The 56451-nt window shown below is 45.3% G+C and carries 57 protein-coding genes and 5 tRNA genes; 13 read left to right on the forward strand and 49 right to left on the reverse strand.

The genetic code is table 11. From position 1 onward, the window contains the following. Positions 1 to 52: 52 nt before the first annotated feature. Entirely contained in the window at positions 53 to 985 is a 933-nt protein-coding gene (locus MJ770_RS11900) for a glycosyltransferase family 2 protein (protein WP_239254483.1), read from the reverse strand. Between the two features lie 1888 nt (positions 986 to 2873). Between MJ770_RS11900 and MJ770_RS11905 the strand changes: the two genes are divergently transcribed. The 4 genes from MJ770_RS11905 to MJ770_RS11920 all read left to right on the forward strand — a co-directional run bounded on the left by MJ770_RS11905 (position 2874) and on the right by MJ770_RS11920 (position 7895). Further along, positions 2874 to 4130 carry a lipid II flippase MurJ gene (locus MJ770_RS11905; RefSeq protein ID WP_239254485.1) on the forward strand — a complete coding sequence of 419 codons (1257 nt, stop codon included), beginning with the start codon at positions 2874 to 2876 and terminating at the stop codon, positions 4128 to 4130. Positions 4131 to 4139: 9 nt separating this feature from the next. Then, a complete protein-coding gene (locus tag MJ770_RS11910; RefSeq protein ID WP_239254487.1) occupies positions 4140 to 5117 on the forward strand; it encodes a class I SAM-dependent methyltransferase in 978 nt (325 codons plus the stop codon). Beyond that, positions 5075 to 6613 (forward strand): glycosyltransferase, encoded by a 1539-nt coding sequence (locus tag MJ770_RS11915; RefSeq protein ID WP_239254489.1) that lies wholly within the window; start codon positions 5075 to 5077, stop codon positions 6611 to 6613. The genes MJ770_RS11910 and MJ770_RS11915 overlap by 43 nt, the downstream gene beginning before the upstream one ends. A gap of 457 nt (positions 6614 to 7070) precedes the next feature. Next, positions 7071 to 7895 (forward strand): class I SAM-dependent methyltransferase, encoded by an 825-nt coding sequence (locus MJ770_RS11920; RefSeq protein WP_239254490.1) that lies wholly within the window; start codon positions 7071 to 7073, stop codon positions 7893 to 7895. A 177-nt stretch (positions 7896 to 8072) separates the two neighbouring features. Here the strand turns inward: MJ770_RS11920 and MJ770_RS11925 are convergent, their stop codons facing one another. Next, positions 8073 to 9395: a UDP-glucose dehydrogenase family protein gene (locus MJ770_RS11925; protein WP_239254492.1), complete on the reverse strand. Its 1323-nt coding sequence runs from the start codon at positions 9393 to 9395 to the stop codon at positions 8073 to 8075. Between the two features lie 552 nt (positions 9396 to 9947). Here MJ770_RS11925 and MJ770_RS11930 point away from each other — a divergent pair. The 5 genes from MJ770_RS11930 (at position 9948) to rfbC (ending at position 15462) form a co-directional block, all read left to right on the forward strand. Further along, positions 9948 to 11393, forward strand: coding sequence for a mannose-1-phosphate guanylyltransferase/mannose-6-phosphate isomerase (locus MJ770_RS11930; RefSeq protein ID WP_239254494.1), 1446 nt, complete (start codon positions 9948 to 9950; stop codon positions 11391 to 11393). A 180-nt stretch (positions 11394 to 11573) separates the two neighbouring features. Continuing rightward, positions 11574 to 12974 (forward strand): lipid IV(A) 3-deoxy-D-manno-octulosonic acid transferase, encoded by a 1401-nt coding sequence (gene waaA, locus MJ770_RS11935; protein WP_239254496.1) that lies wholly within the window; start codon positions 11574 to 11576, stop codon positions 12972 to 12974. After that, positions 12971 to 14038 (forward strand): dTDP-glucose 4,6-dehydratase, encoded by a 1068-nt coding sequence (gene rfbB, locus MJ770_RS11940; RefSeq protein ID WP_239254498.1) that lies wholly within the window; start codon positions 12971 to 12973, stop codon positions 14036 to 14038. The genes waaA and rfbB overlap by 4 nt, the downstream gene beginning before the upstream one ends. Beyond that, positions 14035 to 14907 carry a glucose-1-phosphate thymidylyltransferase RfbA gene (rfbA, locus tag MJ770_RS11945; protein WP_239254508.1) on the forward strand — a complete coding sequence of 291 codons (873 nt, stop codon included), beginning with the start codon at positions 14035 to 14037 and terminating at the stop codon, positions 14905 to 14907. Before rfbB ends, rfbA begins: the two co-directional genes overlap by 4 nt. 6 nt (positions 14908 to 14913) lie before the next feature. After that, on the forward strand, positions 14914 to 15462 hold the full coding sequence (gene rfbC, locus MJ770_RS11950; protein ID WP_239254510.1) for a dTDP-4-dehydrorhamnose 3,5-epimerase: 549 nt from the start codon (positions 14914 to 14916) through the stop codon (positions 15460 to 15462). 1369 nt (positions 15463 to 16831) lie between these two features. Here the strand turns inward: rfbC and rplQ are convergent. From rplQ to MJ770_RS12185, 47 genes are all read right to left on the reverse strand, one after another. Further along, complete coding sequence (gene rplQ, locus MJ770_RS11955) at positions 16832 to 17224, reverse strand: 50S ribosomal protein L17 (protein WP_239254515.1); 393 nt, start codon at positions 17222 to 17224, stop codon at positions 16832 to 16834. A 12-nt stretch (positions 17225 to 17236) separates the two neighbouring features. Next, complete coding sequence (locus MJ770_RS11960; protein ID WP_239254517.1) at positions 17237 to 18208, reverse strand: DNA-directed RNA polymerase subunit alpha; 972 nt, start codon at positions 18206 to 18208, stop codon at positions 17237 to 17239. A 17-nt stretch (positions 18209 to 18225) separates the two neighbouring features. Beyond that, on the reverse strand, positions 18226 to 18855 hold the full coding sequence (gene rpsD / locus MJ770_RS11965) for a 30S ribosomal protein S4 (RefSeq protein WP_239254528.1): 630 nt from the start codon (positions 18853 to 18855) through the stop codon (positions 18226 to 18228). A gap of 15 nt (positions 18856 to 18870) precedes the next feature. Beyond that, positions 18871 to 19260, reverse strand: coding sequence for a 30S ribosomal protein S11 (rpsK, locus tag MJ770_RS11970; protein ID WP_239254538.1), 390 nt, complete (start codon positions 19258 to 19260; stop codon positions 18871 to 18873). A gap of 19 nt (positions 19261 to 19279) precedes the next feature. Further along, the gene (gene rpsM / locus MJ770_RS11975) at positions 19280 to 19645 is read right to left on the reverse strand and encodes a 30S ribosomal protein S13 (protein WP_239254548.1); all 366 of its coding nucleotides are present in this window, start codon (positions 19643 to 19645) and stop codon (positions 19280 to 19282) included. A 70-nt stretch (positions 19646 to 19715) separates the two neighbouring features. After that, a complete protein-coding gene (gene rpmJ / locus MJ770_RS11980) occupies positions 19716 to 19832 on the reverse strand; it encodes a 50S ribosomal protein L36 (RefSeq protein WP_239254555.1) in 117 nt (38 codons plus the stop codon). Between the two features lie 29 nt (positions 19833 to 19861). Further along, entirely contained in the window at positions 19862 to 20080 is a 219-nt protein-coding gene (infA, locus tag MJ770_RS11985; protein ID WP_173054602.1) for a translation initiation factor IF-1, read from the reverse strand. Then, on the reverse strand, positions 20080 to 21411 hold the full coding sequence (secY, locus tag MJ770_RS11990) for a preprotein translocase subunit SecY (protein ID WP_239254557.1): 1332 nt from the start codon (positions 21409 to 21411) through the stop codon (positions 20080 to 20082). The genes infA and secY overlap by 1 nt, the downstream gene beginning before the upstream one ends. After that, positions 21411 to 21845 (reverse strand): 50S ribosomal protein L15, encoded by a 435-nt coding sequence (gene rplO, locus MJ770_RS11995; RefSeq protein ID WP_239254559.1) that lies wholly within the window; start codon positions 21843 to 21845, stop codon positions 21411 to 21413. The genes secY and rplO overlap by 1 nt, the downstream gene beginning before the upstream one ends. Beyond that, positions 21846 to 22016 (reverse strand): 50S ribosomal protein L30, encoded by a 171-nt coding sequence (gene rpmD, locus MJ770_RS12000; RefSeq protein WP_239254733.1) that lies wholly within the window; start codon positions 22014 to 22016, stop codon positions 21846 to 21848. It lies immediately after the preceding gene. Positions 22017 to 22059: 43 nt separating this feature from the next. Beyond that, a complete protein-coding gene (rpsE, locus tag MJ770_RS12005) occupies positions 22060 to 22560 on the reverse strand; it encodes a 30S ribosomal protein S5 (protein WP_445083158.1) in 501 nt (166 codons plus the stop codon). Between the two features lie 34 nt (positions 22561 to 22594). Next, positions 22595 to 22951 (reverse strand): 50S ribosomal protein L18, encoded by a 357-nt coding sequence (gene rplR, locus MJ770_RS12010; RefSeq protein WP_239254570.1) that lies wholly within the window; start codon positions 22949 to 22951, stop codon positions 22595 to 22597. Positions 22952 to 22963: 12 nt separating this feature from the next. Next, positions 22964 to 23497 (reverse strand): 50S ribosomal protein L6, encoded by a 534-nt coding sequence (gene rplF, locus MJ770_RS12015; protein WP_239254572.1) that lies wholly within the window; start codon positions 23495 to 23497, stop codon positions 22964 to 22966. 10 nt (positions 23498 to 23507) lie between these two features. Then, a complete protein-coding gene (gene rpsH / locus MJ770_RS12020) occupies positions 23508 to 23903 on the reverse strand; it encodes a 30S ribosomal protein S8 (protein ID WP_239254584.1) in 396 nt (131 codons plus the stop codon). Positions 23904 to 23913: 10 nt separating this feature from the next. Further along, positions 23914 to 24219, reverse strand: coding sequence for a 30S ribosomal protein S14 (gene rpsN, locus MJ770_RS12025; protein WP_239254590.1), 306 nt, complete (start codon positions 24217 to 24219; stop codon positions 23914 to 23916). 7 nt (positions 24220 to 24226) lie between these two features. Beyond that, positions 24227 to 24766: a 50S ribosomal protein L5 gene (gene rplE, locus MJ770_RS12030; protein WP_239254602.1), complete on the reverse strand. Its 540-nt coding sequence runs from the start codon at positions 24764 to 24766 to the stop codon at positions 24227 to 24229. A 12-nt stretch (positions 24767 to 24778) separates the two neighbouring features. Continuing rightward, a complete protein-coding gene (gene rplX, locus MJ770_RS12035) occupies positions 24779 to 25093 on the reverse strand; it encodes a 50S ribosomal protein L24 (RefSeq protein WP_239254623.1) in 315 nt (104 codons plus the stop codon). Between the two features lie 49 nt (positions 25094 to 25142). Then, complete coding sequence (gene rplN / locus MJ770_RS12040) at positions 25143 to 25511, reverse strand: 50S ribosomal protein L14 (RefSeq protein ID WP_239254627.1); 369 nt, start codon at positions 25509 to 25511, stop codon at positions 25143 to 25145. Positions 25512 to 25673: 162 nt separating this feature from the next. Further along, a complete protein-coding gene (gene rpsQ, locus MJ770_RS12045) occupies positions 25674 to 25937 on the reverse strand; it encodes a 30S ribosomal protein S17 (RefSeq protein WP_239254637.1) in 264 nt (87 codons plus the stop codon). Continuing rightward, on the reverse strand, positions 25934 to 26128 hold the full coding sequence (gene rpmC / locus MJ770_RS12050; protein WP_239254639.1) for a 50S ribosomal protein L29: 195 nt from the start codon (positions 26126 to 26128) through the stop codon (positions 25934 to 25936). Before rpmC ends, rpsQ begins: the two co-directional genes overlap by 4 nt. A gap of 2 nt (positions 26129 to 26130) precedes the next feature. Beyond that, a complete protein-coding gene (rplP, locus tag MJ770_RS12055; protein WP_239254649.1) occupies positions 26131 to 26547 on the reverse strand; it encodes a 50S ribosomal protein L16 in 417 nt (138 codons plus the stop codon). Continuing rightward, positions 26531 to 27244 carry a 30S ribosomal protein S3 gene (gene rpsC, locus MJ770_RS12060; protein WP_239254651.1) on the reverse strand — a complete coding sequence of 238 codons (714 nt, stop codon included), beginning with the start codon at positions 27242 to 27244 and terminating at the stop codon, positions 26531 to 26533. The genes rplP and rpsC overlap by 17 nt, the downstream gene beginning before the upstream one ends. A 7-nt stretch (positions 27245 to 27251) precedes the next feature. Beyond that, the gene (rplV, locus tag MJ770_RS12065; RefSeq protein WP_239254661.1) at positions 27252 to 27581 is read right to left on the reverse strand and encodes a 50S ribosomal protein L22; all 330 of its coding nucleotides are present in this window, start codon (positions 27579 to 27581) and stop codon (positions 27252 to 27254) included. Between the two features lie 9 nt (positions 27582 to 27590). Further along, positions 27591 to 27875: a 30S ribosomal protein S19 gene (gene rpsS / locus MJ770_RS12070; protein ID WP_239254665.1), complete on the reverse strand. Its 285-nt coding sequence runs from the start codon at positions 27873 to 27875 to the stop codon at positions 27591 to 27593. 5 nt (positions 27876 to 27880) lie between these two features. Next, the gene (rplB, locus tag MJ770_RS12075; RefSeq protein WP_239254673.1) at positions 27881 to 28714 is read right to left on the reverse strand and encodes a 50S ribosomal protein L2; all 834 of its coding nucleotides are present in this window, start codon (positions 28712 to 28714) and stop codon (positions 27881 to 27883) included. A 2-nt stretch (positions 28715 to 28716) separates the two neighbouring features. Further along, positions 28717 to 29034: a 50S ribosomal protein L23 gene (gene rplW / locus MJ770_RS12080; RefSeq protein ID WP_239254674.1), complete on the reverse strand. Its 318-nt coding sequence runs from the start codon at positions 29032 to 29034 to the stop codon at positions 28717 to 28719. Continuing rightward, entirely contained in the window at positions 29031 to 29657 is a 627-nt protein-coding gene (gene rplD, locus MJ770_RS12085; RefSeq protein WP_239254744.1) for a 50S ribosomal protein L4, read from the reverse strand. The genes rplW and rplD overlap by 4 nt, the downstream gene beginning before the upstream one ends. Continuing rightward, on the reverse strand, positions 29657 to 30301 hold the full coding sequence (gene rplC / locus MJ770_RS12090) for a 50S ribosomal protein L3 (RefSeq protein ID WP_239254675.1): 645 nt from the start codon (positions 30299 to 30301) through the stop codon (positions 29657 to 29659). The genes rplD and rplC overlap by 1 nt, the downstream gene beginning before the upstream one ends. A 66-nt stretch (positions 30302 to 30367) precedes the next feature. Then, positions 30368 to 30679, reverse strand: a complete 312-nt coding sequence (gene rpsJ, locus MJ770_RS12095) for a 30S ribosomal protein S10 (RefSeq protein ID WP_239254676.1) — start codon at positions 30677 to 30679, stop codon at positions 30368 to 30370. A 90-nt stretch (positions 30680 to 30769) separates the two neighbouring features. Further along, on the reverse strand, positions 30770 to 31960 hold the full coding sequence (gene tuf, locus MJ770_RS12100; protein WP_239254677.1) for an elongation factor Tu: 1191 nt from the start codon (positions 31958 to 31960) through the stop codon (positions 30770 to 30772). A 45-nt stretch (positions 31961 to 32005) separates the two neighbouring features. Continuing rightward, positions 32006 to 34102, reverse strand: a complete 2097-nt coding sequence (fusA, locus tag MJ770_RS12105; RefSeq protein ID WP_239254681.1) for an elongation factor G — start codon at positions 34100 to 34102, stop codon at positions 32006 to 32008. 44 nt (positions 34103 to 34146) lie between these two features. After that, positions 34147 to 34617 carry a 30S ribosomal protein S7 gene (gene rpsG, locus MJ770_RS12110; protein WP_239254683.1) on the reverse strand — a complete coding sequence of 157 codons (471 nt, stop codon included), beginning with the start codon at positions 34615 to 34617 and terminating at the stop codon, positions 34147 to 34149. 69 nt (positions 34618 to 34686) lie between these two features. After that, positions 34687 to 35064, reverse strand: a complete 378-nt coding sequence (rpsL, locus tag MJ770_RS12115) for a 30S ribosomal protein S12 (RefSeq protein ID WP_239254685.1) — start codon at positions 35062 to 35064, stop codon at positions 34687 to 34689. 124 nt (positions 35065 to 35188) lie between these two features. Next, entirely contained in the window at positions 35189 to 39412 is a 4224-nt protein-coding gene (gene rpoC, locus MJ770_RS12120) for a DNA-directed RNA polymerase subunit beta' (protein ID WP_239254687.1), read from the reverse strand. A gap of 84 nt (positions 39413 to 39496) precedes the next feature. After that, positions 39497 to 43576 (reverse strand): DNA-directed RNA polymerase subunit beta, encoded by a 4080-nt coding sequence (gene rpoB, locus MJ770_RS12125; RefSeq protein WP_239254689.1) that lies wholly within the window; start codon positions 43574 to 43576, stop codon positions 39497 to 39499. A 123-nt stretch (positions 43577 to 43699) separates the two neighbouring features. Then, complete coding sequence (rplL, locus tag MJ770_RS12130) at positions 43700 to 44068, reverse strand: 50S ribosomal protein L7/L12 (protein ID WP_239254691.1); 369 nt, start codon at positions 44066 to 44068, stop codon at positions 43700 to 43702. A 41-nt stretch (positions 44069 to 44109) separates the two neighbouring features. After that, positions 44110 to 44613, reverse strand: coding sequence for a 50S ribosomal protein L10 (rplJ, locus tag MJ770_RS12135; RefSeq protein ID WP_239254693.1), 504 nt, complete (start codon positions 44611 to 44613; stop codon positions 44110 to 44112). Between the two features lie 358 nt (positions 44614 to 44971). Next, positions 44972 to 45667 carry a 50S ribosomal protein L1 gene (rplA, locus tag MJ770_RS12140; protein ID WP_239254695.1) on the reverse strand — a complete coding sequence of 232 codons (696 nt, stop codon included), beginning with the start codon at positions 45665 to 45667 and terminating at the stop codon, positions 44972 to 44974. Between the two features lies 1 nt (position 45668). Beyond that, positions 45669 to 46100, reverse strand: coding sequence for a 50S ribosomal protein L11 (gene rplK / locus MJ770_RS12145; protein WP_239254702.1), 432 nt, complete (start codon positions 46098 to 46100; stop codon positions 45669 to 45671). Positions 46101 to 46223: 123 nt separating this feature from the next. Beyond that, a complete protein-coding gene (gene nusG, locus MJ770_RS12150) occupies positions 46224 to 46757 on the reverse strand; it encodes a transcription termination/antitermination protein NusG (RefSeq protein WP_239254705.1) in 534 nt (177 codons plus the stop codon). Continuing rightward, the gene (gene secE, locus MJ770_RS12155; protein WP_239254707.1) at positions 46757 to 47101 is read right to left on the reverse strand and encodes a preprotein translocase subunit SecE; all 345 of its coding nucleotides are present in this window, start codon (positions 47099 to 47101) and stop codon (positions 46757 to 46759) included. Before secE ends, nusG begins: the two co-directional genes overlap by 1 nt. A gap of 33 nt (positions 47102 to 47134) precedes the next feature. Next, positions 47135 to 47210, reverse strand: a tRNA-Trp gene (locus MJ770_RS12160). Positions 47211 to 47289: 79 nt separating this feature from the next. Beyond that, entirely contained in the window at positions 47290 to 48480 is a 1191-nt protein-coding gene (tuf, locus tag MJ770_RS12165; protein WP_239254677.1) for an elongation factor Tu, read from the reverse strand. 50 nt (positions 48481 to 48530) lie between these two features. Next, positions 48531 to 48605 (reverse strand) — tRNA-Thr (locus MJ770_RS12170). A gap of 10 nt (positions 48606 to 48615) precedes the next feature. Continuing rightward, positions 48616 to 48689 (reverse strand) — tRNA-Gly (locus MJ770_RS12175). Between the two features lie 102 nt (positions 48690 to 48791). Further along, positions 48792 to 48876: transfer RNA gene (locus MJ770_RS12180), tRNA-Tyr, on the reverse strand. Positions 48877 to 49444: 568 nt separating this feature from the next. Continuing rightward, positions 49445 to 51415 carry a monovalent cation:proton antiporter family protein gene (locus tag MJ770_RS12185; protein WP_239254709.1) on the reverse strand — a complete coding sequence of 657 codons (1971 nt, stop codon included), beginning with the start codon at positions 51413 to 51415 and terminating at the stop codon, positions 49445 to 49447. Positions 51416 to 51951: 536 nt separating this feature from the next. On the opposite strand from MJ770_RS12185, the gene MJ770_RS12190 reads away from it, so the two are divergent. The 4 genes from MJ770_RS12190 to purB all read left to right on the forward strand — a co-directional run bounded on the left by MJ770_RS12190 (position 51952) and on the right by purB (position 56220). Further along, positions 51952 to 52038: transfer RNA gene (locus MJ770_RS12190), tRNA-Leu, on the forward strand. A gap of 740 nt (positions 52039 to 52778) precedes the next feature. Then, positions 52779 to 53852: a tRNA 2-thiouridine(34) synthase MnmA gene (gene mnmA / locus MJ770_RS12195; RefSeq protein WP_239254722.1), complete on the forward strand. Its 1074-nt coding sequence runs from the start codon at positions 52779 to 52781 to the stop codon at positions 53850 to 53852. A gap of 403 nt (positions 53853 to 54255) precedes the next feature. Further along, a complete protein-coding gene (locus MJ770_RS12200; RefSeq protein WP_239254724.1) occupies positions 54256 to 54633 on the forward strand; it encodes a hypothetical protein in 378 nt (125 codons plus the stop codon). Between the two features lie 216 nt (positions 54634 to 54849). Further along, positions 54850 to 56220, forward strand: a complete 1371-nt coding sequence (gene purB, locus MJ770_RS12205; protein ID WP_239254726.1) for an adenylosuccinate lyase — start codon at positions 54850 to 54852, stop codon at positions 56218 to 56220. The last annotated feature ends 231 nt before the right edge of the window (positions 56221 to 56451 follow it).

The following is a 56451-nucleotide window of genomic DNA, read 5'->3' on the forward strand; positions in this document are numbered from 1 at the left end:
GTTCATAAAGTTTGGGCCGGAAAGTTTGAAAGCTATGGTTTTTAGAGGTGCCCTAGATTCGATTGATAAACATTATGAATTGCAAAATTAAATTATCAAACCATTTTTGTCGCCATATTTCTTTGGAAAAAATTAACTGTACCCGACACCACGATGATGATTTTGCTGCGATGAATTTATTGAGAATTAGTCTTTGAGATAAAGGAATGCCATTTTCAAAAACATTTAAAAAAACAGTCGCCTGCAACCAAAGCAACCCTCTTTCACTGTACATAAATCGGTGTAGCTTCCTTTTTAATTCATCAAACATACTCACGGTTGCACCAATAGTGTTATTACCGTGCTGTCGGTATTTTATATTGGCGTTACTATCAAAAATTATTTCGCCAAAGCAAGATAAAACTAAATAACACCACCAATCATGCATCAACACTTTATTTGGAAGGTGTTTACAAACCAATTCCATTGCTTCCCGATTGAGTACCATCGTACAACCGGTAGCAACATTTTCAACTAAAGCATTGCCAAAACCTACTTTTCTTGGTGTATTGGTAAATCCAATATGCTTTAACTGTTCATCAACAATTTCTAGCCTGGAGCAAAATAATGCAGGACGGTTATGAGCGACTACTAACAAGGCTGAAACTGCATGTTCTATTTTATGAGGATACCAAACATCATCTTGATCACAAAAAGCAACATATTCTGTTTCAGTTAACGCAGCATTACGCAGCAACTTAAAAAAACTTAAGGCGGGACCCAGATTTTCATGCCCTCTTAATATGTCTATACGGCCACTTAATTGCTCTTTTTCTAAAATGCTTCTTGTCGAGTCTGATGATCCGTCGTCCCTCACCAAAATTCTAATATTGGGATAGGTTTGTTCATACAACGAATTTAGCTGTTGCTGAAGGAACTTGCTTCCATTATATGTAGAAAGCAGTACTGTGACTTTGTTCGACTTGGATACCCTTGGCGTCATCATTTAGCTCCACCCTTGATAAATCTATCTGCTACATTCACGGATATATTCCATATAGATGTGTCCGGGTATCTTCTATATTTTTTTTTGCTGTATGAAACCTCTGGAAACCGTCATGCTTGACTTGAGCCGGCGTCAAATTGTTTAAATATTCTGGCAATACATACATCTGGATATTGTAATAAGGATTTATTGTGTCCTAATGATTTAATTATTACATTGCCACATTTAACCTCAAGATATCATAGGTACACTTATCGATTAACAGCCAAAATATTTGAAAGTAGAAACACTAAGTCTATCCTGATACATGTATATCGTTTTCCAGGAAGAATTCTTTAAAATTTCATAGCAACAGTTCTGGTAATTCTGCATCTGAGATAATAAATCTGCCTCTGGAATGATGAGGACCCATGTGCTTAATGTGTAGTATTCATATTTTTCTGAATTATCCACGCCAACAAACGGAATATTTCGCTCTGACACTTAGCAATATTGTAACAATACATTTCCCTTCGTAGATGCACTGAATATCGTGACAATTTTGGGCACCTCTAAAAATCGCAATTTTACGAGCAGCCTTTTTGCGGCTTGCCCGTTTATCTCGCTTAGTCACAATACAGCACTGGCATAAACTATATATTATATATATATATCAAACATATAGAACATTTAAAATTTTTTCGTTCCTTGCCCCACCTTGCTGAGAATATTAACTTTTAGAGGCACCCTTTATTCTCTACATAAATTGCTCTGGTAAAAACCAATATTAATGGAGTAGGCAGTCAATCTCTTGGGCACATCTATGCAATTTCGATACCGTGATTGAAAAGCTGCCTACATTAACCTCATTCAACTCTGGGCCAACAATCTTGCAGTACCGGACATCGGTAACGCATCTGTTTTTCTCTCCCATTTTTGTGACAAAGTGCAATATTTCAGTCACTCTTACCTATCGGGTTTATGCGTTCTGATAGGTGCGACGGTAGTTATCAGCGCGTCCTGGAGAAATTTTCCATATGCCTGCTTAGATGACGCAGCATTTGGTTTTCTGTTGGAGTTAAACAATAAAATTGGCGTTGACCGAAGTTAGATGGTCATGGATACTTCGAAATGTGCTGTTAAATTTCTTATCCTTCTATTTCATTGCAAGTTCATTCTCAATTCTAGAGGTGCCTTATGGCGCAAGTTATCGTTCGCAATATCGAATTCCACATGAAGACCGGACTAAAGCAGTGCACCAACCTTAATGACTGGAACATTGGAGAAGAAGCCCATCAAAGTCCGCGCCTACACCGTCAGTAAAAAAGTACAGCGGCCAAAGTTCAGCTCGCGCTAAACCGCGCGAATCTAACTAAGCCTCTGCCTGAAGTGCATACAAAACCATAAAATCGGGATGCATGTTCATTCTGGATCCCAATGTCCTGTCGGAACTGATGCAGCAGCCCGATCAGCAATTGAGTTCGCTTTGGTCAACACCGACACTCTGTTTGAAGCCCTTTATGGCATGGCGTTGTTGGCATCGGAACATCGCAAAACATTCTGAACGAACACTTTGAACAACTCTTGCAAAATGATCTGCAAAACCGCATGCTGCCGCTCGAGCCTAATGCAGCTACCAATGCGCACAGCTTGCATTCGACTGCCGTGTGCACGGGCGCCCCGTAAAAATGCGCGACACGTTTATCGTCGGTATTTCACATGCACGGCACGTCAGCATGCCCACACATTAAGTGCGGCACTTTAGTGATTTATTAGTTTCCTTAGTTAATCCTTGGACAAAAATTATGAGCCTTGGCTATTTTGCTCCAGAAACCTTGCACCAACTGAACAGCCAGACACGAGTGATTCCCCTTATCGATAGTAGCCTTTGTGCTTTAGCCGAAACGGCATGAAGTTAACGATTCAATTAGGCTTCCTCTCGGCGGTTAATATTGGCATTTCGTTACTTTTCCAATGGTATGTCTTTGTCAAATTGGGGCCGGGGGTGGAAACTGACGCACTATTTGCCGGCATGACTGTCCCCCAGCTTGTGTTGGCGGTCATTAGTGGATCTCTCATGCATGTGCTGGTACCGCTTCTTGCTGGTGAGGACGAAGACAGTCTTCGGCAAAATGCCTGGGGATTTCTAGTGCTAATCGGAGGCCTGTTCGGATTGATTGCACTACTGCTATACGCAGCGGCACCATGGTGGGTGCCACTCACCGTTCCCGGTTTCGATCTAGCGGGGCGGAGCCTGACTGTCGATCTTACCCGTATTCAGTTGATCGGCATGGTCTTCACAGCTGTAAACGGTGTGCAATTGGCCGCTTATCATGCACGGCATCGGTTTCTGTTGGTTGAGTTCACTCCAATATTGGTTAGCATTACTGCCTTTTTGCTATTGGTGTGGGCGCTCCCCCGTTTTGGTGTAATTGCTGCAGCATGGATTGCTACTTTACGCATGGGAATGCAAACCATTTTGCTCGCCCCCGGTATGGGATTGCCGACGCTACCAGATCTAAAAAGCGCGACCATCCAGCAAGCTTGGCAGCGTATTAAACCTCTGCTGTTAGGAACTGCCTATTACAAGACGGACACTTTGGTCGATCGTTTTCTGCTCTCCACTGCTCAAAGCGGTAGCTTATCTTTGTATTATTTGGCGCAGCAAATATATGGTGCCATCAGCCAAATTCTCAACAAGGCGATTGCTACACCATTGGTTCCCGCGTTGAGTGTATTTCATAAAGCAGGGGACGTTATAAACTTTAGGCGTCTATATTACCGTAAGCTATTACAGGTATGTGTGATCAGCTTCGCTGGCTTGCTGATACTGTGGATATTCGGGCAGGAGATGCTCTCTATTTTGATTGGGTATGGAAATACCAAATATAACGATGTGGAAAAATTATGGTGGATCATGCTTTGGCTTAGTGGCATGTTCTTTGGCGCAACTGTCGGGCAGATTGCAACCTCAGCTTTCTATGCAATTGGAAATACAAAGACAGTTATATATATGGCAGTTACAAACTACACCATTTACATCCCTGTCAAAATAATTGCATTTAGTGTCTTTGGTATAGCTGGCTTGGCGATTTCAACCACTATTTATCTAATGACTAATATGATTTTCCTGATTTATCTATTTCAACAACTCAAAGTTAAATAAATCTATTAAATGTTTAATTACCAAAATCAAGACAAGATTTTTCCAGCATGTCCGATTTGTGGTGGCACTCAATTTCGCCAGCTTGCTAGCAATGATCGTTACGACATGGGGATTAAAACTACTGGTTGCCTACGATGTGGGCTAGTTCAAACGCGCCCCAGGCTTACATCTCAGTCAATGTCACATTTTTATCGGGAATGCTATCGCCAGTACTATCAAGCAGTAAATGCTCCACATGTTGATTACATTATCTGCTACCACAAAGATGAACGTCTTGCTTACACAGCAAAGCTTATTGCGTCTAATGTTGACCTAGTTGCTGGCATGCGCGTACTTGATGTTGGATGTGCTGAAGGAACATTGTTCTCTAACCTAAAAACACATTGTGGTGAGGGTCTAATATTTTTCGGCGTAGAACCATCCGAAAGCTATGCAGCTTATTCACGAGAGATGACTGGATGCACAACATACCAAAATATTGATGAACTTATATCTGCAAGAGAAGACAGTTTTCATCTCATTGTAGTGAACCACGTTTTGGAGCATGTTAATGATCCAGTTTTATTCTTGGAGCAATTGAGAGGGTTGCTATCATCTAATGGTCTCTTATTTGTGGACGTACCAAATGTTTTTGGATATTCATCGCCCCGAGATTTACATATTGCGCACAATTTTCATTTTTCGCGGCAAACCCTCACTGCTGCAATTGATAAAGCTGGTTTTAGCGTTAAGACCATAGCAGAGCATGCTCCACCACATCATCCAGTTTCAGTGTGGTGCTTAGCCGAGAAGCGCACGACAAAATTACACATATTGCAACAAAGCATGGAAACTGAGCTAGTTGCATGGAAACGCATGCAGTGGATAAATAAACTGATACCGCTTTATCTTCTAAAGGTGCGTTTACGACGTAACAGGATAGTTTCATTAATATTGGAAAATAGATGCAGAGTTTTTTTGACTGGTTTAAAGCGCAAGAAACACTAGGGCTGCCCTGGCTTGTCTTGGGAAAGGGGCCGAGCTTCGAAAAACTTTCTCAGTACAACCTTAGTGACTTTGATTCGATATCGCTAAACCATGTAATTGATGAAGTCCGAGTTACGGCAGCGCATATCCTGGATCTGGATGTGATTGATGCGTGCAAAGACTCAATCGATAAAAATGCACAGGTGTTGGTTATGCCTTGGGTGCCGCATGTTAATAATGGTGCAGGTCTTCAGGATTTATCCGAACTGACCGAGGGTAATGCATTTCTTGCATATATGCGCGACCAAGGCCGTCTTCTCTACTATAACCATTTGCCGACACGTACGTTCGGGAACAGCCCCTTAATTGAAGTCCAATATTTTAGCTCAGAAGCTGCGATCAACTTACTGGCAGCGTGTGGTGTGCGCTGTATTCGCACCTTAGGTATCGATGGCGGCAACAGCTACGGACATAGTTTCTCCCACTTAAATGGTACGACATTGCTGGCTAATGGCCGAAAATCATTTAACAGGCAATTTGGTCAGATGGCGAAAACAATTATGACGACGGGTATTGATTTGGCTCCGCTGGACGTGCCAAGTCCAATTCGGGTTTACGTAGCGACGACCGAAGAACAGATGCTCGCCGTTAAGGTATTAGAATATTCCATACGTAAACATTCAAGCATGACCGTTGAAGTTTTTCCAATGCATTTGGGGGGGGTAGACATCCCACAACCCAAAGACAGGAAGAATTGGCCGCGCACGCCATTCTCTTTTCAAAGATTCATTATTCCAGAGATGGCTGAGTATCAAGGCCGTGCAATTTATCTGGATTCAGATATGCAGGTTTTTAAAGACATTAAGGAACTATGGAACTTGCCTTTTCATGATGCGCAGGTGCTTGCTGTCCGTGAGCCTTCGGAGAGCGGGCGTCGGCCTCAATTTAGTGTAATGCTGTTAAATTGTGCACACCTGGATTGGAAAATTGAGGAGATTGTGCGTAGGCTCGATTCAGACGAATTGACCTACGAACGGTTAATGCATGACATGTCAGTCGCCAACAATATCAAAGCGGTAGTAGATCCTTCCTGGAACTGTCTTGAACGATACAAGGAAAATGAAACAGCCTTGTTGCATTACACGGATATGAGTACCCAACCATGGATAAGTATCCATAATCCTCTGGGATATCTCTGGTTCAGAGATTTATTTGAGGCAATGGATAACGGATTTATCTCGCATGAGTTTGTGCAAGAGCATGTGGATCGTGGGTATGTTCGACCGTCGCTATGGTACCAGGTGGAGCATCGAATCGAAGACTCATTTTTGTTACCGGGCTGTGCGAAACAGTTAGATAAGGAATACAAGGCAGCTTTTACGTCTATCCATGAGCATGGAGCCAACGCTTGGTTAAATACGGGTGCCTTTCTTAAAGCGATATTACGGCAGATATCTTGTAGAACAGGGTTAACTGCTTTACGCAAACGGGTGCATGCGTATTTTGATCGCAGTTGATTAATCTTGTGCACCCCAATTCACTGAGGCAAATCCGCAGCTCTGCCTGCCAAGGCTTACCAAGGCTCAATCGGTCCGGCGGTCAGAGTGAGCTCTGGATCTTGACCAAAAGACGAAGGAGCTTCATAAATGAACAAGTATCAAAGCCTCGCGCATTTGTCTGTCTACAACGAAAGAATGTACTCGATTTTCAGCGACAGACAAAACACTCGGTGGGCCGCCCTGAAAATGCAGATGTTTATGAATGAGCGATAGCTATTTTGATCGTCCAATGTGCGTGTACGCGGATGCACGTGCTTGGAAAATTTATATTGCAAAGAATTTGCTCACTGGAACAAAGAACACCAAAGTGGAAGCACTACTAATCGGAATTAGCTCAAATGCGAATCACAATAAAATTGTCCAGTGACATGGAACCATGACTGCCCATAAAAATACAAGTGTCTGGAGAAATACCTTGTTCAGTTTCATACGTAAATTACAAAAAAAAATACTAAACCGGAAACTTCCGCTTAAGGGATATGTGCCATCCACCATGGCGGTTAAGTACATAGATATGCTAGAGGATGAAGACCTGATTCAGCTTAACAATATGCTGGACTGGAATTGTTTTACTGTTGATAGTTATGGCAGACGGCTGGGAATGATTGCTTGGGGAAACAAGCGTAATACACCTGAAATCATCCCTGATCGACGCATCGTGATGATGAATAATCGATTTAATCTTTCCGACAAGCATGTACTTGATATTGGATGTTTTGAAGGAGTACATACCATCGGCCTGTGTGGATACGCTACAAAGGTCACGGCGATAGATGCCAGAATTGATCACATTGTCAAAACAAATGTGAGGTGCGCAATGTACGGCTACATACCGACAGTGTTTAAGTATGACATTGAGTTGATCCCTACAGACACCTCGTTACTTCAAGCTGATTTGGCTCACCATGTAGGCGTGTTGTACCACTTGAAAAATCCGGTAGAGCACCTGCTGAATTTAGGTAGATACATCAAAAAGGGCATTATGCTTGACACTCATTACTGCGTGGCAGGCGAGGCAACAAAATCATACTTTGTAAATGGCAAAGAGTATGCCTATATGCACTATATGGAGCATGGAACGAAAGAAGCATTTTCCGGGATGTACGATCATTCTAAATGGTTGCTTTTGGATGATATTATTTCCTGCTTAAAAGCAACCGGTTTTGATCAGGTCGAAATAATCGAAAAGCGCGACGAGCGTAACGGTCACAGAGTGCTCTTGTTCGCTGAACGAACTTGATGGTTATTTTATGCAAAACTATTTTATAGGTTTCAAACCAGAGAAACATCAAAGTGGCCTTGGTCTGTCTCAGGGAAAGGAGAAGAAGTTTCGAAAAACCTTCCCAGCCTCCTTTAAATTCTCCGTACGAGCGCAGTTTTTTATATATTAAGACTTCATTTTTAAAATTAATCCCTGTTAACGGCCAATGGGATAATACTCCAGTCCGTGTGCACTTAATTCAGCCGATTCATACATGCTGCGGCCATCGAAGATTAGTGGATATTTGAGCATAGCTTTGATTATTGCGAAATCCGGATTACGGAATTCTTTCCACTCAGTAACGATAACCAATGCATCCGCATCTTTACAGGCTGCGAGTGGATTTTCTGCATAAGAAATGCCGGGATTGTTGCCAAATATTCGTTGTGATTCCGGCATGGCTGCTGGGTCGTAAGCAGTAACGGTGGCACCTGCCTCTAATAAGTCTGAAATCAGCTTACGACTCGGCGCGTCGCGCATGTCATCGGTGTTGGGCTTGAAAGCGAGGCCCCAAATGGCAAAGTTTTTTCCAATGAGGTCAGTACCGAATTTGGCTTTTATTTTGTTGGTGAGGATTTTTTTTTGTGCATCGTTGACTGCTTCTACGGCATTCAGGATCTTAAGGGTGATACCAGCGTCGTCATTGGCAATTTTGATGAGTGCTTTTACATCCTTGGGGAAACAGGATCCCCCATAGCCGCAACCCGAGTAAAGAAAATGCTTGCCGATGCGGGTGTCGGAACCAATGCCTAGTCTTACCATTTCAATATCGGCACCGAATTGTTCTGCGAGATTGGCCAATTCGTTCATGAAACTAATGCGGGTAGCAAGCATGGCGTTGGCAGCGTACTTAGTAAGTTCTGCACTTTTGACATCCATTACAATGATACGGTCACGGCTAAGATTAAATGGGGCATATAATTCCTGCATTTGCTGTATGGCATGTGCATCATCGCTACCGATGACGATGCGATCCGGGCGCAGAAAATCTTCGATCGCCGCGCCTTCTTTAAGAAACTCTGGATTGGCGACAACGCTATAACTAAGCTTCATGTCACGCTTTTGTAACTCTGCTGAAATGACTGCGTTGACCTTTTGGGCAGTGCCAACAGGAACCGTACTTTTGATAGCGAGTATTTTGTCTTCGTTCATACGACTGCCGATGTTAATGGCTGCTGCCAGGACATATTGCAGGTCGGCAGAGCCATCTTCATCAGGGGGGGTACCGACGGCGATGAACTGGATGCGGGCATGAGCAACGGCGCGGTCTATGTCTGTGGTAAAACCGAGGCGGCCAGCAGCGACGTTGCGGCGCACAATGTCGATCAAACCAGGCTCGTGGATGGGGATATCCCCATTTTCCAAAATGCATATTTTTGCTGGGTCGAAATCGAGACAGAGAACATGGTTGCCAACCTCTGCGAGGCATGCGCCACCAACTAGACCTACATAGCCGGTCCCTACAATTGTGACTTTCAAGCGTTATCTCCAATATTCATAAAGCCTATGTAGCATTTTCTATGGCCTTCTGAAACAGCTGTAGGTTTATGGACGCCTTTAATAATTCAAGTTTCTAGCAAGGCGCAAGTAAAAAAATTGAGCGTGGCATACATAATTGATAGGTGAGCAATAGTTTTTTCGAATAACGTCGTATTGTGTAGAGGATTGGAATTCAATAACACCATTATCTTATTGGTTTTATTGTTAAAATTTTATCATAACACTTTGCATAAATGGCCTAAATGTAATACAGGCTACGCTAGTAGTGTGGTTTTTAACGCTTTAGCAATCCCAACACACTTAAGTCACATCAATATTCATCCCTTGGACTGCGGCATTCACACAGTGATCGTACTGTAGAACGAAACCAACAGGCGTGACCCTTGATACCATGCACGACATTACCCTTACCTCAGTAAAAAAGGTGCTGCTTCATTACATTTAGCAATTTCATAAAGATTACAGTACGCCAGATTCCTACTCCATGAATATTGGATTACGGATTATAATTCAAGCCACTTACCTCGAGATATGTTTATCATCAACCTTTTGAAAGTCGCTATGCTCTATCCCGTTATTTTGTCAGGAGGCTCTGGAACCCGTTTGTGGCCATTATCTCGTGCGGCATTACCCAAGCAGTTTTTGCCGCTAGTTTCCGACCACACATTATTTCAGGAAACGTTGGCGCGCCTTAAAGACTTTCCCAGCATAGCTGCGCCATTGGTCATCTGTAACAACGATCATCGCTTCCTCGTAGCCGAACAATTACGCGCCATTAACATCAATCCTTTATTGCAGGTACTTGAACCATTTGGTCGCAATACTGCGCCTGCAGTGGCTATTGCCGCACTCGCCGCACAAGCTAAGGATGCTCAGTCAATTTTGTTGGTGCTGCCTGCAGATCATCTTATAAAAGATATTTCGGGCTTTCATATGGCTATTCAATCAGCTTTCGCGTTGGCACAACAAGATAAGTTGGTGACCTTTGGTATCACACCCAATGAACCTGCTATAGGATTCGGCTACATTGAACGCGGTGCAATATTGGTACCCGGTGAACACAGTTTTGAAGTAGCACGTTTTGTGGAAAAACCAGATTTGGATACGGCTAAACAATTTGTAGATTCAGGAAGATTTTTTTGGAACAGCGGCATGTTCGTGTTCAAGGCATCCGTCTACCTGACTGAGTTGCAACGCTACCGCCCAGATATTTATCAAGCCGCACAACAAGCATGGCAACATAGCACTAATGATCTGGATTTTTGTCGACTGGATGAAAAGGCCTTTGCCACCTGCCCATCGGATTCTATCGATTATGCAGTGATGGAACACACTCAGTTAGCAGCTATGGTTACAGTGGACATCGGCTGGAGCGATATCGGTTCATGGGCATCACTTTACAATGTCAGCCCACAAGACGAGCAAGGCAATGCTTTGCGTGGCGATGTTTATACTGCTGAAACCACTCAAACATATGTTCGCGCCGAAAGTCGTATGGTGGCAACTATCGGGGTGCGAGATTTGGTCATTGTGGAAACTGCTGATGCCGTATTAGTGATGCATAAAGACTTTGCCCAGGACGTAAAACATACTGTTGAATATCTTAAGCAGGCAGAACGCACTGAGCATCTAATTCACCGTCGTGTCTATCGCCCTTGGGGCTATTATGAAGGCATCGATATAGGCGACCGATTCCAGGCCAAGCGCATTATGGTAAAACCCGGTGCAAAATTATCTTTGCAAAAGCACCATCATCGTGCCGAGCATTGGGTTGTGGTTTCCGGTTATGCCAAAGTGACTCGTGGCGAGGATACCCTGCTTCTACAAGAGAACCAGTCCACTTATATTCCTATTGGCATGAAGCACCGTCTGGAAAATATTGGCACGGGATCGCTTTATTTGATTGAAATCCAGTCTGGCTCTTATCTCGGCGAAGACGATATTGTGCGATTTGACGACGATTATAAACGTAGCTAATCCCCATCCAGCTTTATTAACTAATTGAAGGTCGCAATGAAATTTATAACAGCAAATTTCATTTGGTTAAATATTCTCGCTTGTCTTTAGAAGACTGCATAGAAAAAAGTGTTGCGCGAGATTATCACATGACACGAAAGAGCCAGACTAAAGTCGGTGCGTAAAGATCCATGAAAACCGTTGCGTAGCAACCTCATTTTTGATGAATCACCCGCACATCTTACTGGCCTGCCAAATCAACTCTGGAAGTATGATATTCGCTTAGTTATGTTTAACCCTCGTCGGATTTATACTTTCTTGCTGTGGCTTTTATTGCCATATATATTTTTCCATCTGCTCTGGCGTGCATACAAACAACGTGAGTACCTGCAACATATTGACGAACGTTTCGGGTGCTACACTGCTCGCAGTGATAGGCCGTTGATCTGGCTGCATACTGTTTCAGTTGGAGAAACGCACGCAGCAGTCAGCTTGGTGCAGCGTTTGCGAGAAAACTACCCCCATTATCAGCTGCTGCTTACACACACCACTCCGACCGGTCGTGCAGCGAGTGAACAGTTATACGGCAGTGATGTCATGCGGGTTTATTTGCCTTACGACTACCCATTTGCTGTCAAACGTTTCTTGCAACACTTTCGCCCGCGCATCGGAATCTTGATGGAAACTGAAATCTGGTTTAACCTGATCCATAGCTGTTGCATTATGCAAACACCCTTGCTGCTGCTTAATGCGCGGTTATCCGAAAAGTCTGCTGCACGTTATGCACGCTATCCGAATTTGACACGACTGGGTTTGAACGAATTGAGTGCTATTTCTGCGCAAAGCGAAGTCGATGCTGCACGCATGATTGAATTAGGCGCAAACAATGTATCTGTTATGGGCAATCTGAAATTTGATATTCAACCCTCATCGGCGATGCTGAAACTGGGTGAACAATTGCGCACTCAATTTGGCAAAAACAGGAAAGTTTTTCTGTTAGCCAGCACACGTGTCGGAGAAGAGGTACTATTGATATCAATGCTTAAACAAGTAAATATACCTCATCTGCTAACCGTAATTGTGCCACGCCACCCGCAACGCTTCGACGATGTAGCAGATGTGCTCACCCAACAAGGCATTCGATTTCAGCGCAGAAGTGAAAACTGCCTGATTGCGCCAGACACCCAAGTGGTATTGGGTGATAGTATGGGCGAGATGTTTGCTTATTATGCTGCCTGCGACCTTGCCTTCATTGGCGGCAGTTTGCTGCCATTTGGAGGGCAAAATCTCATTGAGGCTTGTTCAGTAGGAAAGCCTGTGTTTGTCGGCCCACACACGTACAATTTCGCGCAAGCCAGCCAGCTTGCTGTCGAATGTGGTGCAGCCCTGCGCATACAGAATTCAGCTGACTTAGCGCAAAGCTTACAAAACTTACTTGCCCATCCCGATCAACTGATAAAAATTGGGCACGCTGGACTACATTTTGTCCGAACTCATAGTGGCGCTACAGAGCAAGCGCTACGTCATATAACCTATTTTCTTGATAGCCACTCCAGTAAAATCATGCAAAATAAAACAACATATCAATCCTCGAAGCCATGAGTACAATCCTTGTTACCGGCGGTGCCGGATTTATTGGTTCCGCAGTTATTCGCCAACTGATCGCGGAAACCGATGTTACGGTTATCAACGTCGATAAGCTGACTTATGCTGGCAATTTACAGTCTCTGATATCGGTGGCAGACAATCCACGCTACTGCTTCGAGCATGTGGATATTTGTGATACTGCTACAGTCGCAAATCTATTTCATAAACATCAGCCGGATGCGGTGATGCATTTAGCTGCGGAATCTCATGTCGATCGATCTATCACTGGCCCAGCAGCCTTTATTGAAACCAATATTATTGGTACTTACACCCTCCTGCAAGCAGCACGGAAATACTGGAATGAGCTTTCTACGGAACGCAAAAACACTTTTCGTTTCCACCATATTTCCACAGATGAAGTATATGGTAGCCTCGGTGAGGCTGGTTTTTTTACCGAGAATACCGCTTATCAGCCAAACTCACCGTACTCGGCAAGCAAAGCGTCTTCAGATCATCTGGTGCGTGCTTGGTATCATACCTTCGGTTTGCCCGTAGTCACCACCAACTGTTCCAATAATTACGGGCCTTATCATTTCCCAGAGAAGCTAATTCCGTTAATCATTCTGAATGCATGCAATGGTAAGCCGCTACCCATTTATGGCAAGGGCGACAACATCCGCGACTGGTTGTATGTGGACGATCATGCGCGTGCCTTACGTCTGGTACTTGAGCGAGGCCGGGTGGGAGAAACCTACAATATCGGTGGATGGAATGAAAAATCCAACCTGGAAGTAGTTCATGCAATTTGCACCATTCTTGATGAGCTACGCCCTCAAGATGCACCGTATGCATCTCTTATCACCTACGTACCAGACAGGCCCGGACATGACCATCGTTACGCGATAGATGCCGGCAAAGTCGCCCATGAGCTAGGCTGGAAACCGCTGGAAACTTTTGAAACTGGATTGCGTAAAACAGTCAATTGGTATCTGACAAATCCCGATTGGGTTGATGCTGTAATTAGTGGAGAATACAAGAATTGGATCCAACAAAATTACAGTGACAGGGGGGCATCATGAAAGGCATCATACTCGCCGGTGGATCAGGCACTCGACTTTACCCAGCTACTCGATCCATTTCCAAGCAATTGTTGCCTGTTTATGATAAACCGATGATTTACTATCCGTTGACCACGCTTATGTTGGCCGGTATTCAGGATGTTCTGATCATCTCCACTCCGCAGGATATACCACGTTTCGAACAGCTGCTAGGTGATGGCTCACAGTGGGGGATGAATTTTTCTTTTGCAATGCAGCCTTCACCGGATGGGCTTGCTCAAGCATTTATTATTGGCGAGTCTTTTATCGGAAATGACTCCTGTTCATTGGTGTTGGGGGATAACATTTTTCACGGCCATGACTTTGAAAAAAAACTTTCAGCCGCTAGAAGCAGGTTAGAGGGTGGCACCGTATTTGCCTACCATGTAAACGACCCGGAACGATATGGAGTAGTTGAATTTGATGCTAAAGGTCGCGCAATAAGCCTGGAAGAAAAGCCAGCAAGACCCAAATCCAATTATGCCGTAACTGGTCTTTATTTTTACGATACTACCGTTGTTGAGATTGCCAAATCCGTTAAGCCATCAGCACGTGGTGAATTGGAAATTACAGCCGTCAACCAGATTTACCTTGATAACAAAAAGCTTGATGTACAGGTAATGGGCCGAGGCTACGCGTGGCTGGATACTGGTACGCATGATTCGTTGCTGGAGGCTTCGTTGTTTATTCAAACACTAGAAAAACGTCAAGGTTTGAAGATTGCCTGTCCTGAAGAGGTTGCATATCGTCGAGGATATATCACGACGGAGCAAATGGAACAGTTGGCTGAGCCATTGGCTAAAAATGGGTATGGTCAGTATCTACTTGATATTATTAAAGAGAAAGTTTAAAAAAATATGCAAGTCATACCAACTACGATAGCCGATCTTTTAATTATAGAACCCAAAGTGTTCGGGGATGCGCGTGGATTTTTTTTCGAGAGTTTCAATCAAAAAGCCTTTGAAAATCTCACAGGTCTATCAGTCAACTTCGTACAGGATAACCACTCTCGATCAGCTCAACAAGTTCTTCGTGGACTACATTATCAAATCAAACAACCACAGGGTAAGTTAGTTCGTGTGGTAGCAGGAGAGGTATTCGACGTTGCGGTGGATATTCGTAAATCATCACCTACCTTTGGTTTATGGGCGGGTGTTATTCTTTCTGCCGAAAACAAACGGATGTTATGGGTGCCGGAAGGGTTTGCCCATGGATTCGTCGTACTTAGTGAATATGCTGAATTTCTGTATAAAACAACAGATTATTGGGCTCCTGAATATGAGCGATCTATTTTATGGAACGATCCCGACTTGGCAATTGATTGGCATCTTAACCAGAACACTCCTATTTTGTCTACAAAAGATCGAGAGGGTACACTTTTTTCCAAAGCGGAATTATTTCCATGATATTTTCTCGGGCATCTTAATAACAGTGGTTTCATTTATGAAGGCTTAATTATTCTTTAAACCATCAACAAAAATCAGCTCAGTGCCCAACCGCATTAAAAGATGTCTATTTCAGATCGATGTTTGTGCCATTTGACACTGAGAGCTGTTTCAATTACCAATCCAACAATGCGTTATTAATCGTCAGCTCTAAGTCTGATGCACAGCATTAATAAAAATTTAGCAGATGAGCCACGTTAATATCAGAATCGCTTAAACGACCAAGTCAAGTAGCACTACTGACGCAATATAAACCGCTCACCAACTAGGTACGGTACAAGATTTACGGGTTGCAGCAAGCTGGTTTGAACCAAATTTAGATTGATAAAAATTCTGCGTAATCAAGGGCACAATTTCGTGAGTTTATGCGTAAAAAAGACATGAATGGCTTGAGACCAAAGCAGGCACCATTGTTTCAAGATGAGCGCCACAAGCTTGCACGAATAGCAAGTGCTTCTCAACGTATGAATGGTAGAAGTTGCGCGGTTAATTCAGGTAGACCCCAGCTCAGAACAGGCTAGAAATCGGCTTGAGTTGAATAACGGAGTGCAGATTAGCCATGAGATAATCTACAAACTCATTTATACGGGCAAACGAGATAGTGGATAGCAGCACCAACATTTGAGCAGACACAAACCGCTACGAAACGTCAGTCAAATGGACAAGAGCGACGTGGCACGATCAAAATCGTATCAGCCTTAATGAGCGAACGGGCCTTGTTGCGGAAAAACATATATGGGTGATTGGGAAAGTGACACTGTGATCTGAAAGAAACTCAAAGGCAGATTTGTAACACCGGCTGAACCAATACACAACTCGCGTTATGTATTGGGGGATTATTTATACGCAGCATACATGTTGCAAGGGTTACGGTAGTGACAACAAGCCTATTGTCGCTACACAGGGATTGATTCCTGGCCATACATTCTACGATGGTAAAGAATTTGCGTACCATAAAAATTGGAAGCATTGATAAAAGCGGACAAGTATGTGTACTAGTATCATTACCAAGGAAAACTGTCGATCCAATTACTGTGCATGGACTGTGCGTGGGAAGTAAAATTGGCAGTCCGTGTACAAATCATTGGCTCATATTCACGTAAATTAAATTGAACTGGATTACATATTTAAATTTAGTATAAAAAAAACCGGACTAATCCGGTTTTTTTTAAAATATTGAGATATAAATGACTTAAGAAAGTTCAGTTGTATCAATTATCCACAAAGACAAACAATACTTGATATTATTTACTGAGTTAACTTATTCATAAAAAATTAATGGAATCAAATATAATTAAAAGAAAACAATGTGAAAATATAACACTGCATATTACTTTGTATCAGTTTCAATCAGTTCAGTTTCAGGAGGACGATCTAACAGCTCTACCAAAGCCATTGGTGCATTATCTCCCTTACGAAAGCCAAATTTCAAAATACGAGAATAGCCACCATTTCGAGTTGCGTAACGTGGTCCAAATTCGTCGAACAGTTTGGTAACCATTTCTCGATCACGTAACCGAGAGAAGGCCAAACGTCGGTTAGCTAATGTAGGTTTCTTACCCAGAGTCAATATAGGTTCAGCAACACGACGCAATTCCTTTGCCTTAGGCAGCGTAGTCTTTATAACCTCATAACGCAGCAAAGAAGTTATCATGTTGCGAAGCATTGCCAATCGATGACTGCTGGTGCGATTAAGTTTTCTTAGTCCTAAACGGTGACGCATAATAATCCTTTCTTACTTCTCAATAGTCACTGGCCAATTTTCTAATTTCATTCCCAGCGACAGACCATGCTCAGCCAGTACCTGTTTGATTTCGTTCAAAGATTTACGTCCCAAGTTAGGAGTACGAAGTAGATCATTTTCAGTGTTTTGAATTAAATCTCCAACATAGTGAATACTTTGTGCTTTAAGACAATTGGAAGAACGAGGAGTCAATTCTAAATCATCGACTGGACGTAGCAACATCGGGTCGACCTTAGGAGTCTGTGGTTTTTCCATGGGCGCAGGAGTGCCTTCCAGCGCAGCAAATACTGAAAACTGCTCAACTAATATACGAGCTGCATAACGAATAGCCTCTTCAGGATCAATAGCTCCATTAGTTTCAATTTCCATTATCAGCTTATCTAAATCAGTACGCTGTTCAACACGTGCGCTCTCAACAGAATAGCTAACACGGTTAACTGGACTGAAAGACGCATCAAGAGCGATCTGTCCAACTGGCCGATTTTCAACTGGAAGCTGGCGAGCAATTGCAGAAACGTAACCTCGGCCTTGCTCAACCTTAATTTCCATGTCTAACTTACCGCCTGCAGTCAGGTGAGCGATAACGTGAGATGGGTTAACAACTTCCGTGTCTGAATCGACAATAATATCACCAGCCGTCACAACACCAACGCCTTCTTTTTTAAGAGATAACGACGATACATTAGAATTATGAAGCTTAAGCACGACTCCCTTAAGGTTCAGTAAAATTTCTACTACATCTTCCTGTACACCATCTATAGAAGAGTATTCATGTAGAACACTCGCAATATTTACTTCAGTAGGAGCATAGCCCGGCATGGATGACAATAGTATGCGTCGTAAAGCATTGCCAAGCGTATGCCCATAACCACGTTCAAAGGGCTCCATCACTATTTTAGCTTGATTGTTGGAAACTCTTTGAACTTCGATAATGCGAGGTTTCAGAAAATCATTGTTATGCATAAACAACTCCGCATTAATTACTTGGAATACAACTCGACAATAAGATGCTCGTTTATCGAGGCAGGCAACTCCGAACGTTGAGGCTTAGACTTATATGTACCTTTCATAGCCTTAGCATCTACATCAACCCATTCAGAAAAACCGCGTTGTTCTGCTGCTTGTAATGCGGATTTTACGCGCAACTGCCTCTTAGCGTGTTCTGCTATCTCGACCACATCGCCAGAACGTACTTGATAAGACGGAATGTTGACACGCTTACCATTCACCAAAATTCCATTGTGACGAACCAGTTGACGCGATTCAGAACGTGATGCACCGAAACCCATACGGTACGACACATTATCTAGGCGTGATTCCAGCAACTGCAACAGATTTTCACCAGTAATTCCACGCTGCATATCAGCAGTACGATAGGTCAATCGGAACTGATGTTCGAGAATGCCATAAATGCGACGTACTTTTTGTTTCTCTCGTAACTGGCCGCCATAATCAGATCGACGAGAATTTTTCTTTTGGCCATGCTGACCTGGCGGATACGCACGGCGTTCAACTCCACATTTGTCGGTGAAACATTTTTCACCTTTCAGAAACAGTTTCTCGCCTTCACGGCGGCACTGACGGCACTTTGGATCAAGATTTCTAGCCAAGGCTAACTCCTAAGATTAGATACGACGCTTTTTTGGCGGGCGGCAGCCATTGTGCGGAACTGGGGTAATATCAGAAATACTGGTAATTTTAAAGCCAGCCGCGTTCAAAGCACGCACAGCTGATTCACGACCAGGACCGGGGCCTTTAATGCGAACCTCAAGATTCTTTACACCACATTCTTGGGCTGATTTACTGGCTGTCTCACCAGCAATTTGCGCTGCAAATGGGGTACTCTTACGCGAGCCTTTAAAGCCATTGCTACCACTAGTAGACCAAGCCAAGGCATTCCCTTGACGGTCTGTAATTGTCACAATAGTATTATTAAACGAAGCATGAACGTGGGCAATGCCCTCAGCTACGTTCTTCTTTACTTTCTTGCGAACTCGCGTTTTTGTTTTAGCCATGCTCAAATCCTCTCGAAAATTACTTCTTGGCGCCGGCAACAGACTTGCGCGGACCCTTGCGAGTACGTGCATTAGTGCGTGTACGCTGACCACGCACTGGTAAACCACGGCGATGACGTAACCCGCGATAGCAGCCCAAGTCCATCAACCTCTTTATATTCATCGAGATTTCTCGACGCAAATCACCTTCCACAGTAAATTTTGCGACTTCATCGCGTAATTTATCCATTTCTGCGTCTGCGAGATCTTTAATCTTGGTGGCAGCATTAACTCCGACAGTTGCGCAAATTTTACGCGCCCGAGTGTTACCGACACCATAGATCGCAGTCAAAGCGATAACAGTATGTTGGTGATTTGGAATATTTACCCCTGCAATACGAGCCATGCAACTACCCTATCGTTTAAAAAAGGCATTAAAAATTACCATTTGAGAGAGAGACTTACCTCACCCTCAATTAGCCCTGGCGTTGCTTGTGGCGTGCATCACTACTACAAATCACGCGCACAACCCCTTTACGCCGTATTATTTTACAATTACGACAAACTTTTTTTACTGATGCTTGAACTTTCATTTCTTTCTCCTCAGCACTAAACACTACAACTACTTGGCGCGGAACGTAATGCGCCCTTTGGTCAAGTCATAAGGCGTCAGTTCAACCGTAACTTTATCCCCGGGCAAAATACGGATATAGTGCATACGCATTTTACCGGAGATATGACCTAATACAATATGGCCATTTTCTAGTTTAACTCGAAATGTTGCATTAGGAAGAGATTCTACAACCTCTCCCTGCATTTGCATTGCATCTTCTTTGGCCATCAGCGAATCAACCCACCTTTAAAGTTTGCTTTCTTTAACAAGTTTTCATACTGATGCGTCATCAAATATGATTGAACTTGTGCCATAAAATCCATGGTCACCACAACCATAATTAACAACGATGTACCACCGAAGTAGAATGGAACATTCCACTTTACAACAAGAAACTCTGGCAAAAGGCAAACCAAAGTTACATACACAGCGCCCACTAAAGTCAAGCGTAGCATAATACTTTCAATATAACGGGCAGTAAAATCACCTGGACGAATTCCGGGTAAAAATGCGCCACTCTTTTTCAGATTCTCTGCCGTTTCTTTTGGATTAAAGACCAATGCCGTATAAAAGAAACAGAAGAAAATTATAGCAGTAGCATAAAGAATTACATATATCGGCTGACCGGGTGACAGCATATCACTGACATCCTTCAGCCAAGTAAACCCTTGTCCGCTAGCAGACCAGCCAGCTAAAGTAGCTGGAAATAAAATTATACTTGAAGCAAAAATCGGTGGAATAACGCCAGCCATATTAACCTTCAATGGTAAATGTGAGCTTTGACCCCCGTAAACTTTATTACCTACTTGACGCTTAGCGTAATTAACAAGAATTTTTCGCTGGCCTCGTTCAACAAAAACCACTAACGCTGTTATACCAATTGCACCAAAAAACAACAATAAAACTAATGGTATAGAGAAAGCACCGGTACGGGCCAACTCAAGGGTACTACCAATTGCTGTAGGTAATCCAGCAGCAATCCCAGCAAAAATAATCAGAGAGATACCATTCCCTAAGCCGCGTTCAGTAATTTGCTCACCCAACCACATTAAAAACATTGTGCCCGACACTAAAGTAATAACCGTAGTCATCTGAAACATCATACCAGGATGTAACACTAGACCTGCTTGAGACTGAAGTGCCACAGACATTCCGAAGGCCTGAAACAAAGCTAACATCAACGTGCCATAGCGAGTGTACTGAGTAATCTTACGTCGACCAGACTCACCCTCTTTCTTCAGCTGCTCTAGATGCGGGACCGCATGAGTGGCCAGCTGCATGATAATTGATGCAGATATATATGGCATAATGCCAAGAGCAAGTATCGTAAAGCGTGAAAGCGCACCGCCAGAGAACATGTTAAACATGCCGAGTATGCCGCTTTTTTGAGAATCAAATAAATCGGCCAATACAACTGGATCTATACCCGGAACAGGAATATGCGCACCTATACGGTAAACAACTAATGCTCCCAACAAAAACCATAAACGACGTCCTAGATCGCCAAATTTTCCGTTTTTGGAACGACTTTTAGCAACCGCATCCACTGAACCAACCATTAATCTGTGATGCTACCGCCAGCAGCTTGTACTGCAGCAAGCGCACCTTTGCTAAGTAACAATCCCTGTAGTTTAACTGAACGCTTGATCTCGCCTGACAACACCACCTTGGCGACAAGTGCTGTAGCAGGAACAATTCCAGCCTGCTTCAATGCCAGTAAATCAATATTATCTACCGCTATTTTTTCCAAGTCAGACAAACGCACTTGAGCACAGTTAAACCGTGTCAAGGATACAAAACCACGCTTCGGTAACCGGCGTTGTAGCGGCATTTGACCACCTTCGAAACCAACTTTGTGAAAACCACCAGACCGAGACTTTTGACCTTTATGACCACGACCGCAAGTTTTACCCAGACCGCAACCTATACCACGACCAACGCGACGTCTAGCATGCGCGGAGCCTACAGCAGGTTTAATTTTATTTAGTTGCATTTATGCCTCGCATTTAACCAAGTAATAAACCTTATTAATCATTCCACGTACAGCCGGCGTATCTTCGACCAAGACCGTATGATTCAGCCGTCGCAAACCTAACCCACGTACACACGCACGATGAGATGATTTGGTTCCGATCACGCTTTTGACTAGCTTTACGCTAACCATCCCATTAATTGCTTTTTTTTCTAGTATAGACTGTGACATTTCCTTACCCCTGAAGATCTTCTATGCTAATTCCACGTTTAGCAGCAATTTCAGATGGAGAATTAACAGACTGCAATCCATTCAGAGTTGCACGTACAACATTATATGGATTACTAGAGCCAATGCATTTTGCCAATACGTTATGCACGCCCACGGCCTCAAACACAGCACGCATTGCGCCACCCGCTATAATTCCCGTACCTTCCGATGCTGGTTGCATGTATACCTTAGCAGCGCCGTGTCGCCCAATCACAGTATGATGTAACGTACCTTTGTTTAAATTAACATTAACCATTTTCTTACGTGCTTCTTCCATCGATTTTTGCACAGCGACCGGCACTTCTTTTGACTTACCCTTACCCATACCAATGCGACCGTCACCATCGCCCACTACGGTTAGCGCAGCAAACCCCATGATGCGTCCGCCCTTCACAACCTTAGTCACACGATTAATTGAAATCATCTTCTCAATAAGACCATCACCACGATCTTCAGATTGCTGCATTCTTCCCTGTGCTTTAGCCATCATTCACCTCAAGTTAAAACTTCAAGCCATGCTCACGTGCCGAAGCTGCAAGCGCTTTTACGCGGCCATGATATTTATAACCAGACCGATCAAAAGCCACTTCGGCAATACCAGCACCCTTAGCTCTTTCAGCGATACGCTTACCCACAAGAATGGCAGCAGCTATATTACCTCCATTCGAAAACTCCTTACGGACTTCAACCTCTAACGTAGAAGCACTCACTAATATTTTACCTCCACAAGCAGAAATTACTTGAGCATAAATATGCAAATTACTACGTCGAATCGATAATCTAACAGATTTCTGATCAGCAATTCTTGCTCGAGTTTTACGTGCCCTGCGCTGACGCGCATCATTCTTGATAAACATAATCCGCCTCAATTATTTTTTCTTAGTTTCTTTCAACTTCACCACCTCTTCAGCATACCTAACTCCTTTACCTTTGTAAGGCTCAGGTCTGCGGAATGCACGAATTTCAGCGGCGACTTGTCCGACTTGTTGCTTACTTGAGCTCTTCAATACAACTTCTGTTTGAGTCGGCGTTGAAACCGCCACACCATCAGGCACTTTATAGGCCACAGGATGAGAAAAACCAAGAGACAAATTAAGAGTATCACCAGAAGCCTGCGCCCGATACCCGACTCCGACCAATGATAATTTGCGTTCGAAGCCCTTGGACACTCCCAGAACATTATTAGCAATAAGCGCTCGTATTGTTCCGGACATAGCGACTGCTTTTGCAGACTCATTAGTAGCCTTGCATAGCAACTCTTGACCCTCCTGCGTCACAAGAACTTCATGACACAGCACTTGTTTCATTGTCCCCAACGGACCCTTAACAGAAACTTCATTTAAACCAAGCGTCACTTCGACACCAGCAGGCAATACAATTGGATTTTTAGCGACTCTAGACATAATTACCTCGTTACGCGACTATGCACAAAACTTCGCCACCGATACCGTTAGCGCGTGCTTTGCGGTCAGTCATCAACCCTTTTGAGGTAGAAACAATAGCAATACCCAAGCCATTCATAACCTTTGGTATATCATCGCAGCCTTTGTACATACGCAATCCAGGACGACTAACGCGCTGAATTTTTTCGATTACAGGACGACCTGCATAGTATTTCAGCCCAATTTCGAGCGTAGGCTTACTGCCTTCACTAGAAACATTATATTCATCTACATAACCCTCATCCTGCAGCACCCTGGCAATCGCCACCTTTAATTTAGAAGAAGGCATTTTTACATTAATTTTATCCGCCATTTGCGCATTTCTTATTCGCGTCAACATGTCAGAAATCGGATCACTCATGCTCATAAATTCACCTCTACCAGCTTGCCTTAATTACGCCAGGTACCTCACCACGCATTATAAATTCGCGTAACTTAATACGACCCAGACCGAACTTGCTAAATACTCCACGTGGACGACCAGTTAACGAACAACGGTTTCGCAAACGTACAGGACTCGAATTTCGAGGGAGCGCCTGCAACTTCAGCCGGGCTATATGCCTATCTTCATCACTTAATTTTGCATTTGCGATTATCGCCAGTAAGTCAGAGCGTTTATCGGAATATTTCTTTACAATATCGCGACGCTTTTTTTCACGATTAATGACAGCAGCTTTAGCCATTTTACCCTCAATTCTTCAATGGAAATTTGAAAGCCAACAGGAGCGCACGCGCTTCATCATCGGTTTTCGCACTAGTAGTAATTGTTATATTCATGCCACGTAACGCATCAATTTTGTCATACTCAATCTCGGGAAAGATTATTTGCTCCTTGACACCCATATTGTAATTTCCACGGCCATCAAACGCCTTACCAGACATTCCACGAAAATCACGTATCCGTGGTATAGCAACTGTTACCAATCGATCTAGAAATTCATACATGCGTGACTTACGCAAAGTCACCTTACAGCCAACAGGATAATCTTCACGGATTTTAAAGCCTGCGATTGATTTTTTAGATTTGGTAACAACTGGCTTTTGACCACTAATCTTCTGCATATCACCAACAGCATGATCCATGACCTTTTTATCTGCCACAGCCTCACCCACACCCATGTTAAGTGTGATTTTTTCAATGCGAGGAACCTCCATTACGGATTTGTAACTAAATTGCTTCATAAGATCCGGCGCTACCGTACCTTTGTAAAAATCATATAGACGAGCCATGCCATTCCTCCCTTACGCGTCAATCACTTCGCCACTAGATTTAAAGACGCGCATTTTGCGACCATCTTCCAACGTTTTCACACCTACACGATCAGCCTTTTTTGAAGTCGAATTATAAATTGCGACATTGGAGGCGTGTATCGACATTTCCATAGGAACAATGCCACCAGACATGCCCTTTACAGGATTAGGCTTCTGATGCTTTTTAACCATGTTAACGCCACTAACCAGCACACGGTCATCAAGAACACGCAGCACATTACCGCGACTCCCTTTGTCTTTACCAGCAATGACAATCACATCATCATTCTTTTTTATCTTGCGCATGACTCTTCCTTAGGATGCATTACATCGTACCTTACAACACCCTCTGACCTTAAAGCACTTCAGGGGCTAGGGACACGATTTTCATAAACCGCTCAGTTCTTAATTCACGTGTAACCGGCCCGAAAATTCTAGTGCCGATTGGCTCGAGCTTTGCATTTAGCAAAACCGCTGCATTTCCGTCAAATTTTATCAAAGACCCGTCTGGACGACGAACGCCCTTCGCAGTACGAACTACGACAGCACTGTAAACTTCACCTTTTTTTACTCGTGAACGCGGCGCAGCATCTTTTACACTAATCTTAATTACATCCCCAATTGCGGCATATCGGCGCTTGGATCCACCCAATACCTTTATGCACATAACGGAGCGAGCGCCAGTATTGTCAGCCACGCTCAAAACAGATTGCATTTGAATCATTATTTATACTCCAACTTTATCCGACACAATGGCGGCCAGTCTTGGGACCCGTAAGGGTTAGGTAGCCGCAAATCAGAGCAGCGGGGATACGAAGCCTGACAGTATGCGTGTGATTATCAATTATTGCAAGCACTAAATGCAAAAACTATTGTTTACAGAAGACTAGGCAGCTTGAGATTTTTCAGCCAGCTTTGTCACACGCCAACTTTTTGTCTTAGCCAAAGGACGGCACTCTTCTATGGAAACCAAATCACCCTGATGATATTCATTGTTCTCGTCATGTGCATGGTATTTTTTTGATACACGTAGTACCTTACCCAACAGAGCGTGTTTAATTTTTCGTTCTACGAGCACGGTAATAGTTTTATCCATCTTATCACTTACAACAATGCCAATCAGCGTACGCTTTAATTTAGTTGCACTCATTGTTGAGCACCTTTTTCAGTCAATATAGTTTTCACGCGAGCAATGTCACGACGAACTTTGAGAAGTAGACTATTATTATTCAACTGCTGAGTTGCAACCTGCATTCGCAAGCCGAATTGCGCTTTGGTTAGGGACAGCAATTCCAGATCTAGATCTGTTATGGATTTCATTCTTAATTCATTCACCTTCATTATTATGCCCCTACCTGTCTAATTACGAACGTTGTAGCAATTGGTAACTTAGCAGAAGCCAAACGGAAAGCTTCACGTGCTATCAACTCCTCAACGCCATCCATTTCGTACAGCATCTTTCCAGGTTGAATTTCAGCAACATAATATTCCGGATTACCCTTACCGTTACCCATACGAACTTCAGCAGGCTTTTGAGATATCGGCTTATCCGGGAAAATTCGAATCCATATACGACCACCTCGTTTAATGTGGCGCGTCATAGCGCGCCTGGCTGCTTCTATTTGACGTGCCGTTATGCGACCACGTGCAACAGCTTTGAGACCAAACTCTCCAAAACTAACCTTATTGCCACGTGTAGCTATACCAGTATTACGCCCTTTTTGCTCTTTGCGGAACTTTCTTCTAGCTGGCTGCAACATGTTTTGACCCCGGCTTTCTTACTCTCTTTTCAGGCGTAGAAGTTATAGGCGCGGAAATCTCTTCCACCCCAGCTTGATCACCCTTATAAACCCACACTTTGACACCAATAATACCATAAGTTGTTTTTGCCTCTGCGGTACCGTAATCAACATTAGCACGAAGAGTATGCAAAGGGACACGACCTTCACGATACCACTCTGAACGCGCTATTTCGATTCCATTTAGGCGTCCAGCACTCATAATTTTGACACCCTGTGCACCTAGGCGCATAGCATTCTGCATAGCTCGCTTCATAGCACGACGAAACATAATGCGCTTCTCCAACTGCGAAGTTATACTTTCAGCAATTAGCTGAGCATCAATTTCCGGCTTTCGAACTTCCTCAATGTTTAGAGCAACATCGGGCAACCCCATTCGCTTCCTGAGCTCAGTACGCAGAGCTTCAATATCCTCACCCTTTTTACCAATCACAACACCAGGACGAGCAGTATAAATTGTTATTTTTGCGTTTTTAGCTGGTCGCTCAATGACAATTTTAGAGACACCAGCTCCGAATAGTCTCTTCTTTAAGTATTCGCGAACCTCAATATCCTTTAGCAGCATTCCAGCGAAATTTTTACTGTCAGCATACCACTTAGAAGTCCAGTTTTTCTGCACGCTCAATCGGAATCCGATTGGATGAATTTTCTGTCCCATATCTGCTTTAGCTCCCGACGATAATCGTAATGTGACAGGTCTGCTTCTCGATACTATTGCCTCGCCCTTTTGCACGAGCTGACGTCCTCTTCAGTGAGGCTGCTTTATCCACATAGATTGTGGCAACCCTTAGATCATCTATATCGGCTCCATCATTATGCTCAGCATTCGCGATAGCAGACTCCAAACCTTTTTTAATAATTACAGCTGCTTTTTTAGGACTAAAAGAAAGAGTATTTAAAGCCCTACTTACTGATAAACCACGAATTTGATCCGCCACTAAACGGCCCTTCTGAGCCGATATGCGCACACCCTTCACCACTGCGACTGTGTTCATAACATCTCCTTATTTTTTTCTGACTACAGCCTTTTTATCAGCAGCATGCCCTTTGAAAGGGCGAGTCAACGAGAATTCGCCAAGTTTATGACCCACCATGTTCTCAGAGATGTACACAGGCACATGTTGCTTACCATTATGCACAGCAATAGTCAGACCGATAAATTCCGGCAACACAGTAGAACGACGCGACCAAGTTTTCACTGGTCGTTTATCGTTGGTGGCGCGTACCGCCTCGACTTTCTTTACTAAGTAAGCATCGACGAATGGACCTTTTTTAATGGAACGTGCCATAATTTTTACCCTTTATTCTGAAAGCGGCGGCGAACTATCATGCCACTAGTGCGCTTGTTGCGACGCGTACGAAAACCTTTGGCAGGCACCCCCCATGGACTAACAGGATTACGACCAGCAGCAGTTTTTCCTTCACCACCTCCATGAGGATGGTCTACCGGATTCATAACTACACCTCGTACCGTAGGCCGCACACCTCGCCAACGCATCGCACCAGCTTTACCAACAGACCTTAAACTGTGCTCAGCATTACCAACCTCACCCATAGTAGCCTTACAGTCCACATGCACCTTACGAATTTCTCCGGAGCGTAACCGCAATTGTGCATAACCTCCTTCACGCGCTAACAGCTGCACTGATGTGCCAGCCGAGCGAGCCAATTGCGCCCCCTTGCCTGGCAACATTTCTATGCAGTGTATAGTTGAACCCACTGGTATATTGCGCAAAGGCAATGCGTTGCCTGCCTTAATTGGCGCCTCTGACCCACTCACCAATTGAGCACCAGCTTTCACCCCCTTCGGAGCGATAATGTAACGACGTTCACCATCCGTATAGCACAAGAGTGCCAAGTGCGCACTACGGTTTGGGTCATATTCCAAGTGCTCGACTGTTGCTGAAACACCATCTTTATCCCGCTTAAAATCAACAATTCGATAGTTTTTTTTGTGTCCACCACCCATATGACGGACCGTGATATGCCCATTATGATTACGACCCGCAGTTCTATTCTTTTTTTCGACTAGCGGAGCATGAGGCTTACCCTTGTACAGGTCACTATTTACCACCCGCACTACAGCTCGCCGCCCAGGAGAACTTGGTTTAAGTTTGATCAGCGCCATAATTACCCTTGCTCACTCTCTGAAAAATTTATCTTCTGACCGGGCGCGAGGCATACATACGCCTTCTTCCAATCTTTACGTCGGCCCATGAACTTCCCGAAGCGCTTTTGCTTACCCTTTACAAGAGTAACCTGCACATTCACGACACCCACCTTAAACATCAACTCGACCGCAGCTTTAATCTCTGGTTTCGTAGAAGTTGTATCAACACGAAAAATTACTTGCTCATGTGCATCAGACACATAGGTTGCTTTTTCAGATATAACAGGAGCTTGCAGCACATTCATCAAACGTTCTTGGCTGAATTTCATATTACTCATGCCAACACCTCCTCAATTTTTCTTACAGCATCGAGCGTAACTAGTGTCTTAGGGAAATGAACTAAGCTCACCGGATCTACCTGATGAGCCTCCAAAATGACTACGTTTGGCAAATTTCGCGAAGACAGATATAAATTATCATCAAGACTATCAACAATCACCAGCACTCGCCCTGAATCAAAACCCATATTCAGCATCATCTGCGCAAAGAGCTTAGTCTTAGGCGCGTCTAACGCCAGCTTGCCAACAACGGTTAAACGATTTTCACGCAGCAATTGCGAAAAAATAGAAGCCAAACCAGCACGATACATTTTTCGATTAATCTTCTGAGTAAAATTTTCTTTCGAAGTATTCGGAAATATATTACCACCACCCCGCCACAACGGGCTGGACGCCATACCCGCACGCGCACGGCCAGTACCTTTTTGAGCCCATGGTTTACGCGTACTCTTTGCAATTTCACTGCGATCTTTTTGCTTGCTATTTCCAAAACGAGCATTTGCCTGATACGCAACAACAAGCTGGTGAATCAACGCCTCATTGTATTCGCGTCCAAACAACTCTTCTGAGGCAGAAACAGTCTCGCTGGCCAATCCATTACCGTCAATAACTTTAAGCTCCATCATTCACCCACCTTTATTGCCGGACGAACCATCACATCCCCGCCCTTTGAGCCTGGAACTGACCCCATGATCAACAACAGCTGACGATCTACATCAATACGGACTATCTTAAGGTTTTGAACGGTACGACGCACATCTCCAAGATGGCCGCACATACGCTTTCCTGGGAATACGCGACCAGGATCTTGCGCCATACCAATAGAACCTGGCACATTATGAGACAATGAATTACCGTGAGTAGCACGACCCGACCTAAAATGATAACGCTTGATTACACCACTGAAACCCTTACCAAGTGTAGAACCAGTTACGTCAACTTTTTGACCAACCTTAAACATATCTACGCTCAGCGCGCCACCCGCTTGCAAACCACTCAATTCACCAGGAGTAGCCACAAATTCCTTTTGAACGCTTCCCGCAATCACGGCAGCCTTTGCGAAATGTCCTGCTGCAGACTTGTTAACTCGGCTTGCGCGACGCTCACCAAACGCAACTTGAACTGCGCTGTAACCATCAACAGCAATGGATTTAATCTGGGTAATGCGATTATTAGACACGTCCAACACCGTCACCGGAAGAGATACTCCTTCATCGGTAAAAATGCGGGTCATGCCAATCTTTCGACCGACAAGTCCTAAACTCATTCTTATATCCTTCTTAAGGGGCTGACTACAATTGGCCAACCGATTTAAACCCTACAAATTCAGCAATTACTGCAACTTGATTACAACATCGACACCCGCGGGAAGATCTAATTTCATTAGTGCATCAACAGTTTTTTCGGTTGGATCAACAATATCTAACATACGAAGATGGGTTCGAATTTCAAACTGGTCGCGCGAAGTCTTATTTACGTGAGGTGACCGCAAAACGTCGAAACGCTCAATTTTAGTAGGAAGGGGAATCGGACCTTTTACGACCGCACCAGTGCGCTTCGCAGTATCTACAATTCGAGATGCAGACTGATCAATCAGCCGATAATCAAATGCCTTCAGACGGATACGAATGTTCTGACTTTTCATAATTTTTTACTCTACTTTTTAGTAGTTACTACCGCATGTGCGGGTTAACAAGCTATTATACAGCATTATATTATTTTACAGCGCGCAATATTATTCAATTACCTTAGCCACCACACCAGCGCCAACGGTCCGGCCACCTTCACGTATCGCGAATCGAAGCCCCTCTTCCATCGCTATCGGGGCAATCAAATTGACCGTCACCGACACATTGTCTCCTGGCATTACCATTTCAGTTCCCGATGGCAATTCAACTGCACCCGTTACGTCGGTTGTGCGGAAGTAAAATTGCGGACGGTAACCTTGAAAGAACGGCGTATGGCGACCACCCTCATCTTTACTGAGAACGTAAATCTCGGCCGTGAATTTGGTATGCGGCGTAATGGAACCAGGCTTAGCCAAAACTTGACCGCGCTCAACATCCTCACGCTTGGTACCACGCAACAATATACCTACGTTATCACCCGCCTGCCCCTGATCAAGCAACTTGCGGAACATTTCTACGCCCGTACATATGGTTTTAACAGTGGGCTTAAGACCGATAATTTCAATTTCCTCACCCACTTTAACGACACCACGCTCCACCCGGCCAGTCACAACTGTGCCACGACCAGATATGGAAAAAACGTCTTCGACAGGCATCAGGAAGGTACCATCCATGACACGCATTGGCTGACTTATATGAGAATCTAGCGCCTCTGCCAAACGTATAATGGATGGCTCACCAATCTCGGATTGATCACCCTGCAAAGCTTTGAGCGCACTACCAATAATGATAGGGGTATCATCACCAGGAAAATCATACTTAGACAGCAGCTCACGCACCTCCATCTCCACCAGCTCCAGCAGCTCTGGATCATCAACCATGTCTGCCTTGTTCATATAGACAATGATGTAAGGCACGCCCACTTGTCGCGCCAAAAGGATATGCTCCCGTGTTTGCGGCATAGGACCGTCCGCAGCAGACACAACCAATATTGCGCCATCCATCTGCGCCGCACCGGTAATCATGTTCTTAATGTAATCCGCGTGACCTGGACAGTCCACATGCGCGTAGTGCCGAGTTTCTGTCTCATACTCAACGTGAGAGGTGTTAATGGTGATGCCGCGCGCCTTTTCTTCAGGCGCCGCGTCAATCTGGTCGTAACCTTTCGCCACCCCGCCAAATTTCTTTGACAGCACTGTAGTTATTGCTGCAGTCAGGGTTGTTTTGCCATGATCAACGTGACCAATTGTGCCTACATTTATGTGCGGCTTGGTACGATCAAATTTACTCTTTGCCATGATTTAAATTTCCTTGATTATTTGACAGTTTATGAGCCACTTAAATTACTTTCTACTACTCATCACCGTTTCAGCCACATTCTTTGGAGCTTCGGCATAATGCTTAAATTCCATCGTATAAGTGGCTCTCCCTTGGGTCGCAGAACGCAATGCTGTGGAATAACCGAACATTTCTGCCAAAGGAACTTCGGCCTTGACACTTTTTCCACCGCCGACCATGTCTTCCATACCCTGAACCATACCCCGCCTAGATGACAAATCACCCATAACCGTACCTGTGTAATCTTCCGGGGTTTCCACCTCCACCGACATCATAGGCTCCAGTAGCACGGGGCTTGCCTTTCGCATACCATCTTTGAACCCCATTGATGCAGCCATTTTAAATGCATTTTCGTTGGAGTCCACATCATGGTAAGACCCATCAAACAGAGTAACTTTGACATCCACCACAGGGAATCCCGCCAACACGCCATTCGGTAAAGTATCTTCCAACCCCTTTTTTACCGCTGGGATAAATTCGCGAGGGACCGCCCCACCTTTAATCGCGTCAACAAACTCAAAACCCATACCTGTTTCATTAGGCTCTATTTTCAACCATACATGACCAAATTGACCGCGACCGCCAGACTGCTTTACAAACTTACCCTCCACCTCTACAGATTTCCGTATCGCCTCACGGTAGGCCACTTGCGGCGCGCCAATATTCGCCTCCACACTAAACTCACGCTTCATGCGCTCAACCAATACTTCCAAATGCAGCTCACCCATACCGGAGATAATGGTTTGTCCAGATTCCATGTCCGTGTGTACACGGAAAGACGGATCTTCTTTCGCCAAACGATTCAGCGCCATACCCATTTTTTCTTGGTCGGCTTTTGTTTTGGGCTCGACAGCAATATGAATCACCGGCTCAGGGAATATCATGCGCTCCAAAGTAATTATATTGGCTGGGTCACACAAAGTCTCACCAGTAGTCGCCTCCTTTAAACCTACCGCAGCAACGATATCACCAGCAAAAACCTCTTTGACCTCTTCTCGCTCATTAGCATGCATCAACAAAATACGGCCAATACGTTCCTTTTTCCCTTTAATAGGATTGTAAATTGTATCTCCTGCATTCAACTGACCTGAATACACGCGGAAAAAAATCAGCTGCCCAACAAAGGGGTCAGTCATAATCTTAAATGCCAAAGCAGAGAATGGCTCATCATCGCTAGCTCTACGCTCGCCCATCAACCCATTTTCTAATTCACCTTGAACTGGCGGTATATCTGTTGGCGCAGGCAAGTAGTCAACCACCGCATCCAACATGGCCTGAACCCCTTTGTTTTTAAAGGCAGAGCCACACAGCATTGGCACTATTTCACCGGCAATTGTACGTATGCGCAAACATTGCTTAACCTCCGCCTCGGACAAGTCACCTTCCTCAAGGTACTTGTTCATCATCTCTTCAGATGCCTCAGCAGCATTCTCTACCATCTTCGCACGCCAATCTTGCGCTGCCGCTAGTAAACTTTCGGGAATATCACGCAACTCAAACTTCATTCCCTGAGAAGCTTCATCCCAGTAAATTGCCTTCATCCGCACCAAGTCAATCACACCCTCAAACTTATCCTCCGCTCCAATTGGCAATTGGATCGGCACAACATTTGCGCGTAAGCGAGTTCGCATTTGTTCGTAAACATTCAGGAAGTTCGCACCTGAGCGATCCATCTTATTAACAAAAGCCAAGCGAGGCACGCCATATTTATTGGCTTGACGCCACACCGTTTCGGATTGCGGCTGCACACCACCTACGGCGCAATAGACCATGCACGCGCCATCCAGCACACGCATCGATCTCTCGACTTCAATAGTGAAATCCACGTGCCCTGGTGTGTCAATGATGTTAATACGATACTCAGGCAAACTGGAGTCCATACCTTTCCAGTAACAAGTCGTCGCAGCCGACGTAATGGTAATACCCCGCTCCTGCTCCTGCTCCATCCAGTCCATTACAGCTGCACCATCATGCACTTCGCCGATCTTGTGTGATACGCCCGTGTAAAACAGAACACGCTCAGTTGTGGTTGTCTTACCCGCATCAATATGCGCGCTAATGCCGATATTTCGATATCGCTCGATTAATGTTTTCCTTGCCACAGTAGTTACCTAATTTATAAATCCATCAAAAAATGCAATAAACGCTAGAAACGGAAGTGTGAAAAAGCCTTGTTCGCCTCAGCCATACGATGCACTTCTTCGCGTTTTTTAACTGCACCACCACGGCTTTCTGACGCGTCAAGCAATTCTCCAGCCAGACGCATACCCATCGACTTCTCACCACGCTTGCGTGCAAAATCTTTGAGCCAACGCATAGCTAACGCCATCCGACGCGAGGGGCGAACTTCAACAGGAACCTGATAGTTAGCACCTCCGACTCGGCGACTCTTCACCTCAACCTGAGGCCTGACATTAGTCAACGCAAGATTAAACACTTCGATTGGGTCTTTACCACTTTTTTTAACTATATGCTCCAAAGCGCCATAAAGTATGCGTTCTGCAACAGACTTTTTACCAGCGGTCATCAAAACATTAACGAACTTAGATAGATCTTGACTACCATACTTTGGATCCGGCAAAATTTCGCGCTTGGGGACTTCTCTACGTCTTGGCATATCTCAAACCTCATATTAACTGGCTAATTCTAAAACTGACCAATTTCCAATTACACGCTTGGAAAAAAACTAGGCCTTTTTGGGGCGCTTTGTACCATATTTGGAACGGGACTGCTTCCGATCTTTTACTCCAGCTGTATCCAAATTACCTCGCACCATGTGGTAGCGAACACCGGGCAAATCTTTTACCCGACCTCCACGTATAAGCACCACAGAATGCTCCTGCAAGTTATGGCCCTCACCACCAATATAAGATATAACCTCGAAACCATTTGTTAGGCGAACCTTTGCAACCTTACGTAAGGCAGAGTTAGGCTTCTTTGGTGTTGTTGTATACACACGAGTACACACCCCCCGCTTTTGGGGACTCCCACCTAGAGCAGGAACTTTACTTTTTACATTTTCGGCAACGCGAGGCTTGCGCACTAATTGGTTGATGGTTGGCATTATCTAATTTTTCCTAAAAAATTCTTATGTATCAGCAATATGAAAAATAGTCTTGTAGAGTAGGCTTACCTCTGTCGGGCGCAAACAAAATGACCGCGCATTCTATTGAGGAAAATCTATCCTGTCAAGCAAGCTGGTTATCTTGTAGCTCTATAGTAGGCTCCATTTCGTTCAACATTGACGTCCCTATACCGAGCCCCTGCCGCTGCTTACGTCGGGCGGCATGATAGGCTAGACCTGTGCCAGCGGGGATCAAACGGCCCACAATGACATTTTCTTTCAACCCACGCAGCTCGTCTCTCTTACCCATAATCGCGGCTTCGGTCAGAACACGCGTAGTCTCCTGAAAGGATGCTGCTGAAATAAACGAATCAGTCGACAATGAAGCTTTCGTGATTCCCAGCAACATATATACATAGCTTGCAGGCTGCTTTCCTTCACTCACAACTCGTTCATTCTCTTGTAATAAATCCGCACGTTCAACCTGCTCTTTTGGAATGAACTTAGTATCCCCTGCATCTACAACCTGCACTCGACGTAACATTTGACGAACTATCACTTCAATATGTTTATCGTTAATCTTAACGCCTTGTAGACGATACACATCCTGCACCTCGTCGGCGATGTACCGCGCCAGTGCTGCAACTCCTAGCAAGCGTAAAATATCATGTGGGTCACGTGGACCATCTACAATCATTTCACCTTGCGTCACTATTTGTCCATCATGCACTAGCACATGCTTGTCTTTCGTAATCAGAAACTCATGCGTCACACCGTCCCTGTCGGTGATAACCAAACGTTGCTTACCCTTTGTATCCTTACCGAACGAGGCCGTTCCGGTAACTTCCGCTAAAATACCGGCATTTTTAGGAGAACGGGCTTCAAAAAGTTCAGCAACACGTGGTAACCCCCCCGTAATATCACGTGTCTTGCTGCTTTCTTGCGGAATACGCGCCAAGACTTCACCAACTCCAACAGACTGACCATCTACTACAGTGATTATGCAGCCTGTCTGAAAGGATACTGAAATTGGCAATTCTGTACCTGCAATCTTGATTTCTTGCCCTTCCTCGTCAAGCAAACGTACCAATGGCCGCAGGACACCCTTGCCTTGTGTACCAGCAAGCTTTGGATCCACTACAAGAGTAGACAATCCGGTTACCTCATCTATCTCTCTGGTAACTGTAACGCCCTCTTTTACATTTTCAAAGCTAGCACGGCCGGCATATTCGGTGATAATAGGACGGGTATGCGGATCCCATGTGGCAAGAACTTCACCTGCACGAACTTGGCTGCCTTCACGCACAGCCAACATTGCTCCGTATGGCACCTTGTGACGCTCGCGCTCGCGCCCATGATCATCTGTAACCATTATTTCGCCGCTACGCGCCACAACAACTAACTCACCTTGTGTATTGCTAACGGTACGCATGTTTGAACTATACTTCATCTGACCGTTGGACTTGCCTTCTACCTGACTAGCTACAACGGTACGCGATGCCGCGCCGCCAATATGAAAAGTACGCATGGTCAATTGGGTACCTGGTTCGCCGATGGACTGTGCGGCAATTACGCCAACTGCCTCACCAACCGTCACAGGACCACCTCGACCTAAATCGCGACCATAACATTTGACGCACAAGCCATAACGAGTTTCACAGGTAAGCGGGGTCCGAACGTGCACCTCGTCGACACCGAGCTTTTCAATGTTGTCCACCATATCTTCATCCAACAATGTGCCCGCTTCATATAACGTTTCGCTGCTTTCTGGATTGACAATATCCTTGCTAGCAACGCGACCCAGTATGCGCTCTCGCAATGCTTCAATAACCTCACCGCCTTCAACCAACGCCCTCAATGCAGTTCCATTTCTGGTACCGCAATCTTCTTCAGCCACCACTAAATCTTGAGTCACATCTACCAGACGACGAGTCAAGTATCCAGAGTTGGCAGTTTTTAATGCGGTATCGGCCAAGCCTTTTCTAGCTCCATGAGTGGAGATAAAATATTGCAGCATATTTAGCCCCTCGCGGAAGTTCGCAGTAATCGGGGTTTCGATAATTGAGCCATCGGGCTTGGCCATCAGCCCGCGCATACCAGCTAACTGGCGAATTTGAGCAGCAGAACCACGAGCGCCTGAGTCAGCCATCATATATATGGAATTAAATGACTCTTGCATCACCACATTACCTTTTTTATCAGTAAGCCGCTTCCCGCTGACACGATCAATCACTGGCTCGCTTCCCAGCTGATCCATCATCGCCTTAGCCACCCGATCACCTGTCCGACCCCAGATATCCACTACCTTATTGTAGCGCTCTCCCTGTGTCACCAAACCGGAAGTGTATTGCACGTCAATCTCGCTCACTTCTTTTCCAGCCACGTCAATTAGCTCTTCTTTTTGCGATGGCACCAGCATGTCATCTAAACAAATTGATATACCGGCGCGGGTAGCATAAGTAAAACCGGTAGCCATTAATTTATCAGCCATAATCACAGTATTGCGCAAACCGCAACGACCGAAGCTAGTATTAATTAAGCGAGAAATTTCTTTCTTTTTCAAAGCCTTATTGACCAAACTGAATGGCAAACCGGCTGGCAAAATATCTGACAAAATAGCTCGTCCCACAGTAGTCTCATACCGTGCTCGCCTCTCCTGACGCTCATTTTCTTCATTAAAATAAATTTCAGTAATCCGTACTACCACTTTGGCTTGCAGATCAACATGACCAGACTCATAGGCACGCAGCGCTTCAGACACATCCGAATACAGCGCACCCTCGCCCAGCGCACCGATCTTGTCGCGTGTCATATAGTATAGACCTAGCACGATGTCTTGCGACGGAACAATAATAGGCTCGCCATTAGCAGGCGACAACACGTTATTAGAGGCAAGCATCAGCGTGCGGCACTCCATCTGGGCTTCCAGCGACAGTGGAACATGAACTGCCATCTGGTCGCCGTCAAAATCCGCATTGAAAGCCGTACAAACTAATGGATGTAGCTGTATTGCCTTCCCTTCAATCAGTATCGGTTCAAATGCTTGAATACCAAGACGATGTAACGTCGGCGCTCGATTCAGCAGTACCGGATGCTCACGGATAACATCTTCCAATATGTCCCACACAACGGGTTCTTCCGCTTCAACCATACGCTTACCTGCCTTAATAGTAGTCGCCAGTCCGAGAACTTCAAGTTTATGGAAAATGAATGGTTTAAATAACTCAAGCGCCATTTTCTTGGGTAAGCCGCATTGGTGAAGCTTCAGTTGCGGCCCCACCACAATTACAGAACGGCCAGAGTAATCTACTCGTTTACCTAGCAAATTCTGGCGGAAACGGCCACCTTTACCTTTGATCATGTCAGCCAGTGACTTTAATGGTCGTTTGTTTGCACCGGTCATTGCCTTGCCTCGTCGACCATTGTCCAGTAGCGAATCAATTGATTCCTGTAACATTCGCTTTTCGTTGCGCACAATAATTTCCGGAGCCTTTAATTCAAGTAGGCGTTTCAAACGGTTATTTCTGTTAATTACACGTCGATACAAATCATTCAGATCTGAAGTTGCGAAACGCCCACCATCTAACGGCACAAGTGGCCGTAGCTCTGGCGGTAACACTGGCAAAACCAACATAACCATCCACTCGGGCTTGATGCCCGAGACCAGAAATGCTTCAAGTATTTTCAATCTTTTGGCATATTTCTTGATTTTTGTCTCAGAGCTGGTCGCCTCTAGGTCGGCACGCAACCTTTCCACCTCGGCTGGCACATCTAACGCATGCAAGAGAGCGCGTATACCTTCAGCTCCCATTACGGCGGAAAATTCATCACCATACTCTTCGAGTTTGGCCAGATAATCATCCTCTGAGAGTAATTGAGCTCGTTCGAGCGTGGACATCCCCGGATCGGTAACCACATATGCTTCAAAATAAAGCACGCGCTCTATGTCGCGTAATGTCATGTCCAGAACCATTCCCAAACGCGACGGCAATGACTTTAAGAACCAAATATGCGCCACTGGACTTGCCAGCTCGATATGCCCCATACGTTCGCGACGAACTTTAGATAGCGTCACCTCTACGCCACACTTTTCGCAGATCACCCCACGATGCTTCAGGCGCTTATATTTACCGCACAAGCACTCATAGTCCTTAGTTGGACCAAAAATCTTGGCACAAAACAGACCATCGCGCTCCGGCTTAAAGGTTCGATAATTGATGGTTTCTGGTTTCTTCACTTCACCATATGACCAAGACCGGATTTTTTCTGGTGAGGCCAGTCCGATTTTGATCGCGTCGAATTCTTCCTTTTGCGTTACTTGCCTGAACAAATCCAGCAATGCTTTCATATGTAACTCCTAAATATTCGACGGCAATGTGTAGAGCGCCAACCGGCGCACTGATCTTGAGCAGCGCTCAAAATGCGCCACTCCCTACTCCCGATGACGAACTAGATCGATATCAATGCCCAAAGATCTAATTTCTTTGGTTAACACATTGAACGACTCCGGCATTCCTGCATCAATCTTGTGATCGCCCTTGACAATGCTTTCGTAAATTTTGGTACGTCCACCTACGTCATCTGATTTGACCGTAAGCATTTCTTGTAGCGTGTAAGCTGCACCATATGCTTCCAGCGCCCACACTTCCATTTCACCGAAACGCTGCCCACCGAACTGTGCTTTGCCGCCCAGCGGTTGCTGCGTTACCAAGCTATATGGTCCTGTTGAACGCGCGTGCATTTTGTCATCCACCAAATGATTCAGCTTCAAAACATGCATATATCCCACTGTGACTGGCCGGTCAAATGCGACTCCAGTTCGGCCATCATATAATGTTATCTGGCCAGAGCGCGGGAAACCCGCTAGCTCTAACATGTCCTTTATTTCACCTTCATTCGCGCCATCGAACACCGGCGTAGCGAATGGCACACCACCTCTCAGGTTATGGCACAGATTTAACACATCTTCGTCACTGAACGCAGCAATTTCAGCTGCCTGATCAAGCATATAAATCTTACCAAGGAACGCTCGTATCGTTTCAATCTTGGCTTGCGATTCCAGCATCTTGCCTATCTTCTGCCCCAAGCCCTTAGCGGCCCAACCCAGATGGGTTTCCAATATCTGCCCTACATTCATACGAGATGGAACACCAAGTGGATTCAGAACGATATCGACTGGCGTACCGTCAGCCATATATGGCATATCTTCCACAGGTACAATGCGTGACACCACACCTTTGTTTCCATGACGACCAGCCATCTTGTCACCAGGCTGCAAACGTCGTTTCACCGCCACATAAACCTTAACCATCTTCTGTACGCCAACTTGCAGCTCATCGCCTTGAGTTAGATTTCGTTTCTTTAGCTCAAATGCCGCATCGAATTCCGAACGCTTCTGCGCCAAACTCTCTTTGACCTGCTCTAGTTGCGATGCTGTATCTTCACTATCGAGGCGGATATCGAACCATTGGTGACGTTCCAGACTAGCAAGGTATTCCTTCGACAACTTAGTACCTTTTGCCAGTTTTTTTGGCCCACCATTTACCACCTTACCTAATAGCAGCTTACCTAATCTAGCAAATACATCGATTTCAACGATACGCATTTGATCAGCCAAATCCTTCTTGTAACGTTTCAATTCGTCGTCGATAATCTGTTGCGCGCGCTGATCACGCTGCAGCCCTTCTCGTGTAAATACCTGCACTTCAATTACTGTCCCGGAGATACCAGCCTGCACTCGCAGGCTGGTATCTTTAACGTCTGACGCTTTTTCGCCAAAAATAGCACGAAGCAACTTCTCCTCTGGTGTCAGTTGAGTTTCACCTTTTGGCGTGACTTTACCAACCAGTACATCACCGACTCCAACTTCCGCGCCAATGTGCACAATACCGCACTCATCCAAGCGCGCCATTTGACCCTCAGACAGATTTGGAATGTCTCGAGTTATCTCTTCCGAACCAAGCTTCGTATCTCGTGCAACCACTGTAAGCTCTTCGATATGAATAGAGGTGAAGCGATCTTCAGCCACCACACGCTCAGAGATCAATATCGAGTCCTCGTAGTTATAACCATTCCAAGGCATGAACGCTACCAGCATATTCTGGCCAAGAGCCAATTCACCCATATCAGTGGACGCGCCATCCGCGATCACATCGTCACGAGCAATCACATCCCCCATTTTGACTAATGGACGCTGATTGATATTGGTATTCTGATTAGAACGTGTGTATTTGGTCAGATTATATATATCCACGCCGACTTCGCCGTGTGTGGTTTCATCATCATTAACCCGAACAACAATACGACCTGCATCTACATAATCAATTCGCCCGCCACGCCATGCCTGCACCGTGGTGCCGGAATCCACAGCCACAGTGCGTTCGATCCCAGTTCCGACCAGCGCTTTCTCTGCGCGCAAGCAAGGTACAGCTTGGCGCTGCATATTGGCTCCCATTAAAGCGCGATTTGCATCATCATGCTCTAAAAAAGGTATCAACGCCGCCGCCACTGATACTACTTGGGCAGGTGCCACATCCATGTACTCAATGCTATGCGGCGAAGCCAGCACAAACTCATTATTCTGCCTAGATGAAATCACATCATTGGTAAACATATTTTTGCTATCTAACTCAGCGTTAGCCTGAGCAATAGTAAACTTGCCTTCCTCTATTGCAGATAAGTATTTAACTTCATCAGTCGCATTACCATCAGTCACCTGTCGATACGGGGTTTCAATAAAACCATAATTATTAATGCGCGCGTATAGAGCTAACGAGTTGATCAAACCGATATTTGGCCCCTCTGGAGTCTCAATTGGGCACAATCGACCATAATGTGTCGGATGGACATCACGTACCTCGAAACCAGCACGTTCACGAGTCAACCCACCAGGCCCAAGCGCAGAAATACGACGCTTGTGAGTTACTTCAGACAAAGGGTTGGTTTGATCCATAAATTGAGACAGTTGACTGGAACCAAAAAACTCCTTGACCGCCGCAGAAATTGGTTTAGCATTGATTAAGTCATGCGGCATTAAATTGTCTGTTTCAGCTTGACCCAAACGCTCCTTAACAGCACGTTCAACGCGTGCCAACCCAGTTCGGAACTGATTCTCAGCCAACTCTCCCACAGCGCGCACGCGCCGATTCCCGAGGTGATCAATATCATCAATTTCGCCACGACCATTACGCAACTCGACCATAATTTTGATTACCGCCACGATATCTTCATTCGACAACGTGACCGGCCCTGTCAGCTCATCTGAGCCAACACGACGGTTGAATTTCATACGCCCCACAACCGATAGGTTATATCGCTCGTCAGAAAAGAAAAGCCCATTAAAGAGATTTTCTACTGCATCCTCTGTGGGCGGCTCTCCGGGACGGATCATACGATAGATAGCAACTCGCGCTGTCCACTGATCAGTAGTCTCATCTGCACGCAGAGTCTGCGATATGTATCCCCCTTGATCCAAATTATTGGTATATAACGTGAGAATTTTTTTCTCTCCAGACGCCTGTAATTTAGCCAACAGGGCTTCTGTTATCTCATCGTTGGCATTGGCAATTATTTCGCCACTTTCCTTATCAATAACGTCAACAGCCAACGCGCGCTCGAAAAGAAAATCATCTTGAACAGCCAGTTTGTCAATACCTGCCTCTTGAATTTCACGGATATGGCGCACAGTGATGCGCTTCCCACTAGCCACTATCAACTTACCACTCTTATCCAAGATATCAAACCGCGCCACCTCACCACGCAAGCGTTCTGGCACGACCTCAAACTGAATACCCTTTTTACCAAGACGGAAAGTATCGAATTCAAAAAATTCTGCAAGTATCTGTTCGGGCGTATAACCCAACGATTTTAATAGAATAGTAACAGGCATCTTGCGACGACGATCAATACGGAAATAGACATAATCTTTCGCATCGAACTCAAAATCCAGCCAAGATCCGCGATATGGGATAATACGTGCGGAAAACAATAATTTACCTGAGCTATGCGTCTTTCCGCGGTCATGCTCAAAGAACACACCAGGTGAACGATGCAATTGCGACACGATAACCCGTTCGGTGCCATTGATAACGAAGGAACCAGTATTCGTCATTAATGGAATTTCACCCATATACACTTCCTGCTCTTTGACTTCCTTAACAGCTGTCGGCTTAGACACCTCCTTATCAAACAATGTCAAGCGCACACGAGCACGTATCGGGGAAGCATATGTTAAACCGCGTTGCTGACATTCTTTGACGTCAAAGGGCGGCACGCCCAAATTGTAACTAACAAAGTCAAGACGCGCATATTTGTTATGACTCTCAATCGGAAAAATTGAGTGGAAAGCTGCTTGCAATCCATCATTGACGCGCTGCCCAGGCAAGGTACCAGCCTGAAGAAAAGCACTGTAAGATTCTAATTGCGTGGACAGCAAAAATGGTATCGGCAATGCACCAATACGTTTTGCAAAACTTTTACGAATACGTTTTTTTTCAGTAAAAGAATAACTCATAATAGCTCCACGACCGAGGGAAAAGACAATGGACAAAAAGCATTCTATAGCTTGCTGTCCGTTATCTTCTTAAAACGGCAAAAGGCTGGCGGGCACCCGTCAGCCTTTCAACACGTACAATATTTACTTGATTTCAGCAGTTGCTCCAGCCTCAATCAATTGCTTCAGGATTGCGTCTGCATCAGCATTGCTCACCCCTTCTTTCACTGGTTTCGGGGCACCATCTACAAGATCTTTAGCTTCTTTCAACCCAAGACCGGTAATCGCGCGAACCACTTTAATCACGTTCACCTTGCTAGCACCCGCGGAATTTAACATCACACTAAATTCAGTTTGTTCAGCCGTAGCTGCAGCTGCAGCTGCAGGCGCAGCCACAGAGACAGCAGCTGCAGATACGCCAAATTTTTCTTCCATCTCCTTGATCAGTGCAGACAGTTCCAGCACCGTCATTTGTGCAATTGCATCCAGAATGTCAGCCTTATTAACAGCCATATTGTTCTCCTAATATTATTTCGAAAAGTTTGGTAAGAGCGTTAAGCGGCTGCCGTTTCGGCTTCCTTCTTATCGCGGATAGCAGACAAAGCACGTACAAAAGTGCTGGCTGCGGCATTCATAGTCGCCATCAAGCGTGCAATCAACTCATCTCGACTCGGTATAGCAGCCAGCTCAGCGATCTGTTCCGCTGTCATCAAAGAACCAACCATTGCGCCCGCCTTGATTACCAACTTGCTGTTCGACTTGGCAAATTCATGCACTATTTTCGCTGCTGCGACAGGATCATTGCTGATGCTGTAGACCAGCGGGCCAACCATTTTTTCAGCCAAAGCCTCAAACTGAGTACCATGCACAGCGCGGCGAGCCAATGTATTTTTCAACACTCGGAAGTACACTCCTGATTGGCGTGCAGTGGCGCGCAGCTTTGTAATGTCGCTGACTGTAATTCCTCGGTACTCTGCCAAAACAATAGTCTGAGCCTGCGTTACCTGCTCGTTAACCTCAGCCACTACCGCTTGTTTTTTTTGCAGATTAAGACTCAATTCATTCCCCATCTTCAAATTGGAACACTAAACCTAAGTTCAGCGAACCTGCATTAATAACTGCGTCCTAAAGCCGGCGCTATAACATCACACCTGCTCGCGGGCACACCATCTACGTAAGCGCTAGGAAGCAGAAGCAGGCCCGATCCTGAGCCTCCATACAGCGCCCTTTACATTAAACCCTAGGGTACTTACGGTCTTTGACAATCTGCCAATATGTCAGCAGCTCAAAGTTTGTCAACAGCATAACGAGCTGATCAATCATGCCGCACAACTTGTATTGCACCAATACCCAGCGCTATATTATGCGAAAGACTACTCCAAATTTATACCACCAGAGCAATGAGCAAAAAAACAATTATCCTGCCAAACTGGCCTGCTCAATGCGAATACCCACACCCATTGTACTGGAAACAGACACCTTCTTAAGGTACACACCCTTAGCAGCGGCTGGCCTTGCTTTGTTTAACGCGTCAACCAGTGCCAGCAAATTCTCACGTAGCGCCTCCATAGCAAATGAAGCGCGTCCTATCGTACACTGCACAACACCATTCTTGTCGGTGCGGTACTGAACCTGACCAGCCTTTGCATTTTTCACGGCGCCAGCCACATCAACGGAAACCGTGCCCACCTTAGGATTAGGCATCAATCCACGCGGACCAAGAATCTGACCTAGCTGACCAACAATGCGCATAGCATCAGGAGAGGCTATCACAACATCAAAATCCATATTGCCAGCCTTAATACTTTCAGCCAAATCTTCGAAACCCACCACATCCGCACCAGCCGATTTGGCTTCTTCAGCCTTGGCCCCTTGAGCAAATACAGCAACACGCACAGCCTTACCAGTCCCCTTGGGCAGCACTACAGCACCACGTACCAATTGATCGGATTTACGAGCATCTATGCCCAAATTGACTGCAATATCGATAGACTCATCGAATTTGGCCTTAGCGGTTTCTTTTGCCAAATCCAGCGCCTCATTCACTGCGTACAGTTTGTTACGATCAACCTTAGCAATCAACACTTTATAACGCTTAGAAACATGTGCCATGCTATACGCCCTCCACAACAATACCCATACTTCGGGCGCTACCAGCAATAGTGCGCACCGCCGCATCCATGTCAGCAGCGGTCAAATCAGGCATCTTGGCGGTTGCAATTTCTTCTGCTTGCTGACGGGTCAACTTACCAACCTTGTCTGTATGCGGCTTGGGACTCCCCTTCTGCACACCTACCGCCTTCTTTATCAGAATGGTTGCAGGTGGAGTTTTCATCACAAATGTAAAACTTTTGTCTGCATAAGCCGTAATTACCACCGGAATTGGCAAACCTGGCTCCACACCCTGCGTCTGAGCATTAAAAGCTTTACAGAACTCCATTATATTCAAGCCACGTTGACCTAACGCTGGACCGATAGGTGGACTGGGATTTGCCTTACCAGCAGGAACTTGCAACTTAATAAACCCTATTATCTTCTTTGCCACAACACTCTCCCTATGGGTTCATGCGGACGCAATTGCGCCCTCCCCGATTAACCAGAAAAAAGGAAGACGAACAAGATAAGACGCCTGCAATCGACGCTCTTTAAATCGGTTCGCCTTACCTTATCAAGCCTTCTCTACCTGACCGAAATCCAACTCCACAGGCGTAGATCGACCAAAAATAGTCACGGCCACCCGCAACTTACTTTTATCGTAATTAACATCTTCCACCACACCGTGAAAATCAGTAAATGGACCATCCTTGACACGCACCGCCTCACCTACCTCAAACAACACTTTAGGTCTTGGCTTTTCCACACCGGCTTGCATTTGGTGCATTATATTTTGCACTTCTTTTTCGCTTATGGGAGTAGGCTTCATTGCCGAACCGCCCAAAAAACCGGTAACTTTAGGCGTACTTTTAACAAGATGCCAACTTTCATCGGTCATTGCCATCTCAACCAGCACATACCCAGGGAAAAACTTACGCTCACTAATGTTCTTCTGACCCAGCTTCAGCTCCACAACCTCTTCCACCGGCACCAATATCTGACCGAACTGATCCTCCAAACCCGCGCGTTGAATTCGCTCTGGCAACGCACGCTGCACGTATTTTTCAAACTGAGAATACGTATGAACAACATACCAACGCTTGGACACTATTCACGCCCCATTAATTTATTAACAACCAATAACAAGCTGGCATCAACCGCCCACAAAAATAATGCCATTACAACCGCGAACAGAAGCACCACCCCTGTAGTCTGCACCGTCTCTTTGCGTGATGGCCATACCACACGCTTAGCCTCTGCCACGGATTCCGTACCAAACGCAAATAAACGCTTACCTGGCTCGGTCATCCAAACCATTACAGCAGCCATCGAAAACCCAAACAATACCGCAGCAAGCTTTACCACCGCAGCACTTTCGTGCAAAGCATAAAACCCCGCAATGCCCGCAACAACGAACATAAACGCAACAACCAATTTAATTTTATCCGCCATGCGCAATTTGCCCGTCTTTCCTGATGATTTAACTGGCAGGCCAGGAGGGTTTCGAACCCCCAACCCTCGGTTTTGGAGACCGATACTCTACCAATTGAGCTACTGGCCTAATTTTTTAAACGGGAACAGCAAACTAATCAAGATGATGAACCTTCTATTTGAACGCCCCACCCTCTTTACCGCCACCACTACTCAATCACTTTAGCCACCACACCAGCGCCAACGGTCCGGCCACCTTCACGTATCGCGAATCGAAGCCCCTCTTCCATCGCTATCGGGGCAATCAAATTGACCGTCACCGACACATTGTCTCCTGGCATTACCATTTCAGTTCCCGATGGCAATTCAACTGCACCCGTTACGTCGGTTGTGCGGAAGTAAAATTGCGGACGGTAACCTTGAAAGAACGGCGTATGGCGACCACCCTCATCTTTACTGAGAACGTAAATCTCGGCCGTGAATTTGGTATGCGGCGTAATGGAACCAGGCTTAGCCAAAACTTGACCGCGCTCAACATCCTCACGCTTGGTACCACGCAACAATATACCTACGTTATCACCCGCCTGCCCCTGATCAAGCAACTTGCGGAACATTTCTACGCCCGTACATATGGTTTTAACAGTGGGCTTAAGACCGATAATTTCAATTTCCTCACCCACTTTAACGACACCACGCTCCACCCGGCCAGTCACAACTGTGCCACGACCAGATATGGAAAAAACGTCTTCGACAGGCATCAGGAAGGTACCATCCATGACACGCATTGGCTGACTTATATGAGAATCTAGCGCCTCTGCCAAACGTATAATGGATGGCTCACCAATCTCGGATTGATCACCCTGCAAAGCTTTGAGCGCACTACCAATAATGATAGGGGTATCATCACCAGGAAAATCATACTTAGACAGCAGCTCACGCACCTCCATCTCCACCAGCTCCAGCAGCTCTGGATCATCAACCATGTCTGCCTTGTTCATATAGACAATGATGTAAGGCACGCCCACTTGTCGCGCCAAAAGGATATGCTCCCGTGTTTGCGGCATAGGACCGTCCGCAGCAGACACAACCAATATTGCGCCATCCATCTGCGCCGCACCGGTAATCATGTTCTTAATGTAATCCGCGTGACCTGGACAGTCCACATGCGCGTAGTGCCGAGTTTCTGTCTCATACTCAACGTGAGAGGTGTTAATGGTGATGCCGCGCGCCTTTTCTTCAGGCGCCGCGTCAATCTGGTCGTAACCTTTCGCCACCCCGCCAAATTTCTTTGACAGCACTGTAGTTATTGCTGCAGTCAGGGTTGTTTTGCCATGATCAACGTGACCAATTGTGCCTACATTTATGTGCGGCTTGGTACGATCAAATTTACTCTTTGCCATGATTTTTCCTCATCAACACCGAATTAACAAAAGTATCTGAACAAGCTATTTGGTGCCCATGGCGGGAATCGGACCCGCGACCTCTCCCTTACCAAGGGAGTGCTCTACCACTGAGCCACATGGGCCAACTCAAACTGGAGCGGGTGAAGGGAATCGAACCCTCGTCGTAAGTTTGGAAAACTTCTGCTCTACCATTGAGCTACACCCGCACGATTTATACCGCCAAAATGACGCGCAACTGAGCACAACCCACCACTCAGCCCAGCCCAATCTAGCCGCCAAACTTATAATAATCTTTACACACAATAAACTGGTGGAGGGGGAAGGATTCGAACCTTCGAAGGCTGAGCCGTCAGATTTACAGTCTGATCCCTTTGACCGCTCGGGAACCCCTCCAAATGAACAGATGATTATCCATTCTCTTGCCCTCGCTGTCAATGATTCTTTAACTCCCAACAGCAATATTTTTACAAAATATGAATTATCGTCTGCAGTGTTGTCTCGATGCTTCTTCTTGTTACTTGACGACACTTCAAGTGTTAAGCATACGTCAAACGGCGACCAGGTACGTAAACACTAAGAACACCACATGCAATGGCAGCATCGTGTTGACCTATTTGTAGCGCGTCAATGCCAAATGCACATGCTAAAAGTATCTTGATAACCCAATTGGCCTGGCAACACGCATGGCAGAAGCGGCATGGAACTCCTAAATAATGCCTCCCAAAGCCAGCAGGAAATTAAGCATCATCATTAATCGCATTCAAAACATCACCACCTACACAACCAACTCAAATAATGGATAGTGAAATTTCATGATGTTACAACGCGGTATTTGAAAAGCAATCCGGACTGGCGAAGATTGATTTGTCATTTCGGCCGATATATCACGCCAACAACCTGCTTTATCGAATCTTTTTGAAAGCACGCCGTTCCAACAGGTGATTAGGACATCACCTTTTTATCATCCCTCGCGCAAATGCTTTTTCGCCGCTTCCAAATGCTTCGGCTGACCGAGCAGTACTAGTACGTCACCAGATTTGATTATCATATCGCCCACTGGCTCATTGCCTCGCACGTTGTGGCGGCGTACCGCATTTACTTCTACAGATAATTCGGCCAGATTTATTTCATCAAGCGTCTTACCCACGGCGGCATCGCACTCTCCCAGCAACACACTATGAAAACGCGGCTGTATGTTTTCCATGTCTTCACCCGCCACATTCGCAGCAGTTCGAAAGTAAGTACTGAACATGCTATAGCGGCGCGCCCTGTTTTCCTGAAGACGGCGGACAACACGGTTAAGTGGTACGCCAGACATAAGCAGTGCTTGCGACGCCAGCATCACACTGCCTTCAAGTACATCTGCTACAACTTCGGATGCTCCAGCCTGTTTTAGTGCCTCGATATGGGTCTCGTCGGCACTTCGAACCACCACTGGCAAATCGGGCCGCAGTTCATTAACCAAGTGTAAAATTTTTAGCGCAGAATGAGTATCGTTGTAAGTAACAACTAGAGTTTTAGCGCGCATTAACCCGGCCGCCAAAAGCACTTCTCGCTTGGCGGCATCACCATACACCACGTTTTCGCCCGCTGCAGCCGCCTCGTGTACTCTGCGCGAGTCGAGATCGAGCACAATGAATTGAACATTTTCCTGCTTCATAAAGCGTGCCAACGACTGCCCACTTCTCCCGTAACCGCAAATAATGATATTCGTATCGACGGAGATGCTTTGAACCGCTATTTGATGTATCTGCATGGCGCGGTTCATCCATTCTGAGGGCGCAATGCGCCGCACAATAGCTTCGGTATACTGAATTAGAAAAGGCGCAGCCAGCATAGAGAGGAGCATAGTATTCAAGATAATTTGCACTGCAGCGGGAGATAGTAGATTTACCCCGCTTGCCAAGGTTAATAGCACGAAGCCGAATTCACCAGCTTGCGCCAAACCCAGACTACTACGAATCGCCACTCCCCAATCACCGGAAAAACTACGTGCCAATAATGCCACCACAGTAAATTTAATCAGAATTAAGCACAGTAACAACAGAAGTACCCAGCCAATATTGACAAACATTTCACCGAGATCCAGCATCATGCCCACGGTAACAAAAAATAGACCCATTAGTACATCGCGGAACGGTTTTATGTCATCTTCAACTTGATAGCGGTATTCAGTTTCAGCAATTAAAATACCGGCTACAAATGCCCCTAGCGCCAACGATAACCCAACAAATTCAGTAAAATAGGCAAGTCCTAGCGTGATAAGAAGCACGTTGAGCATAAACAGCTCGGAAGATTTTTGCCGCGCCACTACATGAAACCAAGATCGCATCACACGCTGTCCGAAAAACAGCAGCACAGCTAGGACTATTGCAGCTTTAAGCAGTGCGAGGGAGAGTGTGAAAGGCAGGTCGCCTGGTGGACTCGCCAAAGCTGGAATGATTATAAGAAACGGCACTACAGCCAAATCCTGAAATAGCAACACACCGATGATCTGTTGACCATGTGGTGTATTCATAGCAGCGCGTTCGACAAGCATCTTGCTTACAATAGCGGTGGATGACATCGCGAGCACGCAGCCAATAGCTAAGCTTGCACGCCAATCAAATCCAGCCAGCCAGCCAGCTGCCGTAATCAACAAAAGAGTTATCATCACCTGCGCGCCACCCAGGCCAAATACCGTACGTTTCATTTTGTGGAGACGCGCAAGGCTGAATTCAAGGCCGATGCTGAACATTAGAAATACCAAGCCAAATTCCGCCAGATGGCGCGTGCTTGGCGTATCTGGTATCCAGCCAAGCGCATGCGGACCGATCAAAATACCCACGGTCAAATAGCCCAACACTACAGGCAATTGCAACACACGGCATACCACCACCACACCTACAGCAACGGCAAGCAAAATTAGGACGAGCTGTAGCGAATCGGTCATGTGCGTATCAAATAAGTGAGCTGGTTAATCATCGACTCTAACGCACCCGAACGCAGGTAAGAATGGAAGCAATCGAGCACATCGAGATCTTTAAATATGGCCGACAGCGGAAATAGAAGCAACTTGACTACGTGTCATTCGCCGCTTCCACGCAGCGATATTGTGTAATTTAAATCAGTTAGCAGCATAATCAATCGAAACTCCGCTTTTGTTAACTAGCTTCAATTAACCATCTTAGGAATTGCTCGCAGAAAATGAACATCGACACGCTTTGTTCCATTTGGAAATAACTGATCAGATCATCTATGCTATTGAAAATAAATGCCTTGATCAATATCTCACTGTTTTCAGATTTACAATATTACCAGACAAGAAATATAAGGTGGAGCTTTCCAACATCTCGCTATTGATCTGTTAAGTAACAACAGTAACAAACAAACCGAGTGGGTGGACATAGTCGTCACGCCCAAATTCTGTTGAACAACGCTTATGCTTGATGAAGGCTCCTGTTTCATGGATAATCTCAAACTTAACATGCCGGGATGGCGGAATTGGTAGACGCGCCGGACTCAAAATCCGGTGCTGGTAACAGTGTGAGGGTTCGAGTCCCTCTCCCGGCACCATATTTAAATTAATTATCAAACTATTCATCCAAAGAATAATCCAAGTATTAATGGTGTTGGCATTAAGTAATGTTAACAAAATACACTAAATCTTAATGCTGGAATTTACATGCAACGGTTGTCCACATTGATCGCTTCTGTATTTGCTATTGCTTCTTCTATGCTGTACCACTGACACAGCTGCCCCTGCTAAAACAGCCTATGAAGCTGACAACAAAAAGCTCACAAACTGCTCGCACGGCCAATTAGCTGTGTAAGTTTGAAACTTGCGTAGGCAATACTGCGATTATTATTCCACCCAGCATTCCAGTTAAAACACACTATCTTGAAGATCGGCATATAAAATTTTCTAAATTAATGTTATGCCATCTATCCGTTATAGAGTTGAGACTGCATATTTCTTCTAAATCAAGGAACATACCCTGTTGTTCAACCAATCTGCTTATCATCTGGAACCCAATGCTACTCTGCTAGATACAGCAATCCGTAACATACCGGAAGAATCAGCTCGCAGATTTAAACCCCTGTATCTAGTGGGCACTTTCCATTGGTATGCGTTAGTGCACGTCGCCATAACTCTGCGCGCCGCTTTCACTGAACGCAGACTTAATTCGTACAATCTAGAATGACAGCGGAAGAAATCCATGCCAACTGCATTCGCCACCGTAGCTCACTATTACTAAGCTACGAAGAGAATTGTCTTCGTGGCCAACGTTACACTCTGGATCGTCTGATTCTTTATGTCTAAAGGTTGTATTGTCGTCGGCATCTCCGGCGGAGTAGATTCCGCCGTTACCGCGCTACTGCTAAAACAGCAGGGCTATAACGTCATTGGCCTGTATATGAAAAACTGGGAAGATGACGATAGTGACGAATTCTGTTCCTCTCGCCAAGACCTGATTGACGCAGTCTCTATTGCCGACACAATAGGTATCCCCATCGAAACGGTTAATTTCGCTAAGGAATACAAGGATCGCGTATTTAGCCATTTTTTGCACGAATACGCGGCTGGTCGCACCCCCAATCCAGACATCCTGTGCAATTCAGAAATAAAGTTTAAGGCTTTTTTGGAACACGCTATCAGTATCGGTGCGGACTCCATTGCCACAGGGCATTATGCGCAAATACGCGAGGTGGACGGCCACTATCACTTACTCAAGGCAATAGACAGTAGCAAGGATCAAAGTTATTTTTTATATCGCTTGACCCAGGCTCAATTGTCCAAAGCGATGTTCCCGCTTGGGATGATACTGAAATCGCAGGTGCGAGAAATTGCACGCCAACACAATTTATCCAACTACGCCAAAAAAGATAGTACTGGAATTTGCTTTATTGGCGAGCGGCCATTCCGCGAATTTCTTAACCGCTACCTGCCAGTCCAACCTGGACCAATTTGCACGCTCGATGGTCAAATCGTCGGGGAACATATGGGCTTGTCGTTCTATACCATTGGCCAGCGTCAAGGCTTAGGCATTGGCGGGCAGGGCCTGCCTTGGTTCGTGGCAAACAAATGCATTGCAAATAATCACCTGATTGTAGTTCAAGGGCACGATCATCCAGCTTTGCTGACCACATCTCTGGAGGCAACAGAACTGCACTGGATCGAAAACCATATGCCTGATATTACGCGCGACTACACAGCTAAGATCCGCTATCGCCAAGCCGATGTAAGTTGTCACTTCAACGCGCTATCTGAAACCCTTGGCTGCTTTGAGTTTAGCGAAGCACAACGGGCTGTAACGCCAGGCCAATCGGTGGTAATTTACGATGGCGAAATTTGTCTAGGTGGCGGCATCATTGCAAATAATCTGTAACGATGAAGGACAATCCAAACATCTTTTCTTTAAAGCCTCAATTCACTAACTTGAATCCCTCCGTCAAGACAATTATGCTTAGAATTTTAAGAAGGTAGCTCTTCACATTCAGCGGAATGGCGCTCCCCCAGATTTGTTTTAGCCTTTTGTTGCTGATTAACTACATTTCTGGAACCGTATTTGTCCGCAATGCATGCACCGCCTAGTGCATCGCTTAATATGCGAAGTGGATTTAAATCCGGTTTGGAAGAAGAAGTTTGTGAACACCTCCGGCAGCAAACACGATTTATCCGTGTCAAACACTTACTAAATCCTCAGTTTAGTCCTTCGGAGTCGAATCAGGCTTGGACTTCAAGATATCGCTTAAATTCGCACCAAAATAGGTTGATTGTATTTGGTAACGGTGAAGGACTCGTATACACGCAAGACCATTGGGCTGGGCGATGAGTCCCACGATGCTAGCAACCTTAGTCTATCAGGCATTGCAGATGGCGATTGGACAGCGGCAAACAGCGGTTGGGTTGATATTGCATCAGATCAAGGATCAGTACGACAGCCACGAAAACAGACCTTGCTAATACTTCATGGCATCATATACAGCATGAGCCGCAAAGGGGAAGGTGGGGATAATGCAGTGATGGAACGTTTCTTCATGAGTTTGAAGATGGAGCGGGTGTGGCAACGGGAATATCCAAACCGGGTGGGCCCACTAATGAAGCGACGGAATACATTGTGGGATTCTATAACTGCACACGACAGCACGCCGTTTTGGGAAATGTAGCACCAACTGTTTACAAAGTACAGTTCGCAGCAAAACAACCTATCGAGGTGTCCGTAACTACTTGACCACTGCATACCAGTGCTCGGATAACCTGCAGGAAAATTATTTACACCGATAATCAGTTAACTTCTAGTTAACGTGAAACATTATGCTGGTATGCTTCACCTATTACATTTCACGAAAAATTCTGCTATTTTCATTCCAAGGATTATCTCTATGACACTATCCACAATCACCGCGCTCTCTCCTTTGGATGGCCGCTACCATAGCCGCATAAATTCCTTGCGTACTTATTACAGCGAGTTTGGCCTGATTCGCTATCGGGTTCTGATAGAAATCGAATGGCTAAAAGCGCTTAGCTTGGAAGCGGGTATTCCTGAAGTCAAACCTTTCTCCACCGCAACTCTTGCATATTTCGATAAGCTGATCGCACAATTTAGTGAAGCTGATGCTGAACAAATCAAAACTATAGAAAAGCGTACAAACCATGATGTGAAAGCGATCGAATACTGGTTGCGTGAAAAACTCTCTGACAACCCGGAAACAAGTAACAAACTAGAATTTATCCACTTCGCTTGCACTTCGGAAGATATTAACAATCTAAGCCACGCACTAATGTTAATGAATGGTCGCAATGAAGTTATGCTGCCCACTCTAGACAAGCTTATCAAATGCTTACGCGACTTTGCTCATCAACTAGCAGATATTCCTATGTTATGCCGCACTCATGGACAAACTGCAACGCCGAGCACACTCGGTAAGGAAATTGCCAATGTAGTACATCGTCTACAACGTGCACGTACACGCTTGGCCAATGTAGAAATACTAGGAAAAATCAATGGTGCTGTCGGTAATTACAACTCTCATCTAACGGCATACCCTGAAATGGATTGGGAAGCTTTCGCACAACGCTTTGTCATGGCACGTGGAATCACTTTCAACCCATATACCATTCAAATCGAGCCGCACGATTACATGGCCGAATTATTCGATGCCTACGCGCGTACAAACTCTATCCTGATTGATCTCAACCGTGATCTTTGGGGCTATATTTCACTGGGCTACTTCAAACAAAAAATGGTAGCAGGCGAGGTCGGATCCTCCACTATGCCACATAAGATCAATCCAATTGATTTTGAAAATTCAGAAGGTAACCTAGGTTTAGCAAATGCCTTACTACGCCATCTTTCAGAGAAACTACCGATCTCACGCTGGCAGCGTGATTTGACCGATTCCACCACGCTTCGCAACATGGGCGTGATGCTTGGCTACACGCTACTGGCATATGAGTCTTGCCTAAAGGGACTGAATAAACTGGAAGCCAACTCGCAACGCATGGAGGACGATTTAAATAATAGCTGGGAAGTACTGGCAGAACCGATCCAGACAGTAATGAGGCGCTACAGTATAGAGAATGCCTATGACAAACTTAAAGAACTAACACGCGGCCAAGGCGGCATCAACCGCGACAGCCTGCATGCTTTCATCCTACTGCTAGACATTCCGGAAGTAGAAAAGCAACGCTTATATAAGCTCACGCCAGCCTCTTATACAGGTAAGGCCAGCGAATTAGCGAAACGCATCTAACTCAGGTAGTTTATCCCAGATAATCCATTAGACCTGATTCGTGCGATGACTTCGCATTCCCCCATTTGAAAAAGGGGGGCTAGGGGGGGGTTGAGCATTGCAGGAACACAAAAATCCCCCTCAATCCCCCTTTTTCAATGGGGGAGGCTGGTTAAATTGCCTAATGGATTATCCGGGTTTATTTTAAATAATTTCATCTATGGTTTCATAAAATAAAAAACCCTCTCGCTA

This window comes from Candidatus Nitrotoga sp. M5, from assembly GCF_927904885.1.
In the GTDB taxonomy this organism is placed as follows: domain Bacteria; phylum Pseudomonadota; class Gammaproteobacteria; order Burkholderiales; family Gallionellaceae; genus Nitrotoga.

Excerpts from the sequence above, each read along its gene's own strand:
- MJ770_RS11900 (WP_239254483.1), bottom strand. The coding sequence starts at position 985 with ATGATGACGCCAAGGGTATCCAAGTCGAACAAAGTCACAGTACTGCTT.
- MJ770_RS11905 (WP_239254485.1), top strand. The coding sequence starts at position 2,874 with ATGAAGTTAACGATTCAATTAGGCTTCCTCTCGGCGGTTAATATTGGC.
- MJ770_RS11910 (WP_239254487.1), top strand. The coding sequence starts at position 4,140 with ATGTTTAATTACCAAAATCAAGACAAGATTTTTCCAGCATGTCCGATT.
- MJ770_RS11915 (WP_239254489.1), top strand. The coding sequence starts at position 5,075 with ATGCAGAGTTTTTTTGACTGGTTTAAAGCGCAAGAAACACTAGGGCTG.
- MJ770_RS11930 (WP_239254494.1), top strand. The coding sequence starts at position 9,948 with ATGTTTATCATCAACCTTTTGAAAGTCGCTATGCTCTATCCCGTTATT.
- rfbB (WP_239254498.1), top strand. The coding sequence starts at position 12,971 with ATGAGTACAATCCTTGTTACCGGCGGTGCCGGATTTATTGGTTCCGCA.
- rfbA (WP_239254508.1), top strand. The coding sequence starts at position 14,035 with ATGAAAGGCATCATACTCGCCGGTGGATCAGGCACTCGACTTTACCCA.
- rfbC (WP_239254510.1), top strand. The coding sequence starts at position 14,914 with ATGCAAGTCATACCAACTACGATAGCCGATCTTTTAATTATAGAACCC.
- rplQ (WP_239254515.1), bottom strand. The coding sequence starts at position 17,224 with ATGCGTCACCGTTTAGGACTAAGAAAACTTAATCGCACCAGCAGTCAT.
- MJ770_RS11960 (WP_239254517.1), bottom strand. The coding sequence starts at position 18,208 with ATGCATAACAATGATTTTCTGAAACCTCGCATTATCGAAGTTCAAAGA.
- rpsK (WP_239254538.1), bottom strand. The coding sequence starts at position 19,260 with ATGGCTAAAACAAAAACGCGAGTTCGCAAGAAAGTAAAGAAGAACGTA.
- rpsM (WP_239254548.1), bottom strand. The coding sequence starts at position 19,645 with ATGGCTCGTATTGCAGGGGTAAATATTCCAAATCACCAACATACTGTT.
- rpmJ (WP_239254555.1), bottom strand. The coding sequence starts at position 19,832 with ATGAAAGTTCAAGCATCAGTAAAAAAAGTTTGTCGTAATTGTAAAATA.
- infA (WP_173054602.1), bottom strand. The coding sequence starts at position 20,080 with ATGGCCAAAGAAGATGCAATGCAAATGCAGGGAGAGGTTGTAGAATCT.
- secY (WP_239254557.1), bottom strand. The coding sequence starts at position 21,411 with ATGGTTGGTTCAGTGGATGCGGTTGCTAAAAGTCGTTCCAAAAACGGA.
- rplO (WP_239254559.1), bottom strand. The coding sequence starts at position 21,845 with ATGCAACTAAATAAAATTAAACCTGCTGTAGGCTCCGCGCATGCTAGA.
- rpmD (WP_239254733.1), bottom strand. The coding sequence starts at position 22,016 with ATGGTTAGCGTAAAGCTAGTCAAAAGCGTGATCGGAACCAAATCATCT.
- rpsE (WP_445083158.1), bottom strand. The coding sequence starts at position 22,560 with ATGCAGCAATCTGAAGATCGTGGTGATGGTCTTATTGAGAAGATGATT.
- rplR (WP_239254570.1), bottom strand. The coding sequence starts at position 22,951 with ATGTTTATCAAGAATGATGCGCGTCAGCGCAGGGCACGTAAAACTCGA.
- rplF (WP_239254572.1), bottom strand. The coding sequence starts at position 23,497 with ATGTCTAGAGTCGCTAAAAATCCAATTGTATTGCCTGCTGGTGTCGAA.
- rpsH (WP_239254584.1), bottom strand. The coding sequence starts at position 23,903 with ATGAGCATGAGTGATCCGATTTCTGACATGTTGACGCGAATAAGAAAT.
- rpsN (WP_239254590.1), bottom strand. The coding sequence starts at position 24,219 with ATGGCTAAAGCTGCTGTCATTAATCGTGAAAAAAAGCGTCGCGATATT.
- rplE (WP_239254602.1), bottom strand. The coding sequence starts at position 24,766 with ATGGCTCGTCTATATGATTTTTACAAAGGTACGGTAGCGCCGGATCTT.
- rplX (WP_239254623.1), bottom strand. The coding sequence starts at position 25,093 with ATGCGCAAGATAAAAAAGAATGATGATGTGATTGTCATTGCTGGTAAA.
- rplN (WP_239254627.1), bottom strand. The coding sequence starts at position 25,511 with ATGATTCAAATGCAATCTGTTTTGAGCGTGGCTGACAATACTGGCGCT.
- rpsQ (WP_239254637.1), bottom strand. The coding sequence starts at position 25,937 with ATGAGTGCAACTAAATTAAAGCGTACGCTGATTGGCATTGTTGTAAGT.
- rpmC (WP_239254639.1), bottom strand. The coding sequence starts at position 26,128 with ATGAAGGTGAATGAATTAAGAATGAAATCCATAACAGATCTAGATCTG.
- rplP (WP_239254649.1), bottom strand. The coding sequence starts at position 26,547 with ATGTTGCAGCCAGCTAGAAGAAAGTTCCGCAAAGAGCAAAAAGGGCGT.
- rpsC (WP_239254651.1), bottom strand. The coding sequence starts at position 27,244 with ATGGGACAGAAAATTCATCCAATCGGATTCCGATTGAGCGTGCAGAAA.
- rplV (WP_239254661.1), bottom strand. The coding sequence starts at position 27,581 with ATGAACACAGTCGCAGTGGTGAAGGGTGTGCGCATATCGGCTCAGAAG.
- rpsS (WP_239254665.1), bottom strand. The coding sequence starts at position 27,875 with ATGGCACGTTCCATTAAAAAAGGTCCATTCGTCGATGCTTACTTAGTA.
- rplB (WP_239254673.1), bottom strand. The coding sequence starts at position 28,714 with ATGGCGCTGATCAAACTTAAACCAAGTTCTCCTGGGCGGCGAGCTGTA.
- rplW (WP_239254674.1), bottom strand. The coding sequence starts at position 29,034 with ATGAGTAATATGAAATTCAGCCAAGAACGTTTGATGAATGTGCTGCAA.
- rplD (WP_239254744.1), bottom strand. The coding sequence starts at position 29,657 with ATGGAGCTTAAAGTTATTGACGGTAATGGATTGGCCAGCGAGACTGTT.
- rplC (WP_239254675.1), bottom strand. The coding sequence starts at position 30,301 with ATGAGTTTAGGACTTGTCGGTCGAAAGATTGGCATGACCCGCATTTTT.
- rpsJ (WP_239254676.1), bottom strand. The coding sequence starts at position 30,679 with ATGAAAAGTCAGAACATTCGTATCCGTCTGAAGGCATTTGATTATCGG.
- tuf (WP_239254677.1), bottom strand. The coding sequence starts at position 31,960 with ATGGCAAAGAGTAAATTTGATCGTACCAAGCCGCACATAAATGTAGGC.
- rpsG (WP_239254683.1), bottom strand. The coding sequence starts at position 34,617 with ATGCCAAGACGTAGAGAAGTCCCCAAGCGCGAAATTTTGCCGGATCCA.
- rpsL (WP_239254685.1), bottom strand. The coding sequence starts at position 35,064 with ATGCCAACCATCAACCAATTAGTGCGCAAGCCTCGCGTTGCCGAAAAT.
- rpoC (WP_239254687.1), bottom strand. The coding sequence starts at position 39,412 with ATGAAAGCATTGCTGGATTTGTTCAGGCAAGTAACGCAAAAGGAAGAA.
- rpoB (WP_239254689.1), bottom strand. The coding sequence starts at position 43,576 with ATGAGTTATTCTTTTACTGAAAAAAAACGTATTCGTAAAAGTTTTGCA.
- rplL (WP_239254691.1), bottom strand. The coding sequence starts at position 44,068 with ATGGCTGTTAATAAGGCTGACATTCTGGATGCAATTGCACAAATGACG.
- rplA (WP_239254695.1), bottom strand. The coding sequence starts at position 45,667 with ATGGCACATGTTTCTAAGCGTTATAAAGTGTTGATTGCTAAGGTTGAT.
- secE (WP_239254707.1), bottom strand. The coding sequence starts at position 47,101 with ATGGCGGATAAAATTAAATTGGTTGTTGCGTTTATGTTCGTTGTTGCG.
- tuf (WP_239254677.1), bottom strand. The coding sequence starts at position 48,480 with ATGGCAAAGAGTAAATTTGATCGTACCAAGCCGCACATAAATGTAGGC.
- MJ770_RS12185 (WP_239254709.1), bottom strand. The coding sequence starts at position 51,415 with ATGACCGATTCGCTACAGCTCGTCCTAATTTTGCTTGCCGTTGCTGTA.
- mnmA (WP_239254722.1), top strand. The coding sequence starts at position 52,779 with ATGTCTAAAGGTTGTATTGTCGTCGGCATCTCCGGCGGAGTAGATTCC.
- purB (WP_239254726.1), top strand. The coding sequence starts at position 54,850 with ATGACACTATCCACAATCACCGCGCTCTCTCCTTTGGATGGCCGCTAC.